This window comes from Streptomyces sp. NPDC017529 (genome assembly GCF_044329785.1).
In the GTDB taxonomy this organism is placed as follows: domain Bacteria; phylum Actinomycetota; class Actinomycetes; order Streptomycetales; family Streptomycetaceae; genus Streptomyces.
The window spans coordinates 1-56219 of sequence record NZ_JBIRJY010000011.1; the positions used below are offsets into that span (position 1 = coordinate 1).

The 56219-nt window shown below is 71.8% G+C and carries 49 protein-coding genes and 1 pseudogene (1 of these 50 running past the window's edge); 24 read left to right on the forward strand and 26 right to left on the reverse strand.

Annotated features, from left to right (window positions below; all coding sequences use genetic code 11):
- Positions 1 to 103: 103 nt before the first annotated feature.
- The 4 genes from ACH4K4_RS25505 to abc-f form a co-directional block, all read right to left on the reverse strand.
- Positions 104 to 1402: an ATP-binding protein gene (locus tag ACH4K4_RS25505; protein WP_398170340.1), complete on the reverse strand. Its 1299-nt coding sequence runs from the start codon at positions 1400 to 1402 to the stop codon at positions 104 to 106.
- On the reverse strand, positions 1399 to 2127 hold the full coding sequence (locus ACH4K4_RS25510) for a hypothetical protein (protein WP_398170341.1): 729 nt from the start codon (positions 2125 to 2127) through the stop codon (positions 1399 to 1401). The genes ACH4K4_RS25505 and ACH4K4_RS25510 overlap by 4 nt, the downstream gene beginning before the upstream one ends.
- A gap of 173 nt (positions 2128 to 2300) precedes the next feature.
- Positions 2301 to 3251 carry a cupin domain-containing protein gene (locus ACH4K4_RS25515; RefSeq protein WP_398170342.1) on the reverse strand — a complete coding sequence of 317 codons (951 nt, stop codon included), beginning with the start codon at positions 3249 to 3251 and terminating at the stop codon, positions 2301 to 2303.
- A 10-nt stretch (positions 3252 to 3261) separates the two neighbouring features.
- Positions 3262 to 4896 (reverse strand): ribosomal protection-like ABC-F family protein, encoded by a 1635-nt coding sequence (gene abc-f, locus ACH4K4_RS25520; protein WP_398170343.1) that lies wholly within the window; start codon positions 4894 to 4896, stop codon positions 3262 to 3264.
- A 447-nt stretch (positions 4897 to 5343) separates the two neighbouring features.
- On the opposite strand from abc-f, the gene ACH4K4_RS25525 reads away from it, so the two are divergent.
- Together ACH4K4_RS25525 and ACH4K4_RS25530 are read left to right on the forward strand one after the other, a co-directional pair.
- Positions 5344 to 5760 (forward strand): YciI family protein, encoded by a 417-nt coding sequence (locus ACH4K4_RS25525; RefSeq protein WP_398170344.1) that lies wholly within the window; start codon positions 5344 to 5346, stop codon positions 5758 to 5760.
- A gap of 27 nt (positions 5761 to 5787) precedes the next feature.
- Positions 5788 to 7041 carry an RNA polymerase sigma factor gene (locus tag ACH4K4_RS25530; RefSeq protein WP_398170345.1) on the forward strand — a complete coding sequence of 418 codons (1254 nt, stop codon included), beginning with the start codon at positions 5788 to 5790 and terminating at the stop codon, positions 7039 to 7041.
- Positions 7042 to 7075: 34 nt separating this feature from the next.
- Here the strand turns inward: ACH4K4_RS25530 and ACH4K4_RS25535 are convergent, their stop codons facing one another.
- Positions 7076 to 8716, reverse strand: a complete 1641-nt coding sequence (locus tag ACH4K4_RS25535) for a carboxylesterase/lipase family protein (protein ID WP_398170346.1) — start codon at positions 8714 to 8716, stop codon at positions 7076 to 7078.
- A gap of 260 nt (positions 8717 to 8976) precedes the next feature.
- Here ACH4K4_RS25535 and ACH4K4_RS25540 point away from each other — a divergent pair, with 260 nt between their 5' ends.
- On the forward strand, positions 8977 to 10569 hold the full coding sequence (locus ACH4K4_RS25540) for a hypothetical protein (protein ID WP_398170347.1): 1593 nt from the start codon (positions 8977 to 8979) through the stop codon (positions 10567 to 10569).
- A gap of 14 nt (positions 10570 to 10583) precedes the next feature.
- Positions 10584 to 12089 carry a hypothetical protein gene (locus ACH4K4_RS25545; protein WP_398170348.1) on the forward strand — a complete coding sequence of 502 codons (1506 nt, stop codon included), beginning with the start codon at positions 10584 to 10586 and terminating at the stop codon, positions 12087 to 12089.
- Between the two features lie 79 nt (positions 12090 to 12168).
- Here ACH4K4_RS25545 and ACH4K4_RS25550 read toward each other — a convergent pair whose 3' ends face one another.
- From ACH4K4_RS25550 to ACH4K4_RS25575, 6 genes are all read right to left on the reverse strand, one after another.
- Positions 12169 to 15342 (reverse strand): ATP-binding protein, encoded by a 3174-nt coding sequence (locus ACH4K4_RS25550; protein WP_398170349.1) that lies wholly within the window; start codon positions 15340 to 15342, stop codon positions 12169 to 12171.
- A gap of 142 nt (positions 15343 to 15484) precedes the next feature.
- Positions 15485 to 15682 (reverse strand): DUF1048 domain-containing protein, encoded by a 198-nt coding sequence (locus ACH4K4_RS25555; protein WP_398170637.1) that lies wholly within the window; start codon positions 15680 to 15682, stop codon positions 15485 to 15487.
- 40 nt (positions 15683 to 15722) lie between these two features.
- Positions 15723 to 16127 (reverse strand): VOC family protein, encoded by a 405-nt coding sequence (locus ACH4K4_RS25560; RefSeq protein WP_398170350.1) that lies wholly within the window; start codon positions 16125 to 16127, stop codon positions 15723 to 15725.
- Positions 16128 to 16186: 59 nt separating this feature from the next.
- Positions 16187 to 17458, reverse strand: coding sequence for a TolB family protein (locus tag ACH4K4_RS25565; RefSeq protein ID WP_398170352.1), 1272 nt, complete (start codon positions 17456 to 17458; stop codon positions 16187 to 16189).
- A 274-nt stretch (positions 17459 to 17732) separates the two neighbouring features.
- Positions 17733 to 18374 carry an SRPBCC family protein gene (locus tag ACH4K4_RS25570; protein WP_398170354.1) on the reverse strand — a complete coding sequence of 214 codons (642 nt, stop codon included), beginning with the start codon at positions 18372 to 18374 and terminating at the stop codon, positions 17733 to 17735.
- Between the two features lie 49 nt (positions 18375 to 18423).
- Positions 18424 to 18789 carry a hypothetical protein gene (locus ACH4K4_RS25575; protein ID WP_398170356.1) on the reverse strand — a complete coding sequence of 122 codons (366 nt, stop codon included), beginning with the start codon at positions 18787 to 18789 and terminating at the stop codon, positions 18424 to 18426.
- 354 nt (positions 18790 to 19143) lie between these two features.
- Between ACH4K4_RS25575 and ACH4K4_RS25580 the strand changes: the two genes are divergently transcribed.
- Positions 19144 to 20088: an AEC family transporter gene (locus ACH4K4_RS25580; protein ID WP_398170357.1), complete on the forward strand. Its 945-nt coding sequence runs from the start codon at positions 19144 to 19146 to the stop codon at positions 20086 to 20088.
- Positions 20089 to 20318: 230 nt separating this feature from the next.
- Positions 20319 to 21602, forward strand: coding sequence for a hypothetical protein (locus tag ACH4K4_RS25585; RefSeq protein WP_398170358.1), 1284 nt, complete (start codon positions 20319 to 20321; stop codon positions 21600 to 21602).
- A 129-nt stretch (positions 21603 to 21731) separates the two neighbouring features.
- Here the strand turns inward: ACH4K4_RS25585 and ACH4K4_RS25590 are convergent, their stop codons facing one another.
- Together ACH4K4_RS25590 and ACH4K4_RS25595 are read right to left on the reverse strand one after the other, a co-directional pair.
- Positions 21732 to 22427 (reverse strand): polyprenyl synthetase family protein, encoded by a 696-nt coding sequence (locus ACH4K4_RS25590; RefSeq protein ID WP_398170639.1) that lies wholly within the window; start codon positions 22425 to 22427, stop codon positions 21732 to 21734.
- A gap of 64 nt (positions 22428 to 22491) precedes the next feature.
- Positions 22492 to 22725 carry a hypothetical protein gene (locus tag ACH4K4_RS25595; RefSeq protein WP_398170359.1) on the reverse strand — a complete coding sequence of 78 codons (234 nt, stop codon included), beginning with the start codon at positions 22723 to 22725 and terminating at the stop codon, positions 22492 to 22494.
- A 58-nt stretch (positions 22726 to 22783) separates the two neighbouring features.
- Here ACH4K4_RS25595 and ACH4K4_RS25600 point away from each other — a divergent pair, with 58 nt between their 5' ends.
- The gene (locus tag ACH4K4_RS25600; protein ID WP_398170360.1) at positions 22784 to 23065 is read left to right on the forward strand and encodes a hypothetical protein; all 282 of its coding nucleotides are present in this window, start codon (positions 22784 to 22786) and stop codon (positions 23063 to 23065) included.
- A 233-nt stretch (positions 23066 to 23298) separates the two neighbouring features.
- Here the strand turns inward: ACH4K4_RS25600 and ACH4K4_RS25605 are convergent, their stop codons facing one another.
- Complete coding sequence (locus ACH4K4_RS25605) at positions 23299 to 23829, reverse strand: VOC family protein (protein ID WP_398170362.1); 531 nt, start codon at positions 23827 to 23829, stop codon at positions 23299 to 23301.
- Positions 23830 to 23929: 100 nt separating this feature from the next.
- A complete protein-coding gene (locus ACH4K4_RS25610) occupies positions 23930 to 24361 on the reverse strand; it encodes a hypothetical protein (protein WP_398170364.1) in 432 nt (143 codons plus the stop codon).
- A 92-nt stretch (positions 24362 to 24453) separates the two neighbouring features.
- On the opposite strand from ACH4K4_RS25610, the pseudogene ACH4K4_RS25615 reads away from it, so the two are divergent.
- From ACH4K4_RS25615 to ACH4K4_RS25635, 5 genes and pseudogenes are all read left to right on the forward strand, one after another.
- Positions 24454 to 24516, forward strand: a pseudogene (locus ACH4K4_RS25615) (JmjC domain-containing protein); the annotation flags it as partial.
- 111 nt (positions 24517 to 24627) lie between these two features.
- Entirely contained in the window at positions 24628 to 25017 is a 390-nt protein-coding gene (locus tag ACH4K4_RS25620) for an ABC transporter permease (RefSeq protein ID WP_398170365.1), read from the forward strand.
- A 142-nt stretch (positions 25018 to 25159) separates the two neighbouring features.
- Positions 25160 to 28303: a BTAD domain-containing putative transcriptional regulator gene (locus ACH4K4_RS25625; RefSeq protein ID WP_398170640.1), complete on the forward strand. Its 3144-nt coding sequence runs from the start codon at positions 25160 to 25162 to the stop codon at positions 28301 to 28303.
- 150 nt (positions 28304 to 28453) lie between these two features.
- Positions 28454 to 29620, forward strand: a complete 1167-nt coding sequence (locus ACH4K4_RS25630; RefSeq protein WP_398170367.1) for a serine hydrolase domain-containing protein — start codon at positions 28454 to 28456, stop codon at positions 29618 to 29620.
- A 63-nt stretch (positions 29621 to 29683) separates the two neighbouring features.
- The gene (locus ACH4K4_RS25635; protein ID WP_398170368.1) at positions 29684 to 30172 is read left to right on the forward strand and encodes a GNAT family N-acetyltransferase; all 489 of its coding nucleotides are present in this window, start codon (positions 29684 to 29686) and stop codon (positions 30170 to 30172) included.
- 66 nt (positions 30173 to 30238) lie between these two features.
- Here ACH4K4_RS25635 and ACH4K4_RS25640 read toward each other — a convergent pair whose 3' ends face one another.
- The 4 genes from ACH4K4_RS25640 to ACH4K4_RS25655 form a co-directional block, all read right to left on the reverse strand.
- The gene (locus ACH4K4_RS25640) at positions 30239 to 30865 is read right to left on the reverse strand and encodes a hypothetical protein (protein ID WP_398170370.1); all 627 of its coding nucleotides are present in this window, start codon (positions 30863 to 30865) and stop codon (positions 30239 to 30241) included.
- Positions 30866 to 31010: 145 nt separating this feature from the next.
- On the reverse strand, positions 31011 to 31760 hold the full coding sequence (locus ACH4K4_RS25645; RefSeq protein ID WP_398170371.1) for a glutamate racemase: 750 nt from the start codon (positions 31758 to 31760) through the stop codon (positions 31011 to 31013).
- Between the two features lie 290 nt (positions 31761 to 32050).
- Positions 32051 to 32344, reverse strand: coding sequence for a hypothetical protein (locus ACH4K4_RS25650; RefSeq protein WP_398170372.1), 294 nt, complete (start codon positions 32342 to 32344; stop codon positions 32051 to 32053).
- A gap of 207 nt (positions 32345 to 32551) precedes the next feature.
- Positions 32552 to 33547, reverse strand: coding sequence for a LacI family DNA-binding transcriptional regulator (locus ACH4K4_RS25655; protein WP_398170373.1), 996 nt, complete (start codon positions 33545 to 33547; stop codon positions 32552 to 32554).
- Between the two features lie 142 nt (positions 33548 to 33689).
- Here ACH4K4_RS25655 and ACH4K4_RS25660 point away from each other — a divergent pair, with 142 nt between their 5' ends.
- From ACH4K4_RS25660 to ACH4K4_RS25675, 4 genes are all read left to right on the forward strand, one after another.
- Complete coding sequence (locus ACH4K4_RS25660) at positions 33690 to 34673, forward strand: nucleoside hydrolase (protein WP_398170374.1); 984 nt, start codon at positions 33690 to 33692, stop codon at positions 34671 to 34673.
- Positions 34670 to 35641 (forward strand): adenosine deaminase, encoded by a 972-nt coding sequence (gene add / locus ACH4K4_RS25665; RefSeq protein ID WP_398170376.1) that lies wholly within the window; start codon positions 34670 to 34672, stop codon positions 35639 to 35641. Before ACH4K4_RS25660 ends, add begins: the two co-directional genes overlap by 4 nt.
- 158 nt (positions 35642 to 35799) lie before the next feature.
- Complete coding sequence (locus ACH4K4_RS25670) at positions 35800 to 36933, forward strand: amidase domain-containing protein (protein WP_398170378.1); 1134 nt, start codon at positions 35800 to 35802, stop codon at positions 36931 to 36933.
- Positions 36934 to 37082: 149 nt separating this feature from the next.
- The gene (locus ACH4K4_RS25675; protein WP_398170379.1) at positions 37083 to 38351 is read left to right on the forward strand and encodes a hypothetical protein; all 1269 of its coding nucleotides are present in this window, start codon (positions 37083 to 37085) and stop codon (positions 38349 to 38351) included.
- Between the two features lie 57 nt (positions 38352 to 38408).
- Here ACH4K4_RS25675 and ACH4K4_RS25680 read toward each other — a convergent pair whose 3' ends face one another.
- On the reverse strand, positions 38409 to 40454 hold the full coding sequence (locus tag ACH4K4_RS25680; protein WP_398170381.1) for a transglycosylase domain-containing protein: 2046 nt from the start codon (positions 40452 to 40454) through the stop codon (positions 38409 to 38411).
- Positions 40455 to 40821: 367 nt separating this feature from the next.
- Complete coding sequence (locus ACH4K4_RS25685) at positions 40822 to 41340, reverse strand: hypothetical protein (RefSeq protein ID WP_398170382.1); 519 nt, start codon at positions 41338 to 41340, stop codon at positions 40822 to 40824.
- A 165-nt stretch (positions 41341 to 41505) separates the two neighbouring features.
- Here ACH4K4_RS25685 and ACH4K4_RS25690 point away from each other — a divergent pair, with 165 nt between their 5' ends.
- The 6 genes from ACH4K4_RS25690 (at position 41506) to ACH4K4_RS25715 (ending at position 50111) form a co-directional block, all read left to right on the forward strand.
- Entirely contained in the window at positions 41506 to 42159 is a 654-nt protein-coding gene (locus ACH4K4_RS25690) for a response regulator transcription factor (protein WP_398170383.1), read from the forward strand.
- 11 nt (positions 42160 to 42170) lie between these two features.
- Positions 42171 to 43364, forward strand: coding sequence for a sensor histidine kinase (locus ACH4K4_RS25695; protein WP_398170385.1), 1194 nt, complete (start codon positions 42171 to 42173; stop codon positions 43362 to 43364).
- Positions 43365 to 43852: 488 nt separating this feature from the next.
- Entirely contained in the window at positions 43853 to 48238 is a 4386-nt protein-coding gene (locus ACH4K4_RS25700) for an amino acid adenylation domain-containing protein (protein ID WP_398170386.1), read from the forward strand.
- A 51-nt stretch (positions 48239 to 48289) separates the two neighbouring features.
- A complete protein-coding gene (locus ACH4K4_RS25705) occupies positions 48290 to 48703 on the forward strand; it encodes a DUF3662 domain-containing protein (protein WP_398170387.1) in 414 nt (137 codons plus the stop codon).
- Between the two features lie 161 nt (positions 48704 to 48864).
- Complete coding sequence (locus ACH4K4_RS25710) at positions 48865 to 49770, forward strand: RNA polymerase sigma factor SigF (protein WP_398170389.1); 906 nt, start codon at positions 48865 to 48867, stop codon at positions 49768 to 49770.
- Between the two features lie 47 nt (positions 49771 to 49817).
- The gene (locus ACH4K4_RS25715; RefSeq protein WP_398170391.1) at positions 49818 to 50111 is read left to right on the forward strand and encodes a DUF5133 domain-containing protein; all 294 of its coding nucleotides are present in this window, start codon (positions 49818 to 49820) and stop codon (positions 50109 to 50111) included.
- Positions 50112 to 50169: 58 nt separating this feature from the next.
- Here the strand turns inward: ACH4K4_RS25715 and ACH4K4_RS25720 are convergent, their stop codons facing one another.
- Together ACH4K4_RS25720 and ACH4K4_RS25725 are read right to left on the reverse strand one after the other, a co-directional pair.
- Entirely contained in the window at positions 50170 to 51177 is a 1008-nt protein-coding gene (locus ACH4K4_RS25720) for an NADP-dependent oxidoreductase (protein WP_398170392.1), read from the reverse strand.
- A gap of 54 nt (positions 51178 to 51231) precedes the next feature.
- The gene (locus ACH4K4_RS25725; RefSeq protein ID WP_398170393.1) at positions 51232 to 51585 is read right to left on the reverse strand and encodes an ArsR/SmtB family transcription factor; all 354 of its coding nucleotides are present in this window, start codon (positions 51583 to 51585) and stop codon (positions 51232 to 51234) included.
- A 114-nt stretch (positions 51586 to 51699) separates the two neighbouring features.
- On the opposite strand from ACH4K4_RS25725, the gene ACH4K4_RS25730 reads away from it, so the two are divergent.
- Entirely contained in the window at positions 51700 to 52806 is a 1107-nt protein-coding gene (locus ACH4K4_RS25730) for a Gfo/Idh/MocA family protein (RefSeq protein ID WP_398170394.1), read from the forward strand.
- A 23-nt stretch (positions 52807 to 52829) separates the two neighbouring features.
- Here ACH4K4_RS25730 and ACH4K4_RS25735 read toward each other — a convergent pair whose 3' ends face one another.
- Both ACH4K4_RS25735 and ACH4K4_RS25740 read right to left on the reverse strand, forming a co-directional pair.
- On the reverse strand, positions 52830 to 53297 hold the full coding sequence (locus ACH4K4_RS25735; protein WP_398170396.1) for an RICIN domain-containing protein: 468 nt from the start codon (positions 53295 to 53297) through the stop codon (positions 52830 to 52832).
- A gap of 424 nt (positions 53298 to 53721) precedes the next feature.
- Complete coding sequence (locus ACH4K4_RS25740; protein ID WP_398170397.1) at positions 53722 to 54252, reverse strand: methylated-DNA--[protein]-cysteine S-methyltransferase; 531 nt, start codon at positions 54250 to 54252, stop codon at positions 53722 to 53724.
- Between the two features lie 472 nt (positions 54253 to 54724).
- Here ACH4K4_RS25740 and ACH4K4_RS25745 point away from each other — a divergent pair, with 472 nt between their 5' ends.
- Complete coding sequence (locus tag ACH4K4_RS25745) at positions 54725 to 55672, forward strand: hypothetical protein (RefSeq protein WP_398170399.1); 948 nt, start codon at positions 54725 to 54727, stop codon at positions 55670 to 55672.
- A 183-nt stretch (positions 55673 to 55855) separates the two neighbouring features.
- Here the strand turns inward: ACH4K4_RS25745 and ACH4K4_RS25750 are convergent, their stop codons facing one another.
- On the reverse strand, positions 55856 to 56219 hold the 3' portion of the coding sequence (locus ACH4K4_RS25750; protein WP_398170401.1) for a DUF779 domain-containing protein. Its footprint extends 32 nt past the window's final position; 364 of the gene's 396 nt are visible here — the last part of the coding sequence; the start codon falls outside the window, past its right edge — the gene reads right to left on this strand; its stop codon occupies positions 55856 to 55858.

Sequence of the window (56219 nt, forward strand, 5' to 3'; positions counted from 1 at the left end):
TGCAGGGGGGACCCTGTGGGAGAGTAGGACGCCGCCGAACAAATTGTGAGTGGGAAGCCCCGCACCGTATGGTGCGGGGCTTTCCGCATTTCCGGTCCCTGTTTCAGGGGCGGTCTGCGTTCGGTGGGTGCAGGGTGAGTGTGGCGACGGCGCCGCCGTCGGGGGCGTTGGCGAAGTGGAGAGTGGCGCCGAGGACGCGGGCCTGGCCTTGGGCGATGGTGAGGCCGAGGCCGTGTCCGCCGGTTGCCTTGTTGCGCTGGGGGCGGGTGCGGAAGCGTTGGGGGCCTTCGGTGAGGAGTTCGTCGGGGTAGCCGTCGCCGTGGTCGCGGATGGTGATGCGAGGGCCGTCGATGGTGAGGGTGACCGGGGGGCGGCCGTGTTTGTGGGCGTTGGCGATGAGGTTGGCGAGGACCCGTTGGAGCCGGCGTTGGTCGGTTTCGATGTGGCAGTCGTTGAGGATGTGGATGGTGGTGGGCAGGGCGGTGGTGTGGACGGTGCGGTGGGCGAGGGGGCCCAGTTGGTGGGTGTCGAGCTCGGCGTGTTCGACTTCGGCGTCGAGGCGGGAGATTTCGAGGAGGTCTTCGGTCAGGCGGCGCATGGCGTGGACGCGTTCTTGGACCATTTCGGTGGGGCGTCCGGGCGGGAGGAGTTCGGCGGCGGTGTGCAGGCCGGTGAGGGGGGTGCGGAGTTCGTGGGCGACGTCGGCGGTGAAGCGTTGTTCGCTGTGGAGTTTGCTTTGGAGGCTGGCGGCCATGGCGTCGAGGGCTGCGGCGACGGCGGCGGTCTCGTCACGGGTGTAGGCGGGGTGGTGGGCGCGGGGGTCGTCGACGCGGGCGTCGAGGTCGCCGGTGCTGATGCGGCGGGCGATGTGGGCGGTGCGGTCGAGGCGCCGGGTGACGTTTTGGGTGGCGTAGAGGCCGATGAGGAGAGTGAGGGTGATGGCGACGGCGGCAGAGCCGATGATGGCCTGGTCGAGGCCGCGGATGACGGCGGCGCGAGGGGTGTAGTCCTCGTGGACGGCGAGGGCCTTGCCGTCGGCGGGGGTGGCGGCCCACATGACGGGGGTCCCGTCGTGGTCGGCGAGCTGCGTGGCGCGTTGGCCGTGTTGGGTCAGGGTGCGTAGCGCGGGCGGGAGATCGGGTGGGTCGAGGCGGGCGTTGGGGCCGAGGGGTTCGCCGGTGGTGTAGGCCTTGACAGTGGTGTCGAGTTGGGTGAGGGCGGCGTTGCGGGCCTGGTTCTCGCTTTGGCGGCTGACCAGGACGTGGACGAGTACGCCGAGGACGGTGGCCAGCAGGCAGCACATCACGGTGATGAACAGGGCGGCTTTCCAGCGCAGCGTCGCGGTGAAGGAGGGCAGGCGCAGCCGTCGGCGGGTGCCGGTTCGTGGGGTGCGGGCGCTCATCGCGCGGCCTCCGGGGAGGAGGAACCGGAAGAGGTCGGGCGGAGCGCGTCGTACTCCGTGATCCGCAGTGCCATGGACTGCTCCCGTTCGTTCCAGGAGTAGACCGTACGCTGCTCGTAGCCGGCCGATCCGCTGGGCTCGCGCAGGATCACGTCCCGGCCCGTCACCTCCACCGACAGTGGCCGGGCGAAGGTGTCCAGGATCCGTACCACCTGCCCGTCCTTGACCATGAAGGCCCAGACGGTCAGCTCGCCCTGCCCCTTGACGCCGACGATCAGCTCGTCCTTCCCGTCACCGTTGAGGTCCCGGTAACGGGGAGCCCGTACCGGACACTCGTTGTCGTGCCGCGGCTCCGCCGTACACCGCTTGATCTTCTGCGTGGTCTCCTCGTCGAACGGCAGTGCGTTGTTCATCGTGACGCCGACGGTGGCCTGTGCTTGGACGATGCCGAGCCACGATGCCTGGTGAATGTCGCCGGACGGCACCTTCGGCACCCCGCGCAGCGGAGTGGGCCGGGCGTCGGACCCCTTCTGACTGGGGGAGGGCGCCTGCGTGGGCTCCTGCCACAGCCGCGCCGGCGCGGAGGCGGCCTGCGTCTGCCTGGCGCTCTTGGGCGCCTCGGTCTGCGTACAGCCGCTCAGCAGCGCGGCAGCCGTCCCCGCGGCAAGGAGCGTCGGCCCGGTCCGTGCGTGGCCGGTGGGTGGCCGGAGGTGGGGGAGGAGCACATCGTTTCCCGTCGGTGGTGCGCAGGCGCGGGCCGGAGGACCCACGTCGTCACGATGCTGGCTGTCCTCTGTTGCGGCAATCCGGCAGCTGTGTAACGCCTACCCATAAGGGTTCGAACGGTGCCGTTACCGCGGCGCCTCGCGGCCGACGCCGCCTTGCCAGGCACCAGGGATCAGAAGCCCGGCGGGGTTTCCGACCAGGCACAGACCGCTGGGACCGTGCCCGGGTTGCGGTAGCGGTGCGGAGTGGAGGACTCGAAGCTGACGCTGTCGCCGGGGCGCAGGTGGTAGTGGACTCCGTCGACCCAGTAGTCGAGCTCGCCGCTGAGGAGGAGCTCCACCTCTTCGCCCGAGTGGGTGTGCGGCTGGTCTCCGGACGACGCGCCCGGAGTCACCTCAAGGATCATCATTTCGAGCCGGCCGACGGGGTTGGGGTTGAGGAGGGTGTAGGTGATCCCCTCCACTCCCGCGCCGGCGGGGCTGCCCGGGGCGTGCAGCCGCAGTCGGCGGCCCTGCCAGCATGCGCACAGCCACCGGTCGTGGCTGGCCAGGACGATCGCGCCAGGACCGGCACCGAGGGCGTCTTCCAGCTCGTCGCACGGGCGCGGGGACAGGTGGTTCGTGGGCTCGTCGAGCAGCAGAAGCTGCGGCGGGCGCGCCATCAGGAGGGCCAGTGCGTGCGTGTAGGCGTCGCGCACCGTGCGGTCCGGGTGCTCGAACACTGTGTCCTGCGTCAGCAGCCCCACGGAAAGGCCCGGCCGCCTGCGTATCTCGCCCTCGGCGCGGAGCAGCCCGGCCAGCAGGGACAGCAGCGTCGACTTTCCGGAGCCGTTGTCTCCCGTGTCCAGGAGGCGGTCCCCCGGCGGGGTGTCCAGGTGCGCGATGCTCAGCCGACCGGGTGTACGTGCGTCGCGCAGCGCGACGAGACTGCTGTCCACGAGGGCACAGGCCGGCCCTTCCGTGGGTTCCTGCGCCGGCTCGACGGCCGGCGCGGTGGCGTGCAGACGCAAGGGCCGGGGCGGTTCGCCGACCTGGGTCCGCTCCAGTTCGCCGAGCCGGCGGGTGGCGTTGCGTACCCGCCGGCAGACCTGCTGCACCCGGCCGGCCCGGTGGCCGTAGCCCATTTCCGGCGCGTCACCCCTCGGGGGCCGCCGTCTCCCGCAGTGTGCCGTCGGCCAGCCGAAGCCAGCGGCCGATGCCGACGCGGGCGAGGAAGTGTTCGTCATGGCTGACGACGACGAACGCCCCCTGATAGGAGGCCAGCGCGCTCTCCAACTGCCCGGCGCTGACCAGGTCGAGGTTGTTCGTCGGCTCGTCCAGGAGCAAGAGCTGCGGGGCCGGTTCGGCGCACAGCACGCAGGCGAGAGTGGCGCGCAGCCGCTCGCCACCGGACAGCACACGCACCGGCAGGTGGGCCCGAGGTCCCCGGAAGAGGAAGCGGGCGAGCAGGTTCATCCGCTCCGCCTCCGTACGGTGCGGGGCGGACACGGCGAAGTTCTCGGCCACGGTCCGGTCGAGGTCGAGTACGTCAAGGCGCTGCGAGAGGTAGGCGATCCGGCTGCCGGCCCGCTTGATCTGCCCCGCGTCGGGTTCGAGGTCGCCGTACAGCAGGCGCAGCAGCGTGGTCTTTCCGGCGCCGTTGGGGCCGGTCAGCGCGATGCGTTCGGGGCCCCGGATCGTCAGGTCGACTCCGTCGGCCGCGAACAGGGGCCGCTCGCCGTGGCTGACGCGGAGGCCCTCGCCGAGGAACAGGTTGCGGCCCGCCGGCACATTGGTGTCGGGCAGGTCCAGCGTGATGCGCTGCTCGTCGCGCACGGCACGCCCCGCCTCGTCCAGGCGGGCCTTGGCCTCGCTGACCCGGGAGGCGTGCATCTGGCCCGCCCGGCCGGCCGACTCCTGGGCCCCGCGCTTCATGTTCCCGGCGAAGATGCGGGGCAGGCCCGCGTTCTTCAGGTTGCGGGAGGCGTTGCTCGCCCGGCGGTCGGCGCGCTCGCGGGCCTGCTGCAACTCGCGTTTCTCGCGCTTGAGTTCCTGCTCGGCGTTGCGCACGTTCTTCTCGGCGGCCTCCTGCTCGGCCTGTACGGCTTCCTCGTACGCGGTGAAGTTGCCGCCGTACAGACGCAGCGCGCCGCGGTCGAGTTCGGCGATGCGGTCCATCCGGTCGAGCAGCGCGCGGTCGTGGCTGACGAGGAGCAGACAGCCGTGCCAGTCCTCCAGTACGCCGTAGAGCTTGTGGCGCGCGTCGAGGTCGAGGTTGTTCGTCGGCTCGTCGAGCAGCAGGACGTCGGGCCGCTTGAGCAGCTGCGCCGCCAGGCCGAGCGAGACGACCTGGCCGCCGCTGAGCGTGCTCAGGCCGCGATCGAGGGACAGCTCCGTGAGACCGAGCCGGTCGAGCTGGGCCCGCGTGCGTTCCTCGATGTCCCAGTCGTCGCCGATGGTCGCGAAGTGCTCCTCGCTCACGTCGCCGGACTCCACGGCGTCCAGGGCCCGGATCACCTCGGCGACGCCCAGTACCTCGGCGACGGTGAGGCCGGCGGCGAGGGGGAGGCTCTGGGGGAGGTAGCCGAGGACGCCGGAGACGGACACGGACCCGCCGGCGGGCCGCAGCTCGCCGGCGACGAGCTTGAGCAGGGTGCTCTTGCCGGACCCGTTGGGCGCGACCAGGCCCGTACGGCCGGGACCCACGGTGAAGGACAGGTCCTGGAAGACGGGGGTGTCGTCGGGCCAGGAGAAGGACAGGTTCGAGCAGACGACGGAAGCGTCGGACATGGGGTACCTCGGAGAAACACCACGGGCCCGGCGGACACCGGTTCCCGGGAGGGCGGGCTGGAGGGCACGACGAGGCGGCCACCACGGCGGTGCTTCCACGCACCGGCCGGCGGCCGTCAGGTCCGGGTATCACCCGGAGATGTCGTCGTCACCCGCCACAGCTGCATCTCCTCGATCCGAGATCACGTCCTCGCCAGGCTAACAGCAACACGTGATCGCCGTGCGGAATATTTTCCCGGTCCGAAACGGTGCGGCGTACGGCCCGCGGACCCGGCTCCCGAGCGCGTCGCACCGCGGGTTGCGGGCCGGGTGCGCGAGCACTTCTCTAAGAGACGGAAACGGAGTACAAGAATCTTTCGCCGGTCGTGTCGAGAACTCCCCATGCGCTCCGACGTCTCGTCCGAGAGGCGCCGACGCGGGCGCCCACCCCGAAGGAGAGGTAGCGCAATGAAGTACATGATGATGGTCCTCGCCAGCCAGGCCGACTACGACGCACAGAGCGGCAAGGGGGCCGAGGGCATCCCCGAATGGTCCCAGAAGGATCTCCAGGCGATGTTCGACCACATGGGCGCCATCAACAACGACCTCGCCGAGTCCGGTGAACTGATCGACGCCCAGGGCCTGGCCGAGCCCGCGCAGACCCGGCTGATCTCCCGCGGCAAGAACGGTGTCGAGATCACCGACGGGCCGTACGGCGAGACCAAGGAGATGCTGGCCGGTTACTGGCTCCTGGACTGTGCCAGCTTCGAGCGGGTCACCGAGATCGCCGCCCGTGTCCTGGAATGCCCGACCCCCGCGAACTCCCCCGACTACCCGATCGTCGTGCGCCCCATCGGCGAGGTGCCGGACACGGTCGAGAGCTGAACGGGCCGGGACCGGACGGGAGAGACGGTGGGACACCCCCGCCGGGACGACTCCGAGGACCTGCGCCGCCTGGCGCCGCAGGTCCTCGGCGCGCTCGTACGGCGCTACGGACACTTCGACACCGCCGAGGACGCCGTACAGGAAGCCCTGCTGGCGGCGTCCGAGCAGTGGCCGCGCGAGGGCCGCCCCGCCAACCCGCGCGGCTGGCTGATCAAGGTCGCGGCCCGCCGCCTGACCGACCTGCTGCGCAGCGAGGAGGCCCGGCGCCGCCGCGAGGAGAACGCCGCCCGGCTCACCCCGCGCGACGCCTGGCACGCGCCGCCACCCGGCGAAAGCCGCCTCCCCACCGAGGACGACACGCTGACCCTGCTGTTCCTGTGCTGCCACCCGGCGCTGAGCGAAACCTTGCAGACCGCGCTCACCCTGCGCGCCGTCGGCGGGCTGACCACCGCCGAGATCGCCCGCGCCCACCTGGTCCCGGAGGCGACGATGGCTCAGCGGATCAGCCGGGCCAAGCAGCGCATCAGGACGGCCGGCGGCCACTTCCGCTTCGAGCAGCCCGCAGGACAGGAACGCGCGACCCGGCTGACCGCCGTCCTCAAGATCCTGTACCTGATCTTCAACGAGGGGTACACGGCGACCTCCGGCCCCAGTCTCCAGCGCGCCGACCTGGCCGCCGAGGCCATCCGCCTGACCCGCGCGGCCGTGCGGCTGCTGCCCGACGACGGCGAGACGACCGGGCTGCTGGCCCTGATGCTGCTGACCGACGCGCGCCGCGCCGCCCGCACCGGTGCCGACGGCTCACTGGTTCCGCTGGCCGAGCAGGACCGCGGGCGCTGGGACAAGGCGGCCATCGACGAGGGCGTGGCCCTGATCACCGGCGCGCTGCGGTCCCCGGCCCCCGTCGGCCCGTACCAGATCCAGGCCGCCATCGCGGCCGTACACGACGAGGCCCCCAGCACCGGGGAAACCGACTGGCCGCAGATCTGCGCCCTCTACAGCGTCCTGCAACGCCTCGCACCGAGCCCCGTGGTCACCCTCAACCACGCCGTCGCGACCGCGATGGCACACGGCCCGCAGGCCGGCCTGGACATGCTGCGCACCCTGGAGGAGGACGACCGGCTGCACGGCCACCACCGGCTGGAAGCAGTGCGCGGCCACCTGCTGGAGGTGGCCGGACGGCACGAAGCAGCGCGCAGAGCCTACGAGTTGGCGGCCGACCGAACTCTCAGCCTCCCCGAAAAGCGCTACCTGCGCTCCCGAGCGGCCCGCCTGGGATGACGGGGCGCCCGCCCACCCGGCGGCTCCGCCCGCCCTACGGGAACCGGCGCCAGAAGCCGAGGGCATGCTCACGGGCGTAGTCGACGGGGCCGATCCGGTCCGGTGCCAGCGACTGGGTGTACGGTCGCGCGCCCGCGCCCCGGTACGGACGCCAGACCGGAAGGCGGGGCCCATTGGGCGTGCCGGTGCGGGCGAAGGCGGCCCACTGGTCCGTCATGGTGTCCGACAGCCACCGCTGCGCCGCCGTGAAGCGCTTGCCGGCCTCGGGCTCCTCGAACAGGTACGGCGTGTCGCCCGCGTGATAGGCGCCGAAGTCGAAGCGGCCCGGCAGCGGGAGGTACAGGGGAGCGTTGCGGTCGGCGAACTCGTAGGCGTACGTCGGAACGCGCCGCGAGAGTGCCGCGTGCTGCGCGTGGATGCCCCGGGCCCACATCCGGTCGGTGACGACGGCCGACCAGGCGATGGCCGGTGACGGGAACTGCGTCAACGGGTACTGCGCGCGCACCGCGCCCGCGCGGCTGCCGAACGCCTTCGTGAGCGCCCGTTGGTAGTCCTCCTCGGTGAACCGCTTGCCGACGGCGTCGTACAACAGCCCCACGAACGTGCGGTGTTCGTCGCGGGTCGCGCCCGACAGCACCGGCACCCGGTGGAAGCGCCCCTCGCGCAGGGACCGGGCCGGCAGCCGAGGCAGCGTCTCGTTGCCGTAGGCGAAGATCTGGAAGGCGTTCATGATGTACGGCACCCGGAGGATCTTCTTGACCGGCAGGGCTCGCAGACACCGCAGCGTGCGTGCGGGGTCGGGCGCCGCGCACCCGAGCGACGAGGTCATCTCCGCGCTGATCTCCGCCGCCTCCCGGGCCGTGCGCCAGACGAACCACGGGTAGCCGGGCACGTCCGGGCCCATCGCCCCGGCCGGCATGTCCATCATGCCCTCGCCACTCGCCAGCACGGCCCGATGGAAGAGCCCGCGCGCCCCGGGGGAGGTGAGGTGCCCCGCGATGGCCGAGGCGCCGAACGAGGAGCCCGCCACGGTCACGCGCGTGGCGTCGCCCCCGAAGGCCGCCGCGTTGCGCCGCACCCAGCGCAACGCGGCCTGCTGGTCCTGGAGCCCGAAGGTCCCCGAGCCCCGCAGCCCCGGGTGCGCGAAGCCGCCGAAGACCCCCAGCCGGTAGTTGACGGTGACGACCACGACGCCGCGGCCGGCCAGTCGGCGCGCGTCGAAGAAGCTGCCCGCGCCGACCGTTCCGTCACCGTGGATCCACACCAGTACGGGGGCGGGGCGGTGCCGTACGGCGGCGGGCGCGGTGACGTTCAGGACCAGGCAGTCCTCCTCCTCGCTGGACACCTGCGCGTACTGGGACGGCACCTGCGGACACAGCGGTCCCGGCTTGGCCGCGTCCCTGACCCCCTGCCACGGCCGCACCGGCCGGGGCGCCGCCCACCGGTACGCACCCTTGGGCGCTCCGGCATACGGGATGCCCTGGAAGAGCCGGTGCCGCGCGGATCGCACGCCCCGTACCAGACCGGCATCGGTCCGTACGGTCACCCGCTCCTCCACCGCCCCGCCTCCCGGCCGTACCCCGCAGGGCACCGCCGACGCGACGGCTCCCGCACTCAGGAAAACCGCCGCCACCGCGGCTCCGGCCAGTCTCCTCGGCCCGCTCCGAACCCTCATGGCACGCTCCCCTCTCACCCACCGATCGACCGGCCAACCGTCCGAACGACACGGCAACGCCGGCGACGACCGCCCGGACACGTAAGCCCCTGGACACACGCCACGCAGTCACCCCTTCAGGGGCCAGGTCGCACATGCGTCCGGCGAAAACGCCGTTTTCCCTGAAGGCGCGCGATCGCATCTGGCAACTGCCACGAGCGATCACGCGCCTCAAGGGCAGAGCCGCCTCACAGGGAGGCGGCCGACCTTCGGGAGTCCCCATGGCGCCGACCGCACCCGACTTCGGACCACGCATCGACCCGTACGCGCCGTACGACCCGCAGCGCGACTGCGACCCCGCCGCCAAGCCCGGCGTCGCCGGCTTCCGCGACCTCGTCCTCGCCGCCTACGCGGGCACCCGGGACCTGGGCATCAGCCGGTCCTGCGGCAGCGGCGGCCAGAGCGAACACAAGGAAGGCCGGGCCTGGGACTGGGGCGTCGAGGTCAACGGCCAGGCCCACCTGGCGGACGACTTGATCAACTGGTTGCACGCCACCGACCGGCACGGCAACCACCACGCACTGGCCCGCCGCTTCGGCGTGATGTACATGATCTGGAACCGGCGCATCTGGATGGCGAACCGCCCCGACGCAGGCTGGCAGCCGTACCGGGGCAGCAACCCGCACACCAACCACATCCACTTCAGCTTCTCCTGGCCCGGCGCCCGCAAGGAAACCACCTGGTGGACGGACGCGGCTCCCCGGACAAGCTCCCGGGTGAGTGTGGGGGTGCCGTCGGTGGTGGATTCCGGTTCGGGGATGGTCGTTTTTGGTGTTGGTGGGTCGGGTGAGGTGGTGCATCGTTGGCAGGGTGTGGCTGGTGGTGCTTGGTCGGGGTGGACGTCGTTGGGGCGGCCTGTGGGGGGTGTGGTGGGGCGGCCGTGGGCTTTGGTGGGGCGGTACGGGAAGTTGGTGGTGTTTGTGCGTGGTGGTGATGGGGTGTTGTGGCATACGTGGCAGTCGGAGGCTGGTGAGTGGGCGCCGAATTGGGTGTCGTTGGGTGGTCGTGTGGCGAGTGATCCGGCGGTGGTGCTGAGTCCGAATGGTGCGTTGTCGGTGTTCGCGCGGGATCCGGGTGGGCGGGTGACGCATACGTGGCAGCGGGGGCCGGAGCAGGGTTATGCGTGGAATGACTCGTGGGCGGATATGGAGGGTTCCGTGCAGGGGCGGCCCACTGTTCTTGTCGGGCGTGATGGCGGGATGGTGTTGTTCGCGCGTGGCACCGATGAGGGTCTGCATCACCGCTGGCAGTCCGGGACGGGTGGGCCGTGGTCGGCTTGGACGCCGTTGGGTGGGCGTGTGGCCAGTGATCCGGCGGTGGTGCTGAGTCCGAATGGTGCGTTGTCGGTCTTTGCGCGGGATCCGGCGGGGCGGGTGACGCATACGTGGCAGCGGGGACCCGAGCAGGGTTACGCCTGGAATGACACGTGGGCGGACATGGAGGGTTCCGTACAGGGTCGGCCCACCGTTCTCGTCGGGCGTGATGGCGGGATGGTGCTGTTCGCGCGTGGCACCGATGAGGGTCTGCATCACCGCTGGCAGACCGGGACGGGCGGACCGTGGTCGGCTTGGACGCCGTTGCATGGTCGTCTCACCAGCGATCCGGCGGTGGTGCTGAACCCGCATGGTTCCCTGTCCGCTTTCGGGCGGCAGCCCAACGGGCACGTCACTCATACCTGGCAGCACGGGCCCGAGCACGGCCACGCCTGGAACGACACCTGGGTCGATATGGAAGGCGACCTGATCAACGACCCACCCGAGGCCGCTGCCAACGACACGCCCCCCGCCCAGACCCCCGCCGCGACACCCGCGTAGACAGGAGAATCGTCATGGCACCCTGCCCCGTTCCACCCAACCGTGACCTGGAAGTCACCAAGGCCGTCTACATCGTCGGACGCGGCCTCGGTGTCTCCGACAAGGTGATGCTCGCCGGCTTCGAGGCCGGCTGGGTCGAGTCACACATGAACAACCTCCAGTGCGGCGACCGCGACTCGCTCGGGGTCTTCCAGCAACGCCCTAGCCAGGGGTGGGGCACACCGCAAGAGATCATGCAGGTGCCTTACGCGGCCACCCAGTTCTTCACCCGGGCCGTCCGCGTCGAGCAGCAGAACCCCCAACTGACCCCAGGCCAGACGGCACAGCGAGTACAGCGCTCCGCGTTTCCCGACCGCTACGACGAGGCCGAGGCCAAGGCGCGGGCGCTCCTCGAAGAGGCGCGGAACGCGGTGGGCGCTCCGCAGACAACGGCCCGGGTGAGTGTGGGGGTGCCGTCGGTGGTGGATTCCGGTTCGGGGATGGTCGTTTTTGGTGTTGGTGGGTCGGGTGAGGTGGTGCATCGTTGGCAGGGTGTGGCTGGTGGTGCGTGGTCGGGGTGGGCGTCGTTGGGGCGGCCTGTGGGGGGTGTGGTGGGGCGGCCGTGGGCTTTGGTGGGGCGGTACGGGAAGTTGGTGGTGTTTGTGCGTGGTGGTGATGGGGCGTTGTGGCATACGTGGCAGTCGGAGGCTGGTGAGTGGGCGCCGAATTGGGTGTCGTTGGGTGGTCGTGTGGCGAGTGATCCGGCGGTGGTGCTGAGTCCGAATGGTGCGTTGTCGGTCTTTGCGCGGGATCCGGGTGGGCGGGTGACGCATACCTGGCAGCGTGGACCCGAGCAGGGTTTCGCCTGGAACGAGACTTGGGCGGATATGGAGGGTTCCGTGCAGGGGCGGCCCACTGTTCTTGTCGGGCGTGATGGCGGGATGGTGTTGTTCGCGCGTGGTGCCGATGAGGGTTTGCATCACCGCTGGCAGTCTGGGACGGGTGGGCCGTGGTCGGCTTGGACGCCGTTGGGTGGGCGTGTGGCCAGTGATCCGGCGGTGGTGCTGAGTCCGAATGGTGCGTTGTCGGTCTTCGCCCGGGACCCGGCGGGGCGGGTGACGCATACGTGGCAGCGGGGGCCGGAGCAGGGTTTCGCCTGGAATGACTCGTGGGCGGATATGGAGGGTTCCGTGCAGGGGCGGCCCACTGTTCTTGTCGGGCGTGATGGCGGGATGGTGTTGTTCGCGCGTGGTGCCGATGAGGGTTTGCATCATCGTTGGCAGTCCGGGACGGGTGGGCCGTGGTCGGCTTGGACGCCGTTGGGTGGTCGTCTCACCAGTGATCCGGCGGTGGTGCTGAACCCGCATGGTTCCCTGTCCGCTTTCGGGCGGGAGTCCAACGGGCACGTCACTCATACCTGGCAGCGAGGGCCCGAGCAGGGCCACGCCTGGAACGACACCTGGGTCGATATGGAAGGCGACCTGGCCAACGACCCACCCGAGGCCGCTGCCGCCCCGGCCTCTGCCCCGACGTTGGCTTAGACGCCGACGGCGCCGCTGGACGGCCGCCCCGCGCGCACGGGGGTGCGGGGCGGCCGTCCTGCGGTCTTTTCCCACGTGTTCACAGGCGCCACCGCACCTCGTGGTCCGGCGCATAACGGCACATCCCGCCGGTCGACACGGCCGCTCGGAGGTGGGCCGCGAGTTCGGGGTGGTGTTCTCCCAGGCGGCGCAGGGTGTCCCGGATGCGGGCGGTGACGTTCTTACGGGCGCGGTCGGTCTCGTCGCCCAGGCGGCGGGAGCGGCCGGCCAGGCCCGCGGCCTTGCGGAGTTCGGCGAGCAGAGCCTCGCGCTCGTGGTCGTACGCTGCGGCCACGCGGTCGTCGCCGCGGGCGGCTGCGCTGTCGATCTCCTCGTCCAACTGGTCCAGGCGCCGCCGGTAGCGGGCCTTCGCTTCGTCGTCCAGGACCGCGTCGCTTCCTAGGGTGCCCGCCGCCGCTGCCATGGGCGCGCTGTCCGGGTACAGCAGGCGAACGGCCGGGACGTTCTGGCCGGGGCAGCTGAGCAGCGTGTGCAGGTCAGCCAGTCCTTTGGCGTCGGGGACGTGGACGGTGCGGCCCGCGTAGCGAAGGCGCCACACGGCGCCGTTGCGTACGAACTCCCGCTCCGGTTGGTGGGTATGGGGGGTGATGGGCGGGGCGGGTGCGGGGAGGAGGGCGCGGGTCCGGTTGACGATGTGGGGCATGCCCAGCTCGCGGGCTTCGGCCTCGGCGTCACGCAACAGGGCGGTGGCCCGTTCCTTGTCGCCGTGGTCCGCGCGGGCGAGCAGGGCGCAGGCCAGTTCCGTACGGGCGCGAACCGACCAGGGGCGGCCGAGGAGCCGGTCGGCCGACTGCCGGGCGGAGGTGAGGTCGCGTACCGCTGCCGCCCATCGCTCCTCGGCAGCGTGCAGCATGCCCGTCCACAGGGCTGCCGGTCCGCTGATGTCCCAGCCGAACAGGGAGACCAGCCACTGCCCTCGGTACGGCGCCAAGGCGGCGTGTGCCTGTTCGCAGCGTGCCGGGTCACGGGACGCCGCCGCGCTCTGCGCCTGTAGTCGGATCCGCAGTGGAGCGATGCCGCGTTCCAGCACGCTGTCCCCGGGCGGGCCGTCTCCGGGCCACGGCACCGGACCGCACCAGGAGCCATCCTGCTCCAATGCGGTGATGCCCGCGAGGACTTGGGCGTACAGGTGGTCCCGCCCGGACATCGTCCGGTGGGCCTGCTCCGCCTCGGGGAAGCTGCCTTGGAGGAGGGACAGTGCCCAGCGGTGGTGGCCGATGAAGTACTGGTAGTAGTTGGCGTGGGTGCCGCTGAGGGCCAGTGTCTGTGCGAGCAGGTCGCCGGCCTCGGGGAACCGGCCCATGAACGCGTACACGACGCTGCGGTCGATGACCGAGATCATGCTGGTCCGAGGCAGTCCGCAGGCGTCGGCGCCGGCGACCATGGCGTAGAACTGCCGCAGGAAGCCGGGGTCGTCCTGTTCGAGCAGGGCGACCCAGCGCATCGACGCCGCCAGGTGTTCCATCCACACATCGGCCCGGCGGCGGGACACCTCCATCAGCTCCCCGGCCACTCGGACCCGCTGTGCGGCCGTGCCCGGTTCCCATACGGCGTGCAGGCGCGCCCACAGCCCCAGGTGCAGCGCGTCGTCGTCGGCGGCGGCGCGGGCGGCCGCCACGACGCGGCGGGCCACCCCCTCCGCCGGGCCCATTTCGGGGGCACCGGGCTCGTCGTCCGTGGCGCGGGGGCCGGGCACCAGTACGCGGTGTGCTTCACGCATCGCCCGGGTCTTGAGCCCCGTCCGGTCGCCCCGGCCGTCCGCGCTGTGCAGTGTGAGGGCCACCCGGCCCACGAGTTCGGCGTCGCCCGTGCCGGACGCCAGCGTGGCGGCGTCCTCGTACACCAGCCAGGAGCGTTCGTGCTCGCCGAGGAGCTGGAGTTCGGCGCCGAGGTCGAGGGCGAGCAGGACGTGGCGGCGCGGGTCACCGGTGCCGAGCCGTTCCAGCGCATGCCGGTAGTGCACCACGGCCTCCTCGCTCGCCAGCCTGCTCACGGCGTGCCGGGCCGCCGCCACCAGGATGTCCACCGCCTCGCCCGCGTCGAGGTCCGGGCCGGCGAAGTAGGCGTGCCGGGCGAGGTCGGTGGGCCGCGCCCGGTCCCCGGCGCCGGCCGTGTCCCGCAGGGCGCGTACGGCCGCGGCGTGCAGATGGCGGCGCCGGTCCGCCGTCAGCCCGTCGTACAGAGTCTCCCGTACCAGGTCGTGGGTGAAGACGTACGCGTCGGCCGCCGAGGGTTCCAGCAGCCCGGCTGCGGCCGCCTCCCCGAGCAGACTGGTGGCGAGCGGCTCAGGCGACCCGGCAGTGCGGGCCAGTGTGCCCCGCTCGAACCGGCGGCCCAGCACGGCGGCGGCGCCGAGCAGCCGCACGGCGGGCTCGCCGAGCAGCGACAGCCGCCGGTGCACCACGGCGCGCACCCCGGGCGCGACGGCGGCGACGGGCTGGCCCGTGGACCACAGGCGGGCCGTCTCCTCCACGAAGTACGGGTTGCCGCCGGTGCGTTCGCACACCTCGGCGGTCGTGGCGGCGTCGGGCCGGGTGCCGACCGTGCGCGTGACCAGTTCCTCGACCTGCGGCGGGGTCAGGCCCGTCAACGTGATCGTGGTGGCTTTGGCCGCGAGCCGCGGCAGCAACGGCCGCAGGGGGTGGTCGGGCCGCTGCACCTCGACGTCCCGGTACGTGCCGATCACGAGCAGCCGCTCGAACCAGGCGTGCTGTGCCGTGAACTCCAGCAGGCTCAGCGACGCGGCGTCCGCCCAGTGCAGGTCCTCCAGCACCACGGCCACGGGGCGGCTCTGCGACATGACGGACAGCAGGGTGGTCACCGCGTCGAACAGCTCGAAGCGCACCGCGTCCCCGGTGCCCGCGCCCTCGCCCAGCAGGACGGAAAGCGCTCCACCGGCGGCCGTCGCCGCCCCCTCCCACTCCCCGGCGGTCGCACCGCGCCGCAGGCTCCGCACGGCCTGCGTCCACGGCCAGAAGCCGGGGGTGCCGTCGGCGTCCCAGCAGGCGCCGTGCACCACCAGCATGCCGCCGCGCTCCCGCGCCTCGTCCACCGCGCCGCGTACCAAGGACGTCTTGCCGATGCCGGCCTCGCCCGTGACCATCACCAGCCCGCCGTGACTGGCGCGCGCCCGCTCCAGGCGGGACCGCAACACCCCTGCGCTGTGCTCCCGCCCGATCAGCGTGGTCTCCATGCGTACGTCCTCCCGGGCGCGGGTCCGCGGCTTGTGGCACCTCAGCGTCCCGGCCGCGCGCCGCGTCGGCGGTACGTCACCGTGTGCCGTCGCTGCCTTGATAGCCGCAGCCCGGGAGGCCGCGCGGAGTTACGTACCGAAGTCACCTTCCCGAGTGCACGGGTTTGCCGGGGGTTGGGTCGCTCCCGTCGGCCAGGTTCTTGGCGACGTTCCTGTTCAAGTGCTCGCGCCACCGGTCGCGGTGGTTCCGGGCCCCTTCTTCACCGGCCAGTGCCGCGCAGAAGCGCTCAATGTCGTCCCCGAGCACCTCGTGGACGCTCTGCCCCCTGCCTGCCGGCAGACGGGTCGCCGCCCCTGGGGGAGTTTTCCGGTGGGCCGCCTTATCGGGTTTCCGGCTCCTCGAACTGCTCGAACAGCACCTCGTAGCCGTCCGGGTCCAGGCCCATGAACACCCGCGCCCACCCGGCCTCTGCCGGCTCGAACGTCACGGGCAGCCCCTCCTGTCGCCACAAGGCGTACACGGCGTCCAGGTCGCGCGTCGGTATGGCCAGTACGAAGCCGAGACCCAGCGGACCGGCCTTGACCGCCTGCTCCCGTTCCGCGTCGGGATACCCGTGCGCATCGAGGTCCGACAGGATCAACCACGTGTGCCCGTACGTCAGATACCGCAAATGTGGCTGCTCCTGGTTCGGCAACTCCCGGAATCCCAGCCGCAGGTACAAGTCGCCGGACGCACTGAGATCACGGACCCGCAAGCCCACCTTGAGCTGCTTGCTCCCCATCATGAACCGCTCCTCTCCCGGGTTCTGCGTCAGCGGCCGTCCGTACGCGCAGGTGGTGTGGGCTACCGGTGCAGCAGGAACACGTCCTCGGCATTGTTGGTGTCGCCGGTCACCAGGTCAGGGGCCCAGGAGGAGACGGCGATCCGCCGGGCGTGCGCGTCGGGTGCGGCCGTTCCGTGCCGCCCTGTCCCCGGGGCCAGCACGTGTCGCCTGTCCCCGGTTTCGAGGTTTTGTACGCTCAGCCCCGTCCCGTCGTGGAAGACGAGGTGCCGGCCGTCGGCGCTGATGGTGCCCGCCGAGGTGCTCTCCCCGGGGGCGGTGGCGTCCAGCCGCCAGGTCGTGGCGCCGTGCAGATCGCGGACGAAGACGTTGCGCTCCCGGTTGGTGTCACCGGGGGTGATCTTGTCGGACGCGGTCTCGAAGAGGACGTAGCGGCCGTCGGGGCTGATGCCGGCCGGCGAGGACATCCGGTCCGAGGGCCCCGCTCCGTCGTACGGCACGTCGACCTGCTGCGTCCGCCCGGTCGCCCGGTCGGTGACGTACACGTCCTGCACCGGCGGCCCGGACACCTTCGACACGTACATCCCGTACGCGACGAAGCGGCCGTCCGCGCTGATTCTCGGGCCGGCGGCGGCACGGGCCCAGTCGGCGGGCGGGGCGCTCACCCGCTGTGTGACGCCTTTGACCAGGTCCCTGACGTAGATGCGCACCTCGCCCCGCACGCCGAGCGGGTACCACGGCGCGTCGTCCGCCACGAAGGCGACGTAACGGCCGTCGGCGCTGAGGGAGGGGGACCGGGAGACGATGCCGTAGCCCTCGTCCAGGCCGACGTTCGCCTTGACGGTGCGGCCGGTGCGCACGTCCCGTACGTACACGTCGGCGACCTCACCCGGCGGGCCGGGCCGTCCGTCGTCGTAGCGGGAGATGGAGGCGAAGGCCAGGTGGCGGCCGTCGGCGCTCAGCGCGGGCTCGTCCGTCCAGGCCTTCGCGGGCGCGCCGGCGTCCTGTGCGTCGACCCGGGTCAGGGAACCGGTGCGCAGGTACTTCAAGAAGACGTGGGGTTGGTATTGCACGCCGCCCGGAGGGAAGTTGGTGGCCTGGGAGGAGAACGCGGCGATGCCACCATCGGCGCTGAGGGATGGGGCGTAGGAGATGCCGTCTCCCTGAGCGCCCTCCTCGGTGACGCTGATCCGCTCGACACGTGGCGGCCTGTCGCCGGACCGCGGACCGGCCATGCCCGCCGGGGCTGCCGCGACGGGCGCGGCACCGACCGCCACCACGACCGCCACCAAGACCGCCGCCAGTGCCGAGACCAGCGCGCTTCCAGGGCTCACGCGTTCATGAGCACTCATGGTCCCCCCCCCGAGTGAAGGGTCCCCGGGCAAGCCCGCACCGGGGTACATCAGGACACCCTCGCACCGCCGACTCCGGCGCGCCGCTCCTCTTTCCGGACATCCCATCCGCCGCTCTGGCCCGTCGCTCTGGCCCTCTGATCCTCTGGCCTGAAAGGTGGGGTGGCATGGCCGCGAAAACCGGTCACCCGCCAGGGAGTGTGGACGTCCTGGTGGGTGACCGGGGCGGGACGTGAGAGCGGTGGCTCCGGGTGGATCAGTGCTGCTGGTGGTGGGCGTGCGCTTCGGCGGTGGTCTTCAGGTCGCGCAGCCACTGTTCGAGGCCCTCGCGGAGGATCCTGGTCGCGGTGGGAACGTCCGATTCGACCTGCTCGCCGGTGTGGGTCTCCTCGGTGCTCACCCGGACGCCGCCTTTGACCTTGGTGAAGTTCCATACGTGAACGCCGTTGTCGATACGCAGTCCGTCACCGACCGCAGGGCCGGTCCAGCGGATGCAGGAGTGGTGCTTGAGCTGCTCGACGGTCGAGGTGATTTCCAGGGTGGTGGCGGGAGTGGTGGGGGTTGGGGGCGCCGGGGTCGTCCACCGGAAGACCGAACCCCTGCGGAGGGGGCCGTGGTCGAGGCGTTCCGCGGTCGTGACGGGGGCTTGCCAGGACGGCCAGCGCTCCACGTCGGTATGCAGTTTCCAAATGGTTTGCAGCGGCGCGTGGATGACGGTCTCGGTCTGGTGCCGAATGAGCGCGTCGGGGTCGACACCCTGCCCGCGGCATGTCAGCGGCGACGTGTCGGGACGGGGGGCGGTGGCACCGGCGGGGGTGACGGTGGTGGCGAGGACACCGACGACGAGCGGGACGGTGGACAGGGCGGCGCGGATGCTGGTGTGGCGGATGCCGGGCATGACGGGTTCCTTGTCGGTTGCTGGGCGGGCGTGGTGTGTCGCGTGCGAGTCAGCGTGCGGGGAGGGGCCGGCGGCGGGCCCGGTGAAGGGTGACGAGGAGGGCGGCGGACGCGGCGACGATCAGTCCGGTGAACGCGGGATGCATGTCCTTGGACAGGCTCTGCGCGCCGTCGGGCCGCGTCAGCCACAGGGCGAGCGGGACGGCGTAGCCGACGGCGAGCAGGGCGGCCGCCCTGCGCACGGCCCGGTCGCGGACGTGGCGGAGCACGCCGGCCGACGCGATCGCGAGCGGGAGGATCGCGATCAGGGCGAACTGGCCGACCACCAGGACGGGAACCGCCCAGGAGGCAAGGGTCACCGGCAGTGGGACGCGCCGGCGTGTGGGGGTGGGAGGTGACTCGATTGTGGTGGTCATGGCGTTGTCCTTCAGCGATGATTGAAGTTATTACTTCAGTTATAGGCTATAACTCCAGGGTCGGTCGGAGGGCAATGGGTGCGCGAAAGAGCCCGCGAAGGCCCCGGCGCCCCTTCGGGCGTGACGCGTGCCACAGACGTCGTCCCTGGACGTGGCCGCCCGCATGCCGATTCGATGGGCCTCACAAGATCGTGGATCTTGGTTTGGGTTGACGGGGATTCCCGGGCCTTGCCGTTGGGCAAGGCGGCTGAACGAGAACGGTAGGAACAGCCCTATGGGGGAGGACTCGGCCGCTTCGGCGTGCCGCGGGGAGGGTGCGACGCCCGTCGCCGTCACGTCGGCCGGGGTGCGGGCATGGAGGCGGTAGACGCGCTCGAAAAGATGGCGCCGGTGCTCCTCGCCTTCGGGTGCGGGACCGTCCTCGCGAGACGCAAGGTGGTGCCGGCCGAGAGCTCCAAGGTCTTCGCCGACTACACCTTCCTCTTCGCGGTCCCGTGCTTCCTGTTCGGCAACATCTACCGGAGTGACCTGGAAGCCCTGTTCGACTGGCGGGCCATCGCGGGTTACGCGGCCGCCGCGGGCCTCGCCGTCGTGCTGGCCGGTGCGCTCAGCCGGGCCTTCGGTGTGCGTGACCCGCGCGGCCTGGCGCTGCGCATCATGGCCGCCGTCCAGGTGAACACCGCGTACTTCGCCGTACCGGTGTTCATCATGCTGTTCGGCAACGCCGCGCCGATCTTCCCCGTGCTGCTCTTGCAGGTCTGCGTACTGTCCCTGGTCATCATCTCGATCATGGAGCTGGGGCGCCCCGACCGTGGCGGCTCTCTGCGTACGCGGCTCTTCGCGGCCCTCGCCGCCTCGCTGACGACGCCCGTCGTACTCGCCTGCAACGCGGGCATCGCGCTCAACCTCCTGTCGGTGCCGCTTCCCGGATTCGTCCTCGACAGCTTCGCGTTCGTCGGCGACAGTTCCTCTCCCGTGGCGCTGTTCGCCCTCGGGCTGCACCTCGGCGGCATGGGGCTGACGCTGCGTGGCACCACCGTGGAGGAGATGTGGATCGTCGCCTTCAAATGTGTGGGCTTTCCCCTCATGACTCTGGGCGTGGCCCGTTACGGCTTCGGTGTCGAGGGTGACTGGCTGCACTACCTCGTCCTGCTCGCCGCGATGCCGGCCCCGCAGAATCTGTTCATCTTCGCCCAGCGCTACGACGTGGCGGTCGACATGTCCGCGGCCCTTGTCGTCAAGAGCTCGGTCGTCACGCTGCTGCTGTTACCCCTGTGGGCGCAGTGGGCCACGGCCTGAGGACCGCGGACTGCGGACCGCGCGCCGGAGCCGCCGGAGGCCGGCAGGGGAGGGCCCGCGCCCGGTGACGCGCCCGAACACCGGCTCGTCGAAGGGTAATTCGCCGCTTCGAAATTCAGCCATCATCCCTTATGGCCTGAACGCAGTCGAACAAGCCTTCCGCAATTGACGGCGCCACATGCCGCGAGCAACCTTGCGGTGAGCGAAACAGCGACGAGATGGGGATGCGAGTGACTGTCAACGGAAATGGCAAGTCCGCCGACGAACCGTACGTCATCACCGGCCGGGGGAAGGACGCCGCCCCCAAGAACGCCTTCTCCTTGTTCGCCGACGTCAATTTCAACGTGGGAGGACCGCGCACCAAAATCCTCGTCATTCCGGCCAATGGCACGGCGAACAACTTCAGCGACTACGGGTTCGACCAGAGCGACGACGGAGTGAGCAGCGTCGTCAACAACACCGGTCGGGACAACATCCTCTTCACGAGGGTCAACCAGGGCGGCTCACAGCTGCCCGTCCCCGCCGACTCCTCGATCGCCGACCTGACGCGGACCCCGCTCTCCGGGAGCTCCACCGGAACCTGGAACGACCAGGCCCAGTCCGCACTCGCCTTCAACAAGCCGGTGCCGCTCCCGGTGTTCACCGCCCCGGCCCCCAGCGCGCAGACCCAGGACCGCCGGCAGGCGGTCCAGGGCAACGCGGCCCCCGACGTCCAGCAGGTACTGCTCTACGAGGGGACCAAACTGCTGGGCACCTGCCCGGTCAAGGACAGCAAGTGGGAGTACGCCCCGGACGCCGACTGGCCGCTCGGGCAGCACGACCTCTCCGCCATCGCCGTGCGCGACGACGTGCTCTCCGGCAAGGCGCCGCTGCGCTTCTACGTCACCCTGCCGACGCCCGTCGTGGACATCAGGTCTCCCATGGAGGGCGCCGAGGTGGACAGCGGCGCCACCGTGGACGGCGTCGCGTTCAACGCCGACACGGTGACGCTCGCCGAGGGCGGCACCCAGCTCGGCACCGCCAGGGTGATCAGCAACCTGTGGAGTCACGCCCCCGAGGGCGGCTGGCCGCTCGGAAAGCACAGCGTGACGGCGAAGGCCGTGCGCGGCGGTCAGGAATCCGAGCCGGACACCGTGAATTTCACGGCGGCCAACAAGAACCTCAAGGTCGATTTCACGTTCAACTCCTCCTGGCAGGACTGGCAGACCCACAAGTACATCTACTCCTACGACGTCACCATGTACGCCGGGGAAACCGATGTGAAGCACTGGAATGTCGGATTCGGCCAGCTCCCGGACGGTTCGGTACTGGCGCCGGAATTCGAGGCCAGCTTCTGGGGGTTGATCGTCGGTGACGGATCCGACGGAAACGTCGTTCTCGGCTCGCCTCCCGAGGGCGTGCACATCGTCCCGGCCAAGGGCAAACTGACCATTCGCGTACTGGTGCTCATCCCGGCGCAGGACGAGGTGTACCAGAAGCTCTACGGTCTTTACGCCAAGTCGCTGACGGAGTAGCGGACTCCGGGCCGCAAGACGCATATGACCGCGGGGTCCCGGACGGTTCGGTCCGGGACCCCGCGGTTCGGACCTGCCGCCCGGGGGCGGGCACCGGGCCGGCTCAGTAGTCGGGGCACTCCAGCTCCGCTATCTCCACGAACCCGCTGGGGATGTCGCCGGGGAGGTCCAACGCCCGCACGGCCGCCACCGCGTCGTCCACCTTGGACGACGCCAGCTCGCGGTCCGGTCGCGGCCACCACCCTGCTCGACCAGCTTCGTGGCCCGCGCGACATCGTCGTCGCCCGGCTCCGGGCGGGCCGGCAGCTCGCGCAGCTCGTCCGCGGTCTCGCCGCCCTCGTGCAGCGCGCACGCCACGGGAAGAGTGGCCTTGCGGGCTCGCAGGTCGAAGCCCGGTGGCCGGCCTCCCGTCCGGTCCGGCTCTCCCCAGATGCCCAGCAGGTCGTCCCGCGCCTGGAACGCGACGCCCAGGCACTCCCCGTACGTCCGCAGCCCGGACAGGACCCGGGCCGACGCGCCGGCGAGCACCGCGCCCATCGTCGCGCCGCAATGCATGAGAGAGACGGTCTTCCAATCGGTCATCTGCAGGCAGCGCTCGACGGTCACCTCGCTCGCGCCCTCCATCTGAAGGTCGATGGCCTGGTCGGCGAGCATGCCCTTCCCGAACACCACCCAGGCCGTCTCGCGCTGCCTGCGGTAGCGGTCGCCGTCCATCACGTCGTCCAGCAGGAACGCGCAGTTGTGGAGTGCCTCCACCGCAATGGCGCCCGGGATGGCGGCCTCGGCCGATGCGCGGTCGGCGGCAGCGGCGGCCAGCAGTGCCAGCGTCGGCCGCTCGTATGGCTTCTGAGCCCGCCACCGCTACACCCGCAGCCGCCTGTTCCCGACCCTACACGTCGTCCTGACCGGCCTGCCCGAACACCTCCTCCAGCGCCGCCTGGAAGCTCTCGCCCGCGACGTCGAGGGCATCACCATCGCGGTGCTGGCGACCACGCTGCCGCGCCTGAAGCGCGGCGAGCCGTGGTACGAGCTCGCCGTCGACGACTACCACCGCCGGCGCACCCGCTACCCACAGGTGTTCAGCCGCTGACCGCCGCCCGAAGCCGACGAGCCGGTCCACCATTCGCTGACCGGAGTGAAGGGCGCCTGCGTTGTCGGTGGGTGCTGAGAGTCTGGCTGCTATGGACAGGGGCAGGGACGAGGGGCTGCTGCGTGGCCGAGTCTACGGAACGGACTTCGACGACCCGCACCCGGGGCCGCGGCCGGGCCGTACGTACGCGGAGTTGATCGGCGGGCCGCTGGACGGACTGCTGCTCGACATCACCGGCTGGACGCCGCAGGAGATCGCCACCGGGACCGCGCTGATGACGGAGATCGGACAGTTCGGCGCGGGCGGCCGGGCACTGTACGAGCCCCGGCCGACAGATACGGGCCGGTGGGACTGGGACGGCGACGTCCCATGAGATCCGGGTTACCGCCGGGACGGACGCAGCGGCCGCGGCGCGGCTCTGTCCAACGCGCCGTGGCGCTGAGCGGTGTAGCGCGGTACATGTCCTACGTCGACGTCGTACGGGCCCGCGCGGCCCACGACGTCCGGGAACACCGGCTGCTGTTCGTCGACTCACGTACGTAGCCACTTGGACCACTTCCGAGATGCCGCCATCCCGGTCCAGCACGGTCAAAGCCGGACGAGCGGTCAGCGCCAGCGGTTGTTGCTGGTGTGGTCGCCGGCGAGCCAGCGGGAGAGGTCGTCGTGTGCTGTGGCTCGCCGCTCGGCGTCGATCTTTTCCACGTCGGGGTGGTCGACAGCAAACTCCAGTATCAGCCCGTTGGGATCCGTGATGTACAGCGAGACGCAGTACCCGTGGTCGACCACATGGGCGTTCGTCTCCGCATGGCCGGCCGCGGTGACGCGCTCGCGCATGGCTTCCTGGGCCTCCGCCTCGACCTTGAAGGCGATGTGGCGCACGGGGGTGGAATTGATGTCGGTCTTGAACTCCTCCTGGTCCTTGGGGTTCGCGAACTGGAAGAAGGCGAGCGCACTGCCGTCGGCCAGGCCGTAGAGGGTGTGACTGTAGACGCGCTCGGTTCCGAACAGCACCTCGCGCTCGGTCCACGTGGCGACCAGGGGCAGGCCGATCACATCCTCGTAGAAGCGCCGGTTGGCTTCCTGGTCGTCAGTGATCCAGGCGTGGTGGTGGAGGCGGAGCGGCAGGATTTCGCTCATGTCAAGTCATCTCCCGTGAGGGATTGGGGTGTTGGGCTGGTGACCTGGGTGGTCGCCGACCTAGTGGTCAGCATGCCGCTCAATTAGGTTGAATGCTAAATCAATTCGGGCCATTGTGTGCCCCGGGGTGGCGATCCTTCGGCGCCCCGGGCACCGAGGTCCGCCCGCCCGACGGAGAGCCCGTCGGGCGGTCGACCGTGGCGAGCGCGTCGCGCAGCTCACGGACGTCGACGGCGACCTGGACGTCGCCGAGACAGGGGCCATCGCCCGAGTCGCTCCACTGTGGTGAGGATCCTCCGGGCTGGCTCAGCCAGACGGATGCGAGCGAGCCGTCCCGCCCCTGTGCGGGCGCCAGGAGCCAGCAGCCGCGCGAGAGCACCCGTACGCCGGCCACACCCTCCCAAACCTTGGCTCGGCCGCCGGCCAGGAGCACGATGAGCTCCTGGCGCAGGTGGTCGGCGAGCACGGCGTGCCCGTCCGCGACCGGCAGGTCCATCGCATCACGAGCGACCAGCCCGCGCTTCATCGGCACGGTGACCACCGTCTCCCGGCCGCCACCGCACTGCACGAACTGGGTCGCCCTCAGGCCGACGGTGCGCAGCCGCTTGTACGTCTGGCGTCAGGGGCGAGCCGGTGGCCAACCTCGTCCTGCGGCCTGGCGATGTGCTGTACCTGCCGCGTGGGTGATGGCACGCGGTCCGTTGCGGGACATGGAGCTCCTGGCCGGGAAGGTGGCACCGGGCCTGGTCCTCGTCGTGGCGCAGTGCTCCGTCCTGTTCGGGCTCGGCTGGGGTGGTCATGGGCCTGGAGGTGCGCGGGAACCCGCTCGCGCTGCCGGTCGTGATGGTGTCCCTGGCCGCCTGCGTGGTCGCCTTCGCCTTGGCGCTGTGCGCGGTCGCCCGTACCCGTCGGCAGGCTTTCGCCTACGAGCGGATCACCACCCTGGTCTGGGTGATGTTCGGCGGCGCCTTGGTGCCGACGGAGCTGATGGCCCAATGGCTGGGCTGGGTCGCCCGGGCCACCCCCGTGTACTGGGCGGGCCGCGGTTTTCGTGAGGCGATCCTGAACGGTGGAGGTGTGGCGGCGGTGCTTCCCTGCGCGGGGGCACTGTGCGCCTTCGCGGTGCTGTTCACCGCCCTCGCGGCGTGGCGGTTCAAGGGAGAGGCGGTCAAACAGCACTGGGACTGACGCCCGCCCGCCGGCGACTGCGGCAGTTCACAAAGCAGTTCATGTAATTGTGCATGTCGGCAGTAGGCCGAGGCTGGTTCGCCGGACGGCCAGGCTCCCGGCAGCCGCGTGATCACGCGTCCGGGATACTGGGCCGGTGGGGATGTGCATAGCGGTGCTCGGGCCGGTCACGGCCTTCGACGGAGACGGGACGGCGGTCGGCATCGGGGGCGCGCGACTGCGCATGCTGCTGGGCCGGCTGGCATTGGCGGCGGGTGACCTGGTGTCGCCCGCCGCGCTCATCGACGGCCTGTGGGGTACGCGCCCTCCCTCGGACGCGCTCAACTCGCTGCACGCGCTGGTGTACCGGTTGCGCAAGGCACTGCCGGACGACGTGCTGCTGGAGTCGGCACCGGCGGGCTACCGGCTCGCGGTGCCGAAGGAGCACGTGGATGCCGCCCGTTTCGAGGCGCTGGCGGCGCGGGGTGCGCGTGCGCTCGCCGCGGGGGCGTCCCAGGAGGCGGCTTCCCTGCTCGGCGAGGCGCTCGCGCTGTGGCGCGGCCCCGCGCTGGCCGACGTACGGGAGGCCCCGTACGCCGGTACGGCCGGGGCGCGGCTGGAGGAGCTGCGGACCACGGCACTTGAGGACCGCTGCGAGGCGGAGCTGCGGCTCGGCCGTCATGCCGAGATCCTGGCCGATCTCCAGGCCGCGTCGGCGGACCACCCGCTGCGGGAACGGCTGGCCGCGCTGCGCATGCGCGCCCTGCATGCGGCGGGCCGGCAGTCCGACGCACTGGCCGTGTTCGAGGACGTACGCGCCAGGCTCGCCGACGAGTTGGGCGTCGATCCCTCGGCCGCGCTCCGGGAAGCCCACCTCGCCGTGCTGCGCGGCGAGGAGAAGCCGCCCGCCGCGCGGTCCGGACCGGCCCCCGGTCGCCTGCCCGCGCGGTTGACCTCGTTCGTCGGCAGGGACAGCGAAATGGCGCTGCTCGTCGGGCTGATGGAGACCTCCCGGCTGGTGACGGTCGTCGGACCCGGCGGCGTGGGCAAGACCAGGCTGGCCGTGGAGGCGGCGTCCAGGCACCGGGCCCACCGGCAGGGCCGGCTGTGGCTCGTCCCGCTGGCCGGGGCGCACGGCCCTGACGGGGTGGCCGACGCGGCGCTGGGCACGCTCAGCGCCCCGAACACCTCCCGGCCCCTCAGCGGCGGCCGGACGGGGCCGCTGGACCAGGTGGCCGACCTGCTCGGCGGGGACGAGGCCGTGCTCGTCCTGGACAACTGCGAGCATCTCGTCGAGGCCGTCGCCGAGTTCGCGCAGGGCGTGCTCGAACGGCGCCCGCGGCTGACCGTGCTGGCCACCAGCAGGGAACCGCTGGAAATCATGGGCGAAGCGCTCTGCCGCATCGGCCCGCTGCCCCTTCCCCGCCGGGAAGCGGACCCCGCCGAGGCCGGCGCGTCGGCTGCCGTGCGGCTCTTCGCCGACCGGGCGGCGGCCGTACGGCCCGGCTTCGCGCTCGACGCGTCCACCGTGCGGGCGGTGGGCGAGGTGGTGCGCAGGCTGGACGGGCTGCCGCTCGCCCTGGAACTGGCCGCGGCCCGGCTGCGGTCGATGAGCGCCGAGCAGATCGCGCGGCGGCTCGACGACCGGTTCCGGCTGCTGTCCACGGGCAACAGGGCGGCGCAGCCGCGCCAGCGCACCCTGTACGCGGTGATCGAGTGGAGCTGGGGGCTGCTGACCGGCCAGGAGCGGGTGCTGGCGCGGCGGCTGGCGGTCTTCCCCGCGCCGACCGGGGCCGAGGCGGTCGAGGCGGTCTGCTCGGACGGCGCGCTGCCCGCCGGGGACGTCCCCTACGTGCTCGGTTCGCTGGTCGACAAATCCCTCGTGGAGCGGGCCGGGGACGGCTACCGGATGCTGGAGACCGTCCGGGCGTACGCGACCGGCCAACTCCTCCAGGCGGGCGAGCGCGACACGGTACGGGACCGCCTCGTCAGCCACTTCGCCGGCGTCGCCGAGGAACACGGGCCGCTGCTGCGCTCCGCCCGGCAGCAGGACTCGTTCACGCTCTTCGCAGCCGAGTACGACAACTTCGTGTTCGCGTTGCGGGCGGCGGTTGACGGGCGGGACGCGGACGCGGCGGCCCGGCTCCTCGGCCCGCTGTACTGGTACTGGAACACACTGCGCTACGACGCACGGGCGGAGGCCCTGGTGGCCGGGGTGTGCGAGCTGGGCGACGCGCTGCCCGAGGACGCCAGGGCCGCCTTCACCGCGATCCTGCTGACCGGAACGGGCGAGCCCGCACCCGACGCCGAGCGGGTGCGTGCCGTGATCGAGGACTGCGCGCGCACCGGCGCGCTGGAGCGCTACCCGACGGTCCTGCCGGCGACGTTGGGGCTGGGTCACCTGCTCGGCCTGGACGAACTGGTCGAGCGCCGGATGCGGGAGGTACGCGGATGCCCGGACCGGTGGGCCGTCGCCTGCACGTTCCTCGTGGAGGCCTTCATATGCCACGACCGCGGCGACTGGGAGGGACTCGCGAACGCGACGGCCGGCGCCCTGCGCGAGTTCGAGGCGTCGGGTGACCGCTTGTGCACGGCGATGGCGCTGGCGGGCGTGGCGCAGGTGCACTCCGTCCGCGGTGATCACGACGAGGCGGTCGCCGCCTACCGACGCGGGCTCGCACTCGTACCCCAGGACGAGGTCCAGTACCGGCTGGGGATTGCCGCCGAACGGATGCGTGGCGGCGACCTGGAGGGCGCCCGGCACGACATCGACAGGGCCGAACAGGCAGCCGGGGAACGCGGCGACGTCCTCCAGCGCATCGGTGCCCTGGCCTGCCGGGCCGACCTGCACCGCCGCGCCGGGGAGCCGGAGCGCGCCGAGCGGCAGCTGAGCCGGATGGAGGCGCTCGGCCGTGAGACGGCCCTGCCCGACGAAGCGGTGGGGGACTGGATCGCACCGGTGCGGATGGCGGTCCTCCTGACGGCCGGCGACACCGTACGGGCACGCGAACTGCTGCCCCGGGCCGTCCGGGCGGCCTTCGCCCACCGGAACATCGCGCCGGCCGCCCAGTACCTGGCCAGGCTGCTGCTGGCGGAGGGAGACCCGGCAGGCGCGGCCACCGCGCTCGGCACGAGCCAGGCCATCCGCGGCGCCCTCGACGACGGCGATCCGGAGCTGCGCGAACTCGCCGCCGGACTCGCGCGACGGCTCGGCCGGGCGGAGTACGAGCAGGCGTACGGCCGGGGCGCCGCCATGCCGCGGCAGGAGGCCCTCGACCGCCTCCTCCAGGCAGCCGGCGGCGGATGACGGCCTCTGACAGCGGCCCACCCGGTCTGTCAGCGCCTGATCAGAACCCTGTCATCACCGGTCGGCAAGGTCGTTCCCGTACCGAAGCAGCGGGCGGACCGCCGGGCCCCAGCAGGGGACCCCGCGGCGCCCGCAAGGGAAGGAACCGACATGACGAACTCCGTAAGCACCGGGCGCGAAAAGCTCCGGCAGATGCTCGAATGGGCGGTGGCCGAGGTGGCCGTGCCCGGCATCGTCGCCGAGGTCAGGGACGCCGAAGGGACCTGGTTCGGCTCCGCGGGAGTGGCCGACATCGAGTCCGGACGCCCGCGCCAGGAGGGCGAACACCTGCACGTCGGCAGCGCCGGCAAGGCGTTCACGGCCGCCACGGTGCTGCAATTGGAGGCCGAGGGCAGGCTGAGCATCGAGGACACGGTGGAGCGGTGGCTGCCCGGGGCGCTGAACGTCAACGGTTACGACGGCAACAAGATCACCATCAGGCAGCTGCTCAGCAACACCAGCGGGCTGTTCGTCACCGGCCTCGCGCCGGAACTGTCCAGCCGCTACGCCACCCGCTCCGCGTTCGCCGAGCACCGCTTCGACGCCTGGAGCACGGACGAGCTGCTGAAGCTCACGGTGTCCCAGCCGCCCATCCACGAGCCGGGCACGGCCTTCGCCTACTCCAACGGCGGCTTCTACCTCGCCGGCATGATCATCGAGAAGGTCACCGGCAACACCTACGCGGAGGAGGTCGCGCGCACCATCACCGAGCCCCTCGGCCTGACCCGCACCTACATACGCCCCGCCGACGAGACCGGCTACCCCGAGCCGCACCCGAGGGCGTACTCGGGCCTGTTCCTGAAGGACGGCGCCAACCCCGAGGACGTCACCGCCGACAACTGGTGGTCGATGTTCGAGGAGCCCGGCCTCCCGCCCCTCGACACCACCGAGTACAACAGCTCGTGGGCCTGGTCGGCCGGCAATGTCATCTCCACGACCGGCGAGATGATCCGGGTGTTCAACGCGTTCGCGTCCGGCAGCCTCCTGCCCCCGGCCCAGCACCGCGCGATGTGGTCCCTGGTCTCCACCGAGGGCGGCAACTGGATACCCCACGCCGCGTACGGTCTCGGCGTCTTCGAGCTGGACCCGGCGGTGACCGGCGGGCTGACGCTTCGCGGCATGGGCGGCAGCATGCAGGGGTCGCACTTCGCCGCCGTCGGCACTCCCGACGGCGAGCGGACGATCGCGGTGCACACCAACACCGAGTTCAAGACCTGGAAGGTACTGTTCAACGCCCTGGAGGCGGAGTTCGGCATCCCGCCCGTCCAGGGGCTGTAAGCAGAAAAACGACGTGCGGTCCGCCCGGAGCGCGTGGTACTCAGCATCACTATGGAAGATCTGGTGACGAAGAGGCTCGTGCTGCATCGGCTGAGCGTCGGCGAGGCCGAGGAACTGATGGCCGGCGCCCGGAACGAGAGCGCCCGGTGGGCTCCCGAATACCCCATGGACGACGACCTGGCGGCGGCCAGGCGCTTTCTGCGGGCGTGCACGGAGGGGGACGGCGCCCGGCACCCCGGTGCGTTCGAGATCCGGCGCCGTACCGATGGGTTGGCGATCGGCGGGGCGGACTTCCACGGCCCCGCCGGCGCGGACGGCAGCGTCACGATCGGCTACGGCCTGGTGCCGTCGGTCCGGGGCCAGGGGTACGCCTCAGAGACCCTTCGGGCGCTCCTGGCCTACGCACGGGAGACCGGCATCACCTGTGTGAAAGGCGACGCCGACCTCGACAACGTGGCATCTCAGCACGTCATGGCCGCGGCCGGCATGCGCCTGGTCGGCGAGGACGAACGCGTGCGGTACTACGAGTCGGTGCCGGGCCGCACGCTCTGAGGGCCTGGGCGCTGGAGGGAGGCGCCCAGGCCGCTGAACCGGCAGGACCGCCGGTCGAACTGAGCTTTACGGGGCAGCGGACGCCCCGCCGAGGCGCGTCATGCAGAAGCTCACGACCTCGAAGTGGTGTTTGTCGGTCATCCGGTAGAGGCCCTGCCCGGGTTCGCACCCGTCCTGCGGCCTCATCTCGACCACCTTGAACTGCGCCCCCGATGCGCCGCAGCCGAGGATTTCGAGCTCCGGCTCGGCGTCCGTGCCACCCGTCTTGCGCAGACAGTCGCCCACCTTGGCGTTCGTCACGCTGTGCGGGTCGGCCTTGGGCTTCTTCCTGCTCTCGGCGTTGTACTCGTCCTGGTGCAGCACCACCCACGCCGCCACCCCGCCGAAGACCAGCAGTACGACGAGGGCGCGGACGATACCGGGAATGCGTACCCGCCGCGGGGGCCGCTGTCCCGGGTTCGGACCCGTGGGCGCGGGGCCGGCGGGCAGGGGACCAGGCGGATAGTTGCCTTGCTGCGGGATCCCGGGCTGACCGTGGGCGGCTTGCGGATGCGGCGCCTGACCGTACGGATTCTGCCCGTACGGGTTCTGCCCGTACGCAGGCTGGCCGTACGGGGGTTGGCCGTACGGGGGTTGGCCGGGCTGTCCGTAGGGCGGGTAGCCGCCGTTCTGCGGCGGGGGAGGCGTGGTCATGAAGGGTTCCCTCGTTGTGGTGCGCCCGCGCGTCGAGCACGCCGCGCGAAAGTGGATCACCGCAGGGTAGCCCGTGATCACCCGCTTCTTGGCATGACCCTGGCATTCACCCGGCCTCCTCGGCGGCTGCCTTTGCGATGCCGGCTCAAGAGAGGCACCTCCGGGCGGGCGGGAGCGCTGTCTCGCGTCCGCTGTGCAGCACGGTCAAGGTGCCCTCGGCGGGAGCCTCGGGAGCGGGTGGCAGGCTGATCCTTCGCAGTGTCTGGGCGGCGACCGCGCCTGCCGAGCCGTGCAGGACGGGCGCCGGCCGGCCGGGGCGCCGTACGGCCGCGCGGATGTGGGCGGCGACGAGTTCGTAATGGGTGCAGCCGAGGACCACGGCCGCGACGTCGTCCGGGGTGCGCCGCGCCGCCTCGGCGACCGTGAGGGCGACGGCCGCTTCGTCCGCGCGCTCGACGGCGTCGGAGAGTCCGGGGCACGGCACTTCGGTGACGGTCACGCCGCCGGCGTACCTTCGGATCAGTGCGCGCTGGTACGGGCTGCCGGTGGTGGCGGGAGTGGCCCAGACGGCGATGGGTCCGCCACCCGCCGAGGCCGGTTTGATCGCCGGAACCGTGCCGATGACCGGCAGGCCGGGTTCGAAGCGGGCGCGCAGGGCGGACAGGGCGTGCACGGTGGCGGTGTTACAGGCGACGATCAGCGCGTCCGGCCGGTGCGCGGCGGCTGCCTCCGCGGTGGCCAGGGCGCGGGCGGTGATGTCCTGAGGGGGGCGCGAGCCCCATGGCATGCCGTCGGGGTCCGAGGAGAGGACGAGATCGGCGTCGGGACGGAGGCGGCGCACCGCGGACGCCGCTGCCAGCAGCCCGATGCCCACGTCCATGATCGCTATCTTCACTCGGCCGCCGTCCTCGTAGCGGTGCCTGGGGCCTTGCGCCATGCCTGGTGCCTCCGGTGTGTCGGTGCTTCGGTGCCACTGGTGGCGAGTCTGCGCGACGCGGGGCCCGGGCGACCTGGCCAATCCGGGAAGAATGGCATGGTCGGCGCTCCGCAGGACAAGCGGCGGACCGGCCGGGGGGCCGCGGGAACGGGAAGAGCCCCCGTCCGGCGAGGCGATCGCCGGGCGGGGGCTCGTTCACTTCCGGGGCCGTCTGCGGGCCTGCCCCGGAGTGAACCAGTGGTTGGGACTCAGCCGCCGATGGGGCCGGGGTTGTTGTTGTCCGCGTCCTGGCACTGCTTGATCCGCTTTTCGATGGCCCGCGCCTTCGCGCGCTCCTTCTTGGCCGCCGCGTGCTGGCCGCGGGCGTCCAGCTTGGCGGCCTTGCTCTTGTGTTCGTTGACTTGCTGCTGCATCTGGGAGATGTGGCAGGTGATCTGGCCACGGGCCGACACGGGGGCGGCCTGCGCGGCGGGGACGGCCGAGAACAGGACGCCGCCCGCTATGGCAGCGGAAACGGCGAGTGTGGTGAAACGTCGACGCATGGGGTTTTTACTCCAAGTGGCGGGCCGCGTGGGCCCGTTGGTGGTGGCTGATAACAGTCGATCACTGTATATGAAGAGATCGAAGTGCCCAGGCACACATTGCTGGTCCGCCCCGTCGCCTGAGGTTTTCGCGCCTGTCCGGCGCTCCACCGGAAAAGCCGCCTTGGGTGCTTTTGAGCCAGTGGGATCGGTTGGCGTGAGTCCGCGTCAGCTTCCGCCCGTGCAACCGCAGCTGCGCCGTACCACCAAGGAGGCGCGGGGCGCGGGCGGAGGAGGGGTGCCGTCGAGGAGGAGGGCTACGGCCTGTTCGGCCATGGTGTGCAGGGGCTGTTCGGTGGCGGTGAGCGCGGGGGACGTGTAAGCGCTGTCGGGGGAGCCGTCGAGGCTGACGACGGCCAGGTCGCCCGGTACCGAGAGCCCGGCGGCCGACGCGCCGGCCAGGACGCCGATGGCCTGTTCGTCGGTGGCGGTGACCAGGGCCGGTGGCAGCGTGCCTTCGGCGGCGAGGCGCCGGGTCAGCTCGGCGGACGCGGCGCGCGCGTAGTCCGAGCGCAGGAGTGTGCCGTCGGTGCCGGCGGCGCGCTGCCAGGCGGCGAGGCGCTGGGCCACCGGGCCGGTGTCGTGCAGGCCGGCGAGGAAGGCCGGGCGGGCGTGCCCGTGGGTACGCAGGTGGGCGACGGCCTCTTGGACGGCGGTGTCGTTGTCCGCGGCCACGACCGGGGCGCGTCCGCCGCCGGGGCGGTTGTGGACGTAGACGGCGGGGACGCCGAGGGTCCCGGCCTCGGCGGCGACGTCGGTGCCGCCGTCCGCCGAGACGACCACGAGGCCGTCGACCTGCGCGGCGAGGAAGCGCTCGACGAAGTGTCTCTGGCGGTCGGCGGAGTACCCGGCGTTGCCGGTGAGGGTGAGCTTGTCGCGCTTGCCGAGGGCCTGCTCGATGTGCCGGGCCAGGGCGCCGAAGTACGGGTTGGAGGCGTCGGCCAGCACCAGGCCGACCACGCCGGTGGTCCGTGAGCGCAGGGCGCGGGCGATGCGGTTGGGGCGGTAGTTCAGTTCGGCCGCCGCGGCCAGGACCCGTTCGCGGGTCGCCGGGGCGACCGGGCGGGGTCCGTCGTTCATCACATAGCTGACCACCGCCGTCGAGGTCCCGGACCTGCGGGCCACGTCCGTCAGGGTTGCTGCCTTGTTCGCTCGCTTCGTCATCGTGCTTGCATTCTGGCATCTAAACGTTTAGACATGCGGGGTGAGCGCGATCTCCGGGGCCGGGCCGCGGCCCGGCCGGCGCCGGTGACGGCGGTGGCCCCGCCCCCGGGGCGCGTCGATTCCGTACGAAAGGAGCCTGGCCGTGCCGCCTCTCCCGCTGATCATCGACACCGACACCGGATCCGACGACGCGGTGGCGCTGCTGCTGGCCGCGGCCAGCGGCCTCGGCGACGTCCGCGCCGTCACCACGGTGGCCGGGAACGTGCCGTTGGAGACCGGTACGCGCAACGCGCTCATCTCGCTGGAGACGGCGCGGCGGACGGACATCCCCGTGTACCCGGGCTGCGCACGCCCGATGGCGCGGCCCCTGTCCAGCGCCCAGCACGTGCACGGCGAAGACGGCATGGGCGACATCGGCCTGCCCGACCCCGGACGGCTCCCCGAGAGCGAGCACGCGATCGACGTCCTGCTCTCCAGCCCCCGGGAGCGCCCCGGGGAACTGACCCTGGTCACCCTCGCCCCGCTCACCAACATCGCCGCCGCGCTGCTGCGCGACCCGGAACTCCTCACCCGGTACCGGCACGTGTACTGCATGGCCGGCGCCGCCGACCTGCGCGGCAACGTCGCGCCCACCGCCGAGTTCAACGTCTGGGCGGACCCCGAGGCCGCGCGGATCGTCGCGCAGGCCGCGACCCCGGACAAGGTGACCTGGATCGGCTGGGACGTCTCCCGCAAGGACGCCGTCATGACCCCCGCCGACCAGCGGCACCTGGAAGGGATCGGCACCCCTCTCGCCGCCTTCGCCCACCGCATCAACCGCACGGTCGCCGACTGGGTGCACGACGTCACCGGCCTGCCCGGCTACGACCTGCCCGACCCCGTCGCCATGGCCGTCGCGCTCCGCCCGGACCTGGTCACCGAAGCGGAACGGGCGTACGTCGAGATAGCGGTCGGCGACGAAGCGCGCGGCCAGATGATCATCGACCGCCGGGTGTGCGCCCCCGCCCCCAACCTGACCCTCGTACGCCGCGTCGACGAGTCCGGATTCAAGCGGCTCCTCTTCGACACCGTCGCCACCCCGGCCACCCCCGCCCCTCTCTCGCCCCGCCCTGGAAACAGCCGATGACCACCCCTGACCACGCACCCGCTCCCGTACCGCGCTACGAACTCCACTGCCACCTCGACGGCTCGGTCCGCCCCGGCACCGTCGCCGACCTCGCCGCGGAACAGGGCATCGCCCTCGGAGCGCCGGCCGCCGAACTGGTCGTCGCCCCCGCCGACTGCGGCAGCCTGACCACGTTCCTCACCTATCTCGACGTGCCGCTCCAGGTGTTGCAGACCCCCGGCGCCCTCACCCGCGCCGCGCGCGAACTCGTCGAGGACTGGAGCGCCGACGGCGTCGTGTACGGCGAGGTCCGCTTCGCGCCGCAGCTGCACGGCCGCCGGGGCATGACCCTCGACGACGCGATCCGGGCCGTGGCGGAGGGGCTGGCAGCGGGAAGCGAGGCGACCGGCGTACGCACCGGGCTGCTGCTGTGCTGCCTGCGGCACCAGACACCCGACGAGAGCCTCGCCGTCGCCGAGGCCGCCCTGCGCCACCGCGGGCTCGTCGCCGGGCTCGACCTCGCCGGCGACGAGCGGCGCTTCACCGCACGGCCGCACCGCCCGGCCTTCGAACTCGCCCACGGCGCCGGGCTCGCCTGCACGGTCCACGCGGGCGAGGCCGCCGGGCCCCGCAGCATGTGGGAGGCGATCGACGACCTCGGCGCCCGCCGGATCGGCCACGGGGTCCGCTGCACCGGTGACGGCGCCCTGCTCGACCGCCTGCGGACCGACCGCATCGCCCTGGAGACGTGCCCGACGAGCAATGTGCAGACCGGCGCGGTGCCCGGCCTCGCCGCGCATCCCGCGACGCGCCTGCTGGCCTCCGGGCTGACCGTCACCGTCAGCACCGACACCCGCACCACCTCGGCCACCACCCTGGGCCGCGAGTTCGCCGCCCTTCGGGAGAGTGCCGGATGGACCGTGGAGCAGGAGACGCGCGTACAGGAGCACGCGGCGAGCGCGGCGTTCGGTCCGGCGGCGCTCCGGTAGGAGGCGGGCCGGGGCGGCACCACCGGTCCCGGGGCCCGGGACTGCCGCGGAGCCGCCGGATGCTCCTTCCCGCGGGACTGGTGATCTGTTGTGCGGGCAGTTCGTGCGAAGATTCCCTGCCCGGCCCGGGTGGGCCGGGAAGAACAAGGGGAAAATTCGTGAAATCAACGACCCTCAGATCCGCTGTCGGCACGGTGCTCTCCGTGGCCGTGGCGGCCGTGTTCCTGCCTGCCTCGCCCGCGGGCGCGACGCCGCGTACCGCCGGCGTGGACCAGGCGACGGCTGAAACGTTCAGCCGCACCGCCGACGCCGTACTGACGCAGCGTACGGCGGCGCTGCTCGACAACCGCTCGGGGCGAATAGCCCCGCTGCCCCGCAAGCAGGTGCGCCTGTCGGCCGGCCTGGTGCGGGCCGAGGACGCCGGGGTGTCCTCGCTGCGGGCGCGCAAGAAGCGGCTCGCCGCCCTGGGCGAGGCGTACACCGCCGCCGACACCCGGGTCTCCGTGGACGGCACGCGGGTCACCGGCGCGCGCGCCACGGTGCAGGTCACCGAGAGCACCACGCTCACGTACAAGAAGATCCGCGGCGACGAGCCCGCCACGACCGGCTTCAAGGCCCGCCACGAGCTGGACTTCACCGCCGTGCCCGGCGGGAAGTGGGAGCTGACGGGCATCCGGTCCAAGGACGAAGGGCCCGGCGCGATCAACGCTCCGACGCTGCGGGCGGCGACGGCTACGGCCGACGCGAACCCGATGCCCGACGCGCCCGTCGCCGCCACCTCTTACCCCGCGCGCTCGGCGCCCAAGAAGCAGGGCACCTCCGGTTACGACTACGCGGCGATGGCCGCGTACTCGGAGAAGTACTGGCGGAACTACAACCCCGAGTACCGGAAGTTCAACGCGGCCGGCGGCGACTGCACGAACTTCTTGAGCCAGGCCCTCAAGGCGGGCGGCTGGAAGGCCGAGACCGGCTCGGCGGGGGACTACCGGAAGTGGTGGTACGGCGCCACGGGCCAGTCCGACAGCTGGGTGGGCGTCAACGAGTGGTCGTGGTACGCGCTGAACTCCAAGCGGGTGACCAGCCTGGCGAACGTATACCAGATGGACGTCGGCGACGTCATGCAGATGGACTTCGACGGTGACGGGTCCAAGGACCACTCCATGATGACGACGTACCGCAGCAGGAACGGCGTCCCGTACCTGACGTACCACTCGACCAACACGTACCGGAAGTCGGTGGCGAGCATCATCGCGTCCTACCCGGACGCGGTCTACTACGCCTACCGCACCTGACGGCCCGGCCGGGCGGACCCATGGCGCCGCCCGGCCACCGGTCGGTCCCGGCACCGGACGCACTATGGCGCAACAGGGGCTGATGATCCGCATGATGCTTCTGTGATACTTGGGCCCGAACACGTGCTTTGGTGCCAGGGGGTAGGAAAATGTCGAAGAGGAACGTGCTCGGCGCGCCGGCTCTGGTCACCGTGGCGGCTCTCGCCTTCGGCCTGACGGCCTGCGGTTCCGGCGCCCAGGAGGGCGACCGGGAGACGGCCTCGCCGTCGCCGGACTCCGCGCAGCAGCGGCCGGCCCCGCCCGAAGGGGGCTCGGGGAAGCCCACCGGGAAGCCCGAGGAGAAGTGGGACGGCAAGGTCAAGGTGCTCGGGGACGGTTCGACGTCCTACACCGGGCCGCAGCCCAAGCAGCCCAAGCCCGCGAAGCTGAAGCCGGGCGAGAAGCCCCCGCAGTTCGTGGTGTTCTCCTGGGACGGCGCGCTGGAGGGCGACGACCACCTCTTCTCCCATTTCCGGGAGGTCGCCAAGCAGAACAACGCCAAGATGACCTTCTTCCTCACCGGCACCTACCTGCTGCCGAAATCGAAGGCGTCGATGTACAAGCCGCCGCAGCACAAGCCCGGCGAATCGGCGATCTCCTATGCCACCGACGAGCACATCAAGGACACCCTGCGGCAGGTGCGGGGGGCCTGGCTGGACGGCAACGAAATCGGCACCCACTTCAACGGCCATTTCTGCGGGCCCAAGGGCGGCGGCGACTGGAGCGTCGAGGAGTGGAAGAGCGAGATCCGGCAGTCGTACTCCTTCGTCGAGAACTGGAAGACGAACACCGGCTACAAGAGCCTGCCCCCACTGCCCTTCGACTACAAGAAGGAACTGGTCGGCGGGCGCGCCCCCTGCCTGGAAGGCCAGCAGAACCTGCTGACGGCCGCCAAGGACTTCAAGTGGCGCTACGACGCCAGCTCGCCCGGCGACTTCCAGATATGGCCGTCGCAGAAGAACGGGATCTGGAATTTCCCGCTACAGCTGCTGCCGTACCCGCAGAGCGAGAAGCAGGTCCTGTCCATGGACTTCAACTTCCTCTACAACCAGTCCGGTGACAACACGAAGGGCGACCCGGCGAAGTACGCGCAGTGGCGCAAGCTGACCCGGGACGGCTACCTCAACGGCTTCAACCGCGTGTACCACGGGAGCCGGGCGCCGCTCTTCATCGGCAACCACTTCGAGGACTGGAACGGTGGCATTTACATGAAGGCCATCGAGGACGTCATGAAGGCGGTGTGCAAGAAGGACGGCGTGCGCTGTGTGTCCTTCAAGCAGCTCGCCGACTGGCTGGACGCCCAGGACCCCAAGGTCTTGGCCCGGATGCGCGACCTGGACCCGGCACAGGTCACGGACTGGTCCTCGGTGGTGAAGTAGGACCGGCCGGCCTTCGGGCCCGCGAGGCCGCCGAGGGGCCTCGCGGACCTGGTGCCCTCATCGGGCGGTCATGTAGCGCGTCCAGATGTCGATCGGGTACGCGCTGCCGACCGCGCCCTTGGGCAGGCCGCCGATGCCGTCCAGGGGCAGCAGCTCCTGGCTCTCCGGATCGATCCGCGCGAGCGAGACGGCGGTCGACAGCGTCCCGCTGTAGCCGACGAACCAGGCGGACTTGTTGTCCTGCGCGGTGCCCGTCTTGCCGGCCGCGCCCGGCCCCGCGGCCTTGGCCGGGGTGGCCGAGCCCCGGCGGACGGCGTCCCGCAGTGCGTCGTCGACGGCGCCCGCCACGGCCCCCGGCAGGACCTGCTCCGGGACCGGCTTCTCCACGGGCACGTCGGCGCCGTTGCGCGTGAGCCTGGCGACCGAGTACGGCTCGCTGTGCTTGCCCCGGCCCGCGAACGTGGCGTACGCGTCGGCCATCCGGATGGCGCTGGGGGTGGCGGTGCCGAGGGCGAAGGACGGCAGCTTCTCGCCGAGGCTGCTCTCCAGCAGCCCGGTCTGCACGCCCACCTTGCCGACGCGCTCCAGGCCCACGTCCATGCCCAGCTGCATGATCGCGGTGTTGACGGAGTGGGCGACCGCGCTCCTGAGCGGGATCTTGCCCCAGGACCTGCCGCCGTCGTTCTCCGCCTTGGCGATCTTGCCGGCGCGGTCCCAGTAGGGCCCCTCCGGAGTGCGCAGCGTGATCTTGTTGTTGCCGTCGTAGACCGTGGCCGGGGTGACGGGGGTACGGGGCTTGCCGCGCTCGCGCTCGACACCGTCGCGCAGGGCCGCCGCGTAGACGAACGGCGTGAAGGCGCTGCCCGCCGGCACGACGGAGGAGTTGGCGTCGTTGAAGCCCTGCTTGAGGTAGTCGGGGCCGCCGTACATGGCCACGATGCGCCCGTCGGTGGTCACGGAGGCCGCGCCGATGCGCACGTTGCGGTCGGCTTCCCGGCGGTCCGGGGCCAGCTTGGCCCGTACGTCGCCGACGGCCTTGGTCAGCGCCTTCATCCGGGGCTTCTCGAAGGTGGTGCGGATCTGGTAGCCGCCGAGCGCGAAGTCCTTCTCGGAGATCTTGGTGTGCGCGCCGACATAGGCCCGTGCCGTCTCCACGAGGTAGCCGTTCTGCCCGGTCAGCCCGGCGGGCTTGGGCGGGGCCTGCGGCTCGGGGAAGCGGGTGTACCGGTCCCGCTCCTGCTGGGAGAGCTTGCCGATGGCCACCATCCGGTCCAGCACCCAGCTCCAGCGCTCCACCGCGCGCTCGCGGCTCTCCGGGCCGACCGCCGGGTCGTAGAGCGCGGCGCCCTTGAGCAGGGAGGCGAGGAACGCGCCCTCGCTCGCGTTCAGCTGGGAGGCGTCCTTGCCGTAGTAGGCGTGGGCGGCCCGCTGGATGCCGTAGGTGCCGCGCCCGTACCAGCTCGTGTTCAGGTACCGCTCAAGGATCTCGTCCTTGGACATCTTGTTGTCGAGCTTGATCGCGATGAACATCTCGCTGAGCTTGCGGGTGAACGTCTGGTCCTGGTTGAGGTAGGCGTTCTTGACGTACTGCTGCGTGATGGTGGAGCCGCCCTGTTTGCTGCCGCCGGTGACCATCTTGGAGACGGCCCGGATCATGCCGCTGGGGGAGACGCCGCTGTCGGAGTAGAACGTCTCGTTCTCGGCGGCCAGCGCGGCCCAGCGGACGTGCTCGGGCACCTTGTCGAGGGGGGTGTCCTGCCGGTTGATGTCGCCGGTGCGGGCCATCTCGGTGCCGTCGGCCCAGTAGTAGACGTTGTCCTGCTGGGTGGCGAAGGCGTTGAGGTCGGCGGGTATCTCGGTACGCGCGTACATGATCACCAGGAGGCCGGCCAGCACGCCGACGAACGAGCCGGTGAGCCCCAGTGTCTGGCGCCACGACGGCACCCAGCGCCTGAAGCCCGACCGCCCCGGGCGCGGGTAGGCAGGGCGGCGGAGCCGGAGTCTGCGGCGGTTCGCGGCCCACCACCGGGCGAGGACGGACCATCGGCCGCTCGCGGCGGCTGCGGTGGGCCGGGCGTGTGCCCCTTTTCGACGTTCGATCACCGCTCGACCCTATGGGATGACGCACCGTACTTATGTTCCGCTCTGCCACGGAACCGTTACGTTTCCGGTCAGACGGGCCGCGGGCGGTGCCGGGCCGAAGGCGGAACCGCGCCGGCGGGCGCCGCCGACACGCGGCGCCCGGCCGCCCGCCCGGGGTGATATCCGCCCCGCCGAGGCGCCGTCCCGTAAAATCGGCCGGGGAAATCACGGGACGATTCAGCGCACATCCTGGCGCGTCAGGTGAATTCACGCCTGTGGGGAACCGGCTGAAAGTTCACGCCCGGGTTACCGGACGGATTTCCCGAATGCCGGCGGGACCATAATGTCCAACCGCCCGGTCGAGGCGGTTGGACGTGGTGCGGGCAGGTCAGAAATCAGCGGGCCGACGCGGCGCCCTGGGTATCGCCGGGCACTCCTTGGTACAGGTGAAACCGAGCGCCGGCGTTTTGGGCGCCGACGCTGCGGGAGCCTGCGGCAGGCTGCTGTTCTTCGGGAGCTTCGACGTACACGCCTTGACCGCGGACCTGTACTCCTCGGAGACCGGGTTGACATGGCCGCCGGGTTTCAGCTGAATCTGCCCGTTCGCCTTGACGGTGATTCCGGGGAAGTCCCGCACCCCGTGGTCGCGCACGCACCGCGTGAACGCCTCGGCCTGGTGCTCCCGCGTCGCGGAGTCGCTCCGGTCGGCCGACGCGGGGGACGCGGCCTGCGACGCCCGGCCGCCGAGCGGGGCGGAGGCCGAGGCCGGGCTCGCGGCGGCGGGGCCGCCCTGGACCGTCAGGACGGCCGCGCCGGCCACCAGGGCCGCGGCGACCAGCGGAACGGCGAACAGCCTGCGCTTCGTGCGGAGTGTCCGTGGTGTTTCCTCTTCGGACGGTGCCGTCATGTCGTCTCCTCTGGAACGCTGGACGTCTGGGAGCCAGTTCACCAACAGGGCGGTTACCGCGACGGAACACCGGACGCCGGCCGTCCCCCACGGGCGGGGCTTACGCCGCTGTTACCGCACCGGAGGGAACATCGGGCTCAAGGGCGTCCAGCCGGTGGTGGGGGTATGCGGATTCTGGTGGTGGAGGATCATCGCGATCTCGCGGAGACGCTGGCCGTCGGCCTGCGCCGCGAAGGCATGGCGGTCGACGTCGTACTCGACGGCTTGACCGCGCTGGAGCGCACCTCGGTCAACCGGTACGCAGTGGTCGTCCTCGACCGCGACCTGCCCGGCCTGCACGGCGACGAGGTGTGCCAGACCCTGATCACGCAGGGCTACCCGGCCCGGGTCCTGATGCTGACCGCCGCCGCGACCATCGAGGACCGGGTCGAGGGCCTGACCAGCGGCGCCGACGACTACCTGCCCAAACCCTTCGCCTTCGCCGAACTGGTCGCCAGGATCCGCGCCCTCGGCCGGCGCAGCCAGCCCGCGGTGCCCCCGGTGCTCTGCCACGCCGACCTCACACTGGACCCCGGCCGGCGCACCGCGCTGCGGGCGGGCGCACGGCTCGACCTCAGCCCCAAGGAATTCGCGGTCCTCGAACTGCTGCTGGCGGCGGACGGCCGGGTGGTCTCCGCCGAGGAACTGCTGGAACGGGCCTGGGACGAGGCCGCCGACCCCTTCACCAACACCGTCAAGGTCACCGTGAGCAGGCTGCGGCGCAAGCTGGGCGGACCGCCGGTCATCGAGACCGTCGCCCAGGCCGGTTACCGGATCTGAGGGTGCCGGGGATGCGCCGTCCGCGCCGCTCGGCCCGCTCCGGGCCCGGCCGCCCCTCCGGGATCCGCTGGACCATCAGGCTGCGGCTCACCCTGCTGTACGGGGTGCTCTTCCTGGTCACCGGGGTACTGCTGCTCACCGCGGTCTACCTGCTGGTGGCCGGCCGGCCACCGTGGGCCGGTGCCGGCCTGCCCACCCCGCCGGCCGAGTCCGGCGGCCTCGGCGCCGGCGTACCGGACCCGGCGGCCGGCCTGGAGGAACGGCTGCGGCAGCAGCGCAGCGGCTATCTGAAGGAGCTGCTCACCGCCTCCGGCATCGCGCTGGCGCTGCTGACCTTCCTGTCGGTGTGGCTGGGCTGGCTGATGGCCGGCCGGACGCTGCGGCCCCTGCGGACCATGGCCCACACCGCGAAGGCGATCTCGGCGAACGACCTGCACCGGCGGCTCGGCGCCCCGGGTCCGGCCGACGAGATCAAGGAACTGGCCGACGCGTTCGACGCGCTCCTCGACCACCTGGAGGGCGCGTTCGAGGCGCAGCGCAGGTTCGTCACCAACGCCTCGCACGAACTGCGCACCCCGCTCACCTTCGAACGCAGCCTGCTGGAGATCACCCTCGCCGACCCGGACGCGAGCGCGGCCGAACTGCGGGAGACCTGTGTCCGTGTGCTGGGCGGCAACGCCCGCCAGGAGAAGCTGATCGAGGCGCTGCTGACCCTCGCCCGCAGCCAGCGGGGCCTCGACCGGCGGGTACCGGTGGACCTGGCTGCGCCGGCCGCCGAGTCCCTCGCCCGGCCGCACACCGCGGACGGCCCGCCGGGCGTACGGCTCCGCGGCGACCTGGCACCGGCCGCCGTGCTGGGCGACCCGCCGCTGGTGGAGCGGCTGATCGCCAACCTCGTCGACAACGCGGTACGGCACAACGTGCCCGACGGCGAGGTCCGGGTGTGGACGGGCCTGCACGAGGGCCGGCCCGCCCTGCGCGTGCGCAACACCGGGCCGAAGGTGCTCCCGGCCCAAGTCGACTTGATCTTCCAGCCGTTCCAGCGGCTGCACGCGACCCGCCTCGGCGGCCACGACGGGCAGGGCATCGGCCTGTCGATCGTCGCCGCCATCGCCGCTGCCCACGACGCGGACCTGCACGCCGAGCCGCTGCCGGAAGGAGGGCTCGAAATCCGCGTGGATTTCCCCGCCGTCGCGCGCTGGTGAATCCCGGATTCCCTTTTCCGGACGTCAAAGTCGTGCGCGCTTGGACAGTGCGCGGTTGCGATGCCGTACGGGTACCTTCGGCCGCAGAGTTGCCGTCGCGGGGCCGGGGAAGCGGTGCGGGCGCGCGGCGTTGCGCAGTCAAGGGGGAGAACCCGGCGTGCTCGGAAACCGGAATCGCCGCGGTGTCCGGACGGAACCGACGGTGCTTCCGCCGTCGTCCGGCCAGCAGCGGATGTGGTTCGTCAACAGGCTGGAGAACGCGGGCGCGGCCTACATCATGGCCGCGGCCGTGCGGCTGCCCGGGGTGCTCGCGCGCGACCCGTCACGGAACTCACCACCGCCCTGCAGGCCGTCCCCGACGACCATGGCGCCCTGCGGATCTGCTGGGACCGCGACGCCCCTGACATCGCACGTCAGGCCGTCGGGTGCGGCACCGGCGACGGCCACCCACCGGAGGGCGTGCCGGCCGATCTGACTGGAGGTAAGCCGTGGACCACCGCATAGAGGACGTGTGGCCGCTGACGCCGCTACAGGAGGGGATGCTGTTCCACTCCCGGTACGACGAGCGGGCCGAGGACACCTACGTGGTCCAGGACGTCGTGGACATCGGAGGAAACCTCGACACGGCCGCGCTCAAGGCGGCGTGGGAGGCCCTGGTGGCCCGCCACGCCACCCTGCGGGCCTGCTTCCGGCTGCCCCCAGGGCTCGAACACCCCGTCCAGGTCATCCCGGCGCGGGTGACACTGCCCTGGCGGTCCGCCGATCTGACCGGCATGCCGCCGCAAGCCGCCCTCGCGGAAGCGGAACGGCTGACGGAGGAGGAGCGCACCCGGCGGTTCGACCTGGCCGTACCGCCGCTGCTCCGGCTGGCGCTGCTCCGCCTCGCACCGGACCGGCACCGGCTGGTCCTCACCAACCACCACATCCTGATGGACGGCTGGTCGCTGCCGACCCTCCACGGCGAGCTGTGGCACCTCTACGAGGCGGGTGGCGACCCGTCCGGGCTGCCGCCCGTCACGCCCTACCGGGACTACCTCGGCTGGCTGAACGCCCAGGACAAGGAGACGGCACGGGCCGCGTGGCGCGCCGACCTCGCGGGGCTGCGCGAGCCGACGCTGCTCGCACCGTCGGCGGCGGGCCGCCCGGTGACCGCCGCCGGTCACGGCCGGCTGCACGGGAAGCTCGACCGGCGGGCCACCGAGGCGCTCACCGCGCTGGCCCGCCGGCACGGCCTCACCACCGCCACCCTCGTGCAGGGAGCCTGGGCCATCCTGCTCGGCCGCCTGCTGGGCCGGGACGACGTGGTGTTCGGCGCGACGGTGGCGGCCCGCCCCGCCGAACTCCGCGGCGTCGAGAGCATGCTCGGCCTCTTCATCAACACGGTCCCGGTGCGGGTGCTCCTGCCGCCCTCCCTGCCGGTGTGCGAGCTGCTCACCCGCTTGCAGGCCCGGCAGGCCACGCTCATCTCCCACCACTACCTGGGGCTGACCGAGATCCAGCGGGCCGCCGGCCCCGGCGCCGAGTTCGACACGCTGATGGTGTACGAGAGCTACCCGCGCGGCCCCCGCGAAGACGGCGCCGGCGGGCCCCCGCTCACGTTCACTCCCGTACACGCGTACTACGTCAGCCACTACCCGGTCACCCTGGCCGCCTTCCCCGGGCCCGAGCTGCTCTTCGACCTGACGCACCGTCCGGAACTGGTCGGCCGGCGGAGCGCGGACCTCCTGGTCGCGCGGTTCGTCACCATCCTCGAACAGCTGACGGACGACCCTGGTCTCCGGGCCGGTGACGTCGACGTCCTCGTCGGCGGCGAACGGGACCGGCTGCTGCACGGCGTGAACACCGGTGCCACCGGACCCGCGCCGGCGACGGTTCCGGACCTCTTCGCGCGGACCGTCCGGCAGCACGCGGACACGGTGGCGGTGGTGTCCGGGGAGACGGTGCTGACGTACGGGGACCTGGACGCGCAGGCCGACCGGGTCGCCCACCACTTGCACGCCGCGGGCGCCCGGCCGGGGGACCGGGTGGTGGTCACGCTCGCCCGCTCGGCCGGACTCGTCGTGGCGCTGCTGGGCATCGCCAAGGCGGGAGGGGTGGCCGTGCCGGTGGACACGGCGCAACCGGCCAGGCGCGTACGAGCGCTGCTCGACGACGCCGTGCCCGCCGTCGTCCTCACGGAGGCCGATGTCGAAGCGGCCCTCCGGCGCCGCCCCGCCACCGCGTTCGCGGCACACGTGTCACCGGAGTCGGGCCTGTACGTGATGTACACCTCCGGTTCGACCGGAGCGCCCAAGGGCGTCGTCACCACCCACGGCAACGTCGCCGCCCTCGCCCGCGACACCTGCTGGGACGGCGTCGCCACCGGACGCGTCCTCTTCCACGCCCCGCACACCTTCGACGCCGCCACCCTCGAACTGTGGGTCCCGCTCCTGAACGGCGGCCGCGTGGTGGTCGCACCGCCCGGCGACATCACCGGCAAGGCACTGTCCCGCCTGGTCACCGCCCACGGGCTGACGGCCGTGCACCTGACGGCCGGCCTCTTCCGCGTCCTGGCGCAGGAGAGCCCCGAGTGCTTCGCCGGCCTGCGGCACGTCCTGACGGGCGGGGACGCGGTACCGGCCGAGGCCGTCGCGCACGTCAGGGCCGCCTGCCCCGGCGTCACCGTCGACCACCTCTACGGGCCCACGGAGACCACCCTCTGCGCGACCGTCTTCACCGTCGGGCCCGGCACACCGGCCCCGCGCGTCCTCCCGATCGGCGGCCCGCGCGACGACGTCAGGACGTATGTGCTGGACGCCGCGCTCCGCCCGGTCCCGCCCGAGGCCACCGGCGAGTTGTACGTGGCGGGGCGGGGAGTCGCGCGCGGCTACCTGGGGCGTCCGGCGTCGACCGCGGAGCGGTTCGTGGCCTGCCCGTTCGGTGGCGGGCGGATGTACCGTACCGGCGACCTGGCGCGCTGGGACCACGACGGTGACCTGGTCTTCCTGGGCCGGGCCGACGACCAGGTGAAGGTCAGGGGCTTCCGGGTGGAGCCGGCCGAGACCGAGGCCGTGCTGGCCCGGTGCCCGGGTGTGGAGCAGGTGGCGGTGCTCGCGCGGGAGGACCGGCCCGGCGACAAGCGTCTGGTGGCGTACGTGGTCGGGGACGCGGCGGGGGTGCGGGACTTCGCGGCCGCCCGGCTGCCGGAGTACATGCTGCCGTCGGCCACCGTCCCTTTGGCCGGCCTGCCGCTGACGGCCAACGGCAAGGTCGACCGGACCGCCCTGCCCGCCCCCGGCCAACCGGCGGGCTTCGGCGGACGCGGACCGAACTCGCCCGTCGAGGAGATCCTCTGCTCCCTGTTCGCCGAAATCCTGGGCGTGGCGCGGGTCGGCGCCGAGGACGACTTCTTCGACCTCGGCGGCGACTCACTGCTGGCGACCCGCCTGGCAGGCCGCATCCAGGCCGTCCTCGGCAAGGACCTGGCAGTGCGGGCACTGTTCGAGGCGCCGTCCCCGGCCGTCCTCGCCGTACGGCTGGCCGGCACCGCCGACCGGACCGCGCCCGCGGCCGGGCCGCGCCCCGCCGTCGTACCCCTGACGCCCGGCCAACGGGCAATGGCCTCCGGTGAGGGCCACTACAACATCCCCCTTGAGGTCCGGCTCGGCGGCCCGCTGCGTCCGGACGCCCTCGAAGCGGCCTGGTACGACGTCGTCGCCCGCCACGAGGCACTGCGCACCCGCTTCTCGGAGACCGAGGGCCAAGTGGTGCTCGACCCCGCGCGGTCGCCGTTCACCGTCGTCCCCGTATCCGAGAAGGAACTGGCCACGGCGATGCCGCAGACGCACGCCCGCGCCTTCGACCTCGCCGCCGGCCCGGTCGGCCGGGCCACGCTCTTCACCCTCGGCCCCGAGGACCACGTGCTCCAGATCGTGGTCCACCACATCGCGGCGGACGGCTGGTCGACCGGTCTGATCGCCCGCGACCTGTCCGTCGCGTACGCGGCGCGGGCCGGCGGGCGTGCACCCGGCTGGGCCCCGCTGCCTCTCCAGTTCGCGGACTTCGCCCTGCGGCAGCACGAGCAGCTGGCGCGCCTGGACGATCCGGACAGCCCGTTCGGCCGCCGCCTGGCGTACTGGACCGGCGTCCTCTCCGACCTGCCGGAGCGGTCCCTGATCCCCCGGGACCGGCCGGCACCGGAGAAGCCCACGGGGCGCGGCGGCAAGGTCCTCTTCGAAGTGGACGCGGCCGGGCACCTGGCACTGCTGGAGACCGCCAGGCGCGAGCGGGCGACCCTGTTCATGGTGCTGCGGGCCGCCGCCGCGGCCCTGTTCGCGCGGCAGGGCGCCGAGAACGTACCGATGGGCACGGTCTCCGCCGGCCGGGCCGACGAGGCGACGAGCGACGTGGTCGGCCTGTTCGCCAACCACCTGGTGCTGCGCGCGGACGCGGGCGGCGACCCGGTCTTCGCCGAGCTCGTCCGCCGGGTGCGCGCCGCCGACCTCGCCGCTTACGCCCACCAGGACCTGCCGTCTCAGATCGTCGAAGAGCGCGTCGGCCGCACCCCGTTCCAGATGATCATCGGCATGGAGAACCTGCCGGAGCCGCCCTGGGAGCTGCCGGGACTGACGGCCCGCTCACTGCGACCCGAGCACCGCAACCGTGGCGGCGGCAGGAGCGAACTGGCCGTCACGCTGCGGGAGTTGCGAGCAGCCGGGGGAGGGCTGGCGGGGATCGAAGGGGCCATCTGGTACAGCGCCGACGTGTTCGAGCGGGAGACCGTCCAGCAGCTGGCCGCGCGGCTGACCGGCGTACTGCGGCAGGTCGCGGCGGAGCCCGGGGCCAGGCTCAGCGGCCTCCGGACCGATCCCTCCCCGCCCGCTCGGCGGCTCTGAATGGGACAGCGCGTTCCGGGCACCCGGCGGGCCATGGGAATGCTCACGCGCATGGAGAAGACAGTGGAGCACTGGGAAAGCGCCCTTGTCGACAAGGTGCTCGGCAACGACCCGGTGGAGTTGTGCGACGACCTGCGGCGCGAGTGCGACACCCACGCCGTGGTGTGCGCCAAGGACCGCGTACTGGTCCCCAACGCCTACAAGGTCGAACTCGCCCCCGCCGTACACGAACAGCTCGACGGGCGGGCGGCGCACGTCGGGCAGGTGCTGACCGACGTACTGGCACGGCACGCGGCGAAGCACTCGTACGAATGGGCCGGCCCCCTCACCGTTCACGTCACCGAGTCCGAAGGGACGCTCGACGGGCGCTACCGGATATCGAGCCAAGCCATGCCCAACATCCCGGCTGACGCGTTCAGCGAGACGCCGCCGGTGGTCCCGCCCCCTGCGGCACCCGGACCGTGACCGGTGCGGCCGACGGCCCAGTCCGGCTGAATCGAGTCGGAGTTGGCGCATTGCCATCGCTGTTTTGACCTGCGAAGACTGTTTTGGATCTGGGATGAATGAGTCGAGATGATCTGGGAACCCGGAGTCACACATCGTCGTCGACACAGGAAGGGCCAGTCATGACAACGGCAGCAGTGCAGGCTGTGGATCTGGAGCAGGCGACCGGCACGGACCGGTCGCCGAAGGGTGCACGGGGCGTTGCCGAGGAACTGCCGTGGGTCGAGGACGCGGGAAAGATCGCTCCGAAGGACGCGCGTGAGCTGTCGAAGCTGTTCTTCGACCGGCTCCGCGTCCTCGAAGAGGGCACGCACGCATACCAGTACGCGCGGAACACGCTCATCGAGATGAACCTGTCCCTCGTGCGGTTCGCCGCCAGCCGGTTCCGCAACCGCGGCAGCGGCGAGATGGAGGACATCGTCCAGGTCGGCACGATCGGCCTGATCAAGGCGATCGACCGCTTCGACCTGTCCCGCGAGGTCGAGTTCACCTCTTTCGCGGTGCCCTACATCGTCGGCGAGATCAAGCGCTTCTTCCGCGACACCAGCTGGGCGGTGCACGTGCCGCGCCGGCTCCAGGAACTGCGGGTCGACATAGCCAAGGCCAAGGAACACCTCGCCGGGACCCTCGACCGCGACCCGACGGTCAAGGACCTGGCCGCGCATCTGCAGATCAGCGAAGAAGAGGTGCTCGACGGCCTCGTCGCCGCCAACGGCTACGCCGCGGGCTCCCTGGACTCGCCCAACGAGCAGGCGGACGACGGCCAGGCAGCCGGCAAGGGCCGTACGGTGGCCGACACCATGGGCGACACCGATCCCGCCATGGAGACCGTGGAGAACCTGCACGCACTCGCCCCGCTCCTGAAGGAACTGGACGACCGCGAGCGCCAGATCATCGAAATGCGCTTCGGCCGTGAAATGACCCAGTCGAAGATCGGCGAAGAACTCGGCATATCCCAGATGCACGTGTCCCGGCTGCTGGCACGCACCCTCGGCAAGCTCCGTACGGGAATGTGCGCCGAAGCCTGATTCCGGCGTGTGTGAGGCCCTACGACACAAGTGAGTTCCGTACGACAATGGAGGGAACACCCGTGCTGATGGCGCACCCCGCGATCCTGCGGGACCTTGTCGAGCAGTACGAGACGCTGCGGGTTCTCGACGCGGAGCAGGGCACGCACGCGTCCCGGCAGCGGCTGGAGGACGTCTCCTACACCCTGTGCGTCTCCACCGGGACCCGGAAGGTCGCGGACGCCCTCGCGGTCGCGACGCGGCAGCTCGCGGCCCCTCGGGCGAAGGACGCCACGATCCGGGTGCGGGACGAGGCGAACGCCGTACCCCCGGCCGGCTCCGACGTGCGGCTGACCGCTTGAGGCGTCCGCGCCTCAGTGCCCCCTCCCGGGCTGTCGCCGGGAGGGGGCACCGCCGCGTTCAGACCCGTACCAGCATCTTGCCGGTGTTGCGGCCGTCCATCATCCCGAGGAAGGCGTCCACCGCACCGGCGATGCCGTCCTCGACCGTCTCCCGGAAGACGAGCCGGCCGTCGGCCAGCCACCGGCCCGCCTCGCGCTCGAAGGCCGGCCGGAGCGCGTCGTGGTCGCCGACCTCGAAACCGCGCAGGGTGAGCCGCTTCTTCACCAGCTCCGTCATGTTGCGCGGCCCGGCAGGCGGCGTGGTCGCGTCGTATGCGGAGATCGCCCCGCACAGCGCGGCCCGGCCGTCGCGGTTCAACGCGTCGATGGCGGCCTCCAGATGCTCGCCGCCCACGTTGTCGAAGTAGACGTCGATACCGTCCGGCGCGGCCCGCGCGAGCTGGCCGCGGAGGTCCCCGTCCTTGTAGTCGAAGGCGGCGGTGAAGCCGAGTTCGCCGGTGAGATACGCCACCTTCGCCGGTGACCCGGCGCTGCCGATCACCGCCTTCGCCCCGCGCAGCCGGGCGATCTGACCGGCCAGGCCGCCCACCGCGCCGGCCGCCCCGGACACGAAGACGGTGTCGCCCGCGCGCAGCCCGGCGATCTCGGTGAGCCCCACGTAGGCGCTCAGTCCCGGCATGCCGAGCACTCCCAGGAACGCGGAGTCCGGTACGCCCGCGATCCGTGTCAGCTTCGTGAAGCGCGCGGCCGGTGCGACCGCGGCCGTCCGCCAGCCGAGAGAGCTGAGCACCAGGTCCCCCGGGGCGAAACCGGCCGCCCGGGATTCCACCACCTCGCCGACGGCCCCGCCGGTCATCGGCCGGCCCGGCTCGTACGCCGGCGAGCCGGAGAGTTCCGTGCCCATCAGGGCCCGCATGTAGGGGTCCACCGAGAGGAAGCTGTTGCGTACCCGTACCTCGCCTTCGGCGGGTGCCGGCAACTCCCGCTCGACCAGCCGGAAGTCCCCGGGCGACGGCCGCCCGACGGGTCGAGCGGCCAACTGCCATTCCTGCACCGTGCTCGGCATGTGCGTGGTGCTCCCTCCAGCCGGAGTGCGCCACCGGTGGCGCCGTACGTCGCCTCAGGCGGCGGGTGCCGCGGGCCGCACGGCCCGCCGCTGGGCGCCTTCCTTGAGCACGAGGGCCAGCAGCCCGGGGAAGCGGCGGTCCAGTTCTTCCGCGCGCAGGGAGTTGACCCGGCGGGTGCCCTCGTCCCGTTGGCTGATGACGCCCGCCTCGCGCAGCACCCGCAGGTGCCGGCTGAGGGCGGACTTGGCGATCGGGAGGTCGAAGGTGCCGCAGGGCACCGCCGACTCGGCGGCGAGCTGCAGCACGATGCTGAGCCGGACCGGGTCGGTGAGCGCGCTCATGACGGCGAACAGGTCGAATTCCCGCTCGTGGGGGTGGAGCAGGGGCGAAGAGGTACGGCTGGCCATGCCCCCAGTATCCACCATGCGGCCTCATGTTCACACCGGTGCGAACATGAGTTACGGTCATGATCACCGCTCGACCGGGCGCACCGTCCGCATCTTCGGCGAAAGGAAACCGCCATGCCCTCCCACGCCTCCGCCGCCACGCCGATCGGCGTCGGCGTCATCGGCCTCAGCGCCTCCGGCGGCTGGGCCGCCCGTGCCCATCTGCCCGCGCTCGCCGCCGTACCGGGTTACGAGGTGCGCGCCCTGTCCGCCAGCACCCCCGAATCCGCCAGGGCCGCGGGGGAGAAGTACGGCATCCCGCTCGCCTTCGGCAGTGCCGAGGAACTCGTACGGCGACCCGAGGTCGACCTCGTGGTCGTCACCGTCAAGATCCCGCACCACCGCGAACTGGTCTTGGCCGCCCTCGAAGCCGGGAAGATGGTGCTGAGCGAATGGCCGCTCGGCAACGGGCTCGCGGAGACCGAGGAACTGGCCGCGGCCGCGGAGGCCAGGGGCCTGCGCACCTTCGTCGGGCTACAGGCCCGCTCCGCGCCCCCGGTCCGTTATGTGAGCGACCTGATCGCCGACGGGTACGTGGGCGAGGTCCTGTCGACCAGCCTCATCGCCTCCGGCCGCCGCTGGGGGGCGGAGTTCGAGCCGGGCGGCGCGTACCTCCTCGACCGCGGCAACGGCGGTTCCCTTCTCACCATCCCCTTCGGCCACACCGTAGACGCCGTCACCATGGCCCTCGGGGAGTTCACCGACCTCGACGCCACCATGGCCACCCGCCGCGCCAAGGTCCGCAACGAGGTGACCGGCGAGACCGCACGGATGACGGTCGAGGACCAGATCGCCGTCAGCGGCGTCCTCGAAGGCGGCGCGGTCGCCTCGCTGCACTTCCGCGGCGGTCTGTCCCGCGCCACCAACTTCCACTGGGAGATCAACGGGACCGCCGGCGACCTGCTGGTCACCGGCGACTCGGGGCACCTCCAGTTCGGGCAGGTCGCCGTCCACGGCGCCCGGGGCGAGGACACCGCACTCGCGGAACTCCCGGTTCCGGCCGCGTACTCCACGCTCCCCGCGCTCGCCGGCCGCACCACCGAGGTGGCGTACACCGTGGCCCACGCCTACGAGCAGATCCGGACCGACCTGGTGGCCGGCACCCACCGCGCGCCGGACTTCGCCCACGCCGTACGTCGCCACCGCCTGCTCGACCGCATCGCGCGCGCCGCCGCCTTCTGAGCCGGCGGCAGCTCGCGCAGGCGTCAGCGGCTTTCCAGCGTCCACCACTGGCCGGGGCGGTCCCGGTCCTCCCACTGCTGGACGTTGGCCCCGTGCTCCGCGCTGTCGCCGGCGACCTCCAGTAGCAGGCCGCTGGCGTAATTGGCCAGCGTGTAGGTGCCGGGCGCGTCCACGTGCTGTTCCAGCAGCCATTCCTGCGCGCCGTAGTTGTTGGCCTTCCACTGCTGGACGTTGGCGCCGTTCTCGGTGGAGGCACCGGTGACGTCCAGGCGCTTGCCGCTGCCCGCGTTGGTCAGATGCCGCAGCCCGCTGCCGGGGTGGACCTCGGTGATCCGCCACAACTGGGCCGGCGAACCGTCCTCCTTGCCCTGCCGGACGTTCGCCCCGCTGCCCTTGCGGCCGTCCTCGACCTCCAGCAGCAGGCCGCTGCCCACGTTGCGCAGCACATAGGTCCCCTCGCCGACCGCCGCCAGGCCACCCGCACCACTCACGTCCCGCCCCTTTGCGCGTAGTCGCGGCGCACCGCCGCGAAGTCGCTCAAGTGTACGAAAACGGGTGTGGTCGCGGTGCACTTCGGTGGCGGAAGGCGCTTCGCGTGACGGGCCGCGTCGCGGTCACCGGGGCCGAAAAGAGAGGCACTCGAAAATGGTCATGGTGTAGCCGCTGCGTTGACTGGCTCCGAGCCAATATACTCGGCATGGCTTCGGACGCCCGTTCCGACGGGGAGCGGGCTCCGATCGAGGCTGCCTGGGTTGGGTGATGCGGGGGATCGCCCGACTCGGGTCCAGCCGCTGCCCGGCCGCTCCTCCCGGCCCGCGTAAGCGGGTGGTGGGGGGAAGGGAGGAGCGGCGGGCAGAAACGGCCGCCCGGCGAAGGCCACACCACCCACTGTCCGAATCGTCGGCCCGTGGCGGATCAGGCCGTGCGGAGTCCCGCCACGCAGGCGGCGCCCTCCAGAACCAGGAGACGCCGCTTGCGTTCCAGGCCGCCTGCGTAACCGGTGAGGGTGCCGTTGGCGCCGATGACGCGGTGGCAGGGGCGGACCACCAGGAGGGGGTTGCGCCCGATCGCGGTGCCGACCGCGCGCACCGCCGCGCGGGGAGCACCGATGCGGGCGGCGATGTCGCCGTAGGTGAAGGTCTCGCCGTACGGGATGGCGTCCAGTGCCTGCCAGACGCGCCGTTGGAAGTCGGTGCCGCCGGGGACGTACGCGAGGTCGAAGCGGGTGCGCCGGCCCTCGAAATAGGCGGTGAGCTGCGCGGCGATCTCCGCGAAGGCCGCCGGGGCGCGGGTGTGCGCCGGCGGTACCGCGGCGCCGCCCTTCTGGTCCGGTACGGACAGGGAGGCCAGCGCGGTGCCGCCCGGTGCGGTGGCGGACGTCTCGCCCACCAGGAGCAGCTCGCCGAGCGGGCTGTCGAGCGTCGTGTGGACCGTCGTGGCCGACATCGTCCGGCCCCTTTCTCTTGCTCGCGCGCCGTTCACCGGCGCATCCGTCACCTCCACTGTGCCGCCGCCTCCCCACGGTGGCTGGCGGAAATCAGACGTCGCATTCCTGCCGGATGCCGTGCAAAACACCAGGTGCCGGAGATACCGGGAATGCGGCGGGCGCTGCCGGGAAACCGCGCCGGTGAACCGAGGGCCGGTCCCGTGCGGCGGGCCCGGCTCCGTAGCGTATCGCGGGCCCGTTCCGGGCCTGCCGCCCGCGCCCGGGCGCTGTTCGTTCCCGCCGCCCGCGAGCGCCATGACCGACCACCGCGCTGGGCATGATGAGCAGGTGGGGACCCGGCCGGCCGCGGCGCGGCGAGGCGGGGGAGCCGGGGCGCGACCGGGGCCGGGGACCGTGTCGAGGGCCCTGGGCGTACCCGTTACGATCGGCGGCATCGCGGCCGTCGTCCGTGGCCGTCGCCGGGAGGAAGAGATGGGCCTGTTCCGCCGTGGACCGAAGCGCGATCCGCGCGAAGCGCCGCGCGACGGGGAGTTCTCCTTCTTTTCCGAGCGGGAGGGCGGCGTTTTCCGGTCGCAGGTCCGGCAGGCGTTCGCCGAACGCGGCCTGGAGGTGACCGTCTACGCGGGCGTGGTCGCCGATTCCGCCGGCCGGCAGTTCGGACTCGGCAACCTGGCCGCGGTCTGCCACCGGGACCGGCGCGGCGAGCGCGCCTGGCCCGCGATGATCCGCGACCACGTCGGCAAGGTGCTGCGCACGATGGACGGCCCGCAGCCGATGGAAACCCTCTCGGAGGACGAGATCCGGGCCCGCCTGTACCCCCGGGTGGTCGCCGAGGAGGCGCTGCCGCCCTCGGACTCCTTCCGGTACGGGCGCGCCCCGGGACCCGGGCTGCGCGAGGTACTCGCCCTGGACCTGCCCGAAGCCGTACAGATGCTGAGCGAGGACTCGCTGACGGACCTCGGCGAGGTGGCCGAGCTGCGGATCAGGGCGCTGAACAATCTGCGGGCGCTGCCGGTCGAGGGCCACGAGACGGTGCGGCGCGGTGACGGCTCGGCCTTCGAGGTGGTGCTGGGCGACTCCTTCTTCACCGCCAGCAGGGTGCTGGTCCTGGAGGACCTGGTCCAGCGGATCATGGGGACGCCGCTGACCGCGGACGGCGCCCTGGTCGCGGTGCCCTTCCGCCACCAGCTGGCCTTCCATCCCATCCACGACGCGCAGGTCGTCCCGGCGCTGCAGGCCATGGCGCAGTTCGCCGCCGCGGGCCACGAGGACGCGGCGGGGGCGATCAGCCCCAACGTCTTCTGGTGGCGGCAGGGCGTGATGACCCGGCTGAGCGAGCCGGACGGCGACGGGCTGCGGGTGGTCGTGGACGTCGACTTCCAGGACATGCTGGAGCGGCTGGTGCAGGACGAGGCGTAAGGGGGACCGGAGCCCCGGAGGCGGCCCGGGTAAAGACTTTCCCCGGAATCTTCACCAGTGGGGAACCGTCTTCCCCATCCGGTCGTTGAACCCGACGAGGCCCCGCGTCATCCCCCGTGCGCGGGGCCTCACCATGTCCGGGGCTCACTACGTCTGGTCCGCGGCAGCGCCGTACGCCGTGCCTCAGCCGCCCGGCAGCGCCTGCTCCTCCTCGGTGAGCAGCCGCGAGCGGATGAGGAACCGGACGCCCTCGGGGGCTTCCAGGGAGAAGCCCCCGCCGCGGCCCGGCACGACGTCCACCGTCAGATGGGTGTGCCGCCAGCGGGCGAACTGGTCCGCCGACATCCAGAAGTCCACCGCCTCGCCGACGCCGGGCACGGACAGCCGGCCGAGCAGGACGTCCGAGGCGCCGGTGCGGAATTCGCCGGCCAGGTAGCACATCGGCGAGCTGCCGTCGCAGCACCCGCCCGACTGGTGGAACATCAACGGGCCGTGTTCCGCGCGCAGGCGGCGGATGAGGTCCTCGGCCGCCGTGGTGAGCGCGACG

What these genes read in the sequence shown, in the direction of transcription:
- ACH4K4_RS25710 (WP_398170389.1), top strand. Translation starts at nt 48,865, where the DNA reads ATGACAACGGCAGCAGTGCAGGCTGTGGATCTGGAGCAGGCGACCGGC.
- ACH4K4_RS25620 (WP_398170365.1), top strand. Translation starts at nt 24,628, where the DNA reads ATGGGCCTGGAGGTGCGCGGGAACCCGCTCGCGCTGCCGGTCGTGATG.
- ACH4K4_RS25745 (WP_398170399.1), top strand. Translation starts at nt 54,725, where the DNA reads ATGGGCCTGTTCCGCCGTGGACCGAAGCGCGATCCGCGCGAAGCGCCG.
- ACH4K4_RS25695 (WP_398170385.1), top strand. Translation starts at nt 42,171, where the DNA reads ATGCGCCGTCCGCGCCGCTCGGCCCGCTCCGGGCCCGGCCGCCCCTCC.
- ACH4K4_RS25690 (WP_398170383.1), top strand. Translation starts at nt 41,506, where the DNA reads ATGCGGATTCTGGTGGTGGAGGATCATCGCGATCTCGCGGAGACGCTG.
- ACH4K4_RS25570 (WP_398170354.1), bottom strand. Translation starts at nt 18,374, where the DNA reads ATGCCCGGCATCCGCCACACCAGCATCCGCGCCGCCCTGTCCACCGTC.
- ACH4K4_RS25640 (WP_398170370.1), bottom strand. Translation starts at nt 30,865, where the DNA reads ATGACCACGCCTCCCCCGCCGCAGAACGGCGGCTACCCGCCCTACGGA.
- ACH4K4_RS25605 (WP_398170362.1), bottom strand. Translation starts at nt 23,829, where the DNA reads ATGAGCGAAATCCTGCCGCTCCGCCTCCACCACCACGCCTGGATCACT.
- ACH4K4_RS25560 (WP_398170350.1), bottom strand. Translation starts at nt 16,127, where the DNA reads ATGATGGGGAGCAAGCAGCTCAAGGTGGGCTTGCGGGTCCGTGATCTC.
- ACH4K4_RS25525 (WP_398170344.1), top strand. Translation starts at nt 5,344, where the DNA reads ATGAAGTACATGATGATGGTCCTCGCCAGCCAGGCCGACTACGACGCA.
- ACH4K4_RS25705 (WP_398170387.1), top strand. Translation starts at nt 48,290, where the DNA reads ATGGAGAAGACAGTGGAGCACTGGGAAAGCGCCCTTGTCGACAAGGTG.
- ACH4K4_RS25715 (WP_398170391.1), top strand. Translation starts at nt 49,818, where the DNA reads ATGGAGGGAACACCCGTGCTGATGGCGCACCCCGCGATCCTGCGGGAC.
- ACH4K4_RS25685 (WP_398170382.1), bottom strand. Translation starts at nt 41,340, where the DNA reads ATGACGGCACCGTCCGAAGAGGAAACACCACGGACACTCCGCACGAAG.
- add (WP_398170376.1), top strand. Translation starts at nt 34,670, where the DNA reads ATGACCACCCCTGACCACGCACCCGCTCCCGTACCGCGCTACGAACTC.
- ACH4K4_RS25535 (WP_398170346.1), bottom strand. Translation starts at nt 8,716, where the DNA reads ATGAGGGTTCGGAGCGGGCCGAGGAGACTGGCCGGAGCCGCGGTGGCG.
- ACH4K4_RS25575 (WP_398170356.1), bottom strand. Translation starts at nt 18,789, where the DNA reads ATGACCACCACAATCGAGTCACCTCCCACCCCCACACGCCGGCGCGTC.
- ACH4K4_RS25630 (WP_398170367.1), top strand. Translation starts at nt 28,454, where the DNA reads ATGACGAACTCCGTAAGCACCGGGCGCGAAAAGCTCCGGCAGATGCTC.
- ACH4K4_RS25720 (WP_398170392.1), bottom strand. Translation starts at nt 51,177, where the DNA reads ATGCCGAGCACGGTGCAGGAATGGCAGTTGGCCGCTCGACCCGTCGGG.
- abc-f (WP_398170343.1), bottom strand. Translation starts at nt 4,896, where the DNA reads ATGTCCGACGCTTCCGTCGTCTGCTCGAACCTGTCCTTCTCCTGGCCC.
- ACH4K4_RS25740 (WP_398170397.1), bottom strand. Translation starts at nt 54,252, where the DNA reads ATGTCGGCCACGACGGTCCACACGACGCTCGACAGCCCGCTCGGCGAG.
- ACH4K4_RS25505 (WP_398170340.1), bottom strand. Translation starts at nt 1,402, where the DNA reads ATGAGCGCCCGCACCCCACGAACCGGCACCCGCCGACGGCTGCGCCTG.
- ACH4K4_RS25545 (WP_398170348.1), top strand. Translation starts at nt 10,584, where the DNA reads ATGGCACCCTGCCCCGTTCCACCCAACCGTGACCTGGAAGTCACCAAG.
- ACH4K4_RS25730 (WP_398170394.1), top strand. Translation starts at nt 51,700, where the DNA reads ATGCCCTCCCACGCCTCCGCCGCCACGCCGATCGGCGTCGGCGTCATC.
- ACH4K4_RS25550 (WP_398170349.1), bottom strand. Translation starts at nt 15,342, where the DNA reads ATGGAGACCACGCTGATCGGGCGGGAGCACAGCGCAGGGGTGTTGCGG.
- ACH4K4_RS25725 (WP_398170393.1), bottom strand. Translation starts at nt 51,585, where the DNA reads ATGGCCAGCCGTACCTCTTCGCCCCTGCTCCACCCCCACGAGCGGGAA.
- ACH4K4_RS25600 (WP_398170360.1), top strand. Translation starts at nt 22,784, where the DNA reads ATGGACAGGGGCAGGGACGAGGGGCTGCTGCGTGGCCGAGTCTACGGA.
- ACH4K4_RS25655 (WP_398170373.1), bottom strand. Translation starts at nt 33,547, where the DNA reads ATGACGAAGCGAGCGAACAAGGCAGCAACCCTGACGGACGTGGCCCGC.
- ACH4K4_RS25595 (WP_398170359.1), bottom strand. Translation starts at nt 22,725, where the DNA reads ATGGTGGACCGGCTCGTCGGCTTCGGGCGGCGGTCAGCGGCTGAACAC.
- ACH4K4_RS25540 (WP_398170347.1), top strand. Translation starts at nt 8,977, where the DNA reads ATGGCGCCGACCGCACCCGACTTCGGACCACGCATCGACCCGTACGCG.
- ACH4K4_RS25515 (WP_398170342.1), bottom strand. Translation starts at nt 3,251, where the DNA reads ATGGGCTACGGCCACCGGGCCGGCCGGGTGCAGCAGGTCTGCCGGCGG.
- ACH4K4_RS25625 (WP_398170640.1), top strand. Translation starts at nt 25,160, where the DNA reads ATGTGCATAGCGGTGCTCGGGCCGGTCACGGCCTTCGACGGAGACGGG.
- ACH4K4_RS25580 (WP_398170357.1), top strand. Translation starts at nt 19,144, where the DNA reads ATGGAGGCGGTAGACGCGCTCGAAAAGATGGCGCCGGTGCTCCTCGCC.
- ACH4K4_RS25675 (WP_398170379.1), top strand. Translation starts at nt 37,083, where the DNA reads ATGTCGAAGAGGAACGTGCTCGGCGCGCCGGCTCTGGTCACCGTGGCG.
- ACH4K4_RS25650 (WP_398170372.1), bottom strand. Translation starts at nt 32,344, where the DNA reads ATGCGTCGACGTTTCACCACACTCGCCGTTTCCGCTGCCATAGCGGGC.